The following is a 57,671-nucleotide window of genomic DNA, read 5'->3' as shown; positions in this document are numbered from 1 at the left end:
AACTGCCGGATTAATGCCTCGTATATTTTTTCCTGATCACCAAATAGCACGTCGCGATTAATGACGTGAATTTGATCGGGCTTACTCTCATTAATCGCTGCAGTTTGGATATCACGTAACGCTAACGAAATTGCCATGCGTGCAATAATATTAGGTGTTAGGCGCGTTCTTGTTTGCATGTATTGCAAACGATCCCAGGTTTTCTTACTCAACTGGATGCGGAAGGGAATCATATTAGCTCGCCTCCTGCTCTTGCCAGAAATAGCCTTCACGAACCCGAGTTGCTCCTGCTTTAGAGTCATATTCGAGCTTATAGGCACGCGAAATATCTGGTGAGAGAGCTGTATAAAATGCTTCATCGACCTCCGTATCTGTGGATAGAACAATCATTTGATGACTCGCGGTTGGAAAATAACCTTCGATTAGCTTTGTTCGATGCTCTGAGTCTAGTCGCCCTAGAGGGGTATCAACGATCATCGGCAGTTGGCGTCCTGAGGTCTTTGCCAACGCTTCGAGCACTGCGATTGCAAAAATCTGCTTTTCTCCGGCTGAAAGCTCATCTTTTGCAATTCCTCGGCCTTTACTGGAGAGAAGACTTACATGAAAAGTTTGGGGATCAATGCGGATCTGCAGTTCCAAGTCTTCCTTACGTGCAAGCTTTGAAAAGCATTCCGTGAACTGTACTTCAAGATCCTGAATTTTAGCTTTAGCTGTCTGGTCTACATAGTCGTTTAGAAGGCCATTCGCATTATTTATGTAGTCGAGTACACGTTTTTGGTCGCTCAATTTCGCAGCTGTTTCGTAAAGCCGATCAAGTCTACGGGCAACATCAACAGCCTCGTTCGCAGTCTCTTTACCTGATTTTCGAAGGGTATCGATTTCAGCGTCTAGCCTGCCAAGTTTTTGCTGTAGTTGCTGAAGATTCTCAAAATCCGTAGCGATCAGTGAGTCGTCTGGTGCGCGTGCTAGTGAAGCACCTATCTCATCGAGGGCGGCTTCAATTTTTTCTAACGACGCGAATAACGTTGATACTTCTTTACGCTGCTTTCGAGCCTGATTAAACGTAGTGAAAAGGTGACCTGCTTGGGAAGGTGTCAAATCATGAATTGGCTGATCGAGGCTCCGATCTTTTGAAGATAGGTTAAGCGTATCTAATCCATTGAGAACTATGCTTAAAGTATCTTCCGATAACTTTGAGTCAAGCGACTCAATTAGTTTTGTACGATACTCTTCATGAATTCTACGCTCCTGAAGAAGACTGTGGAGATTTAGGTCGCTCTCTATTTGGGTCTCCGTCCTTGCACAGAACTCCTCTGCAAGTGCGATAGGCGCCGCATCTGATACTAGGCTATTAATCTGAGAAACTAGATGTTCCCGTTTATCTTGCAGTTCTGATAATTCATCTACGAGCTGCGTTCGAGAGGCAGAAAAGTGTCCACCTCTATCATCAATCCCTTTTTGGATCTTATTCGCTCGATCCTGAATCTCAGCACGTTGAGCACGAGCCGTGGTGATCTCTTGTCGAATTGACTCGACACGAGTACGGCAATCCTGGAGGTTGGATTGTTCGGAATCTATTTGAGCTTGAATCTCTTGAGCTGATGATCGTTTGGTCAGGTTGCGGTTGAGAACCGTCAAATCGCCAGAAAGCCTTTCAACTACATCCAGGCCCAGTAGCTTCTTAATGGATTGCTCTAAAGCAGCTCCACCTGTGTCATCCGCTAGTTGAGCTATCTTTTCACCATCGAAAAAGAACAAGTCAGATACGCCAGCAGGAATAAGTTCATTAAGAAAATTCTGTGCTTGATCGTAATTGAGACCTTTAATAAGAGTGCCGTCTTCAAGGATTTTCAGAGTTTCTTTGACACTGCTTCCCTTCCGTTGCCATTCACGTAGAACATGATATTGGTTTTCCGTGCCAAGCTTGGCATACGTGAACGTTAGCTCAACAGATGCCTGGTTCGCAGAGCGGTCAGTCTCTTTTGAGTGATGTAGGGCGTCCAGGAGAAACTCGTCGTAACGTTTTTGAGAAACGGTAGAGCCAAGACATAAACGCCCGTAGAGGGCAAGCCTTACACCTAGCAGTATACTTGTTTTACCTGCCCCATTTAGCCCACCAAAGAGAATGATGGGTCGGGTTTTTCCGAAATGTTTTTCGGGAGCTAAATTAAAATGATTGGTGCCTGCATAAACTCGGAAATCGGTCAGCGTAAGCTCTTTGATAAGCATTAATGCAAAAACTCTGAAAATTCGTCTTTTACTTCCTCAACGTACAACTTGCCACGCTTGCGAAAGGACTGATTACGTTCGTTGATAGCTTCAAGCTCTTCCCAATCGCGCTGAAGGATGCTTTCCAAGCTATTTAAAATACCTCTACGTTTTCCAAGGCCCGACACCTGAAGCTCTGCCTCAAGCATCTTTCGGATTAGAGCAGACGGAACCCCATACGTATCGGAAAGCTTTTCCAACGTTTCCGAGTCTGCTCGCGTGAATGCTCCGGCATCGTCTTCCACCCAGTCGAGGTCTTCACCATATACGTCACGGTATATATGGGGCAGGGTGTCTTCCCAGTCCGGCTCGTTTGGATCTCTCAGCCATTCTCTTCTGATCAAATGCAATTCAGGTCGCGTGATCAGTTCGATGGACTCTCCGCTCTCGTTAATTTCTTTCTCAATGGTCAGAAGTTCACGAAGAAATTCTTGGCGCTTTGATAGCCAATAAGGGCCAGGTATGTGGCGAATTTCGTGAATGCTGTCATCGCTGATATCGCCTGAGTTGTATGACACGCGACCAGTCCGGCGACGGAAGTTACGATACTCCTCGGAATTTTCAGGTTGCCGAGATTGGTAGAGCATGTTCCTGAAAACTAACAGAGGTTTCATCCAATTAGCCCCTGACTCGATCAAACCGTGAAGCGCTTTGTCTTCGGTAACAACGGTGCAAGTCCAGCAGCCAAAGCGGCTATTGCCACAAGAGGGGGTGCTTTTGTCGATAACAATGGGGCATTCGCCCTGGTTGGATCCTTTGTATAGCTCTAGCAGCTCTCTGTTAGAGCCGCCCCACGGGCAAGGGGCGCTCATTAGATACATCCAAACTTCATCTGCTGACCAGCTTTCGATTGGCATGTACGTGTATGCATTAGGCAGCGAGCTATGACGGCTTAAGGCAGAGCCGTCGATCTTGTGTTTAGAGATAACCTGAGCTCGAGAAGCACTTTCCTGACTACGGGAGCCCAATACAACAACGGCTTCACCGAACTCAGCGACTTTATCAAGGATGAACTCACTAACTGGGTCGATCTTCATGCGCTCTGTACACCAACGAAAAGATTGGTTCGGCGCTGGGTAGCCACGGCCCAGTAAATTTACCCAAAATGTTTGATCTGTCTTCGGCACCACGCTGTGAGCGCTCATAGGTAAGCCTTCACGGGGTGCTGATTCATTGATAGTGGCTATTACTCGCTTAATCATATCAACGACGACAGGGGTTTCTACCAATGTGTCAGATGAAACGACATAAACATGTTTCTTGCGCTTCTCTATTGGAAGCTGAAGTAGCGCCATGTAGATAAGCGATAAAATGCATGTTGAGTCTTTGCCACCGCTAAAGCCAATGATCCAAGGGCGGTCATCGGAGCAGTAGATGGTCTGAATTTCGCGTACTAAATCCACGAGTGGACGGCCACCAATGGTGTAATCCTGGATCATGGAGAGGTGGTCGGAAAAAATAAATTTCTCTTCTGCTGCCATCATTTGAACGACTCCTCGTATTCCTGCTCTGAAGGGGTAAGCGGAACACCGAGCTGTTGTTTGATGTAGTTGCCGCTGAGAACTACGCTGCTTCGTGCTTTGCTGATACGACCATGATGCATGGCGCGTCCTTCCCAATCACTATTCGCGCGCGCCCAATCAATTTTTTGTAGGCCTTGTAGGATTTCACACCACTGCGATTTAGGCTTACAAATGAGATCAGCACCTAATTGCCCCATAGCCTGCAACATAACGCCGTGAGCATGCACGTATTGCTCTCTCAAGTCACAAGTGGCTACTTTCTTTTCTAGGGCTAGCTGCCAGTCCATCATATTTTCAGCTACTTCGTTCCAGAACTGAATCGCTAGTTCCTGCTCGTCTTCAGTGATGGGAGTGTTTTTTCCTTTCATCAGCAAAGCTTTAGATGCATTTTTTATTGCCGACAGGGTGAAAAATTTACTGCTCCGATTAGAGATGCTTGATCTCTCCATTTCGGTCAGTCGTGAAAAAACTTTTACTTCTCGAACCACATTTCTAGCAAGTTCAGATAAAGCGTCTCGATGATCATAGAGTGTGCTAATGGAGTCACTTGGGCGGACTGCGTGCTTATTTAGGTCGGCGAACATTTGTTGGCTGCGCTTGAGGCCGTCGTCGATGAAGAAAAGCACTGGGATGTTGTCATACCCAAGCTCTGGATTTTGTTCAATCGCTTGTACGATAGCCTCACGGCGGTGTTGACCATCGTTAATTAGGATCTTGGCGTCCATCGGAATAGACAGCAGCCCGAGATTTTGCCCAAGCCCGGTGTCCGTGCTTGGCTCAAACGACACCTGACCATCTACAGAGGCGGTGATTCCAGAAAGGGTATAGTCCGAAGGGTTGTCTACTAAGTAGCTCACTATGTCAGGGATACGAGTACGGTTTAGAACACGTTGGGCTCTCAGCTCAGGAGGAACTTCGTGCCCGTCAAAAATAAAAATTTTAGGTACTAATCTAAGAGGGCACATTGCCACGTAACATGGCCGTCCAGACTGAATGCCGCGTGCAGCGGGAAAAGTGTGAGAGAACTCGGCCATGAAGGTCCTCGATGCCTGGAAGTTAAAATTTAAGTGGAAGTCAATTTACTAAATACAAACTTCCAGGTCAATGCGAAGGCATCTCTATTCAAATCGACAGGCTCGATCGCTTCATTGTTCATTCACAAGTCATGAGCATTATTTTTCGAAGAATTTATTTAATGAAATTAGTGGGATAGGAGAGATTGAGCTTATTAAAGTGAAATGTGATTCCAACGGTTTATTTAAGCATGGCTTAATTGGATGAGGCTGGCGTATCAGATAATGAGATATATTCAATGACATCCTCGACCTTGCAACCAAAATACTCACAAAGCCGGTCTACATTCTCCGTTCCGGTGTTATAGCCGCGCTGATTAGCGATTTTTGACAGCGTTGTTCGATGGATGCCTGTGGCCTGAGACACTTCATCAAGAGTAACCCGCCTATTTTCTTGAAAACCTTTCTCAGCAAGTAGCTCTTTTAAGCGAAATCGAATCATGGAAATGGCCTTTTTCAATTGGCTGCATCCTATCAAATATTTTGGCTTCCCGCATCTTATGTTGAGTAAAAGCTACAAAAGGCGCTTGACAGCATCTTTTTAATGCCTATTATGTAGCGTGTAAGCTACATAAAGCCACTAAAGAGTACATAAGATGCCTATTCACTACTTAACGACAGGTGAGCTTGCAGAGCGTATTAAGTACGACGCACGCACTATCCGTGAACGTTTAAAAGATGACGTTTTGCTCGAAGGTATTCATTACATTCGTCCGTTTGGGGGCCGCAAGATTCTTTATTTGTGGGAGCCCATCGAGCGCGATATGCAGCTTTACTCGCGAGAGGAAAGTATCGGTGTACCGATGGCCGGGGGAGGTATGTGCCATGGGTAAGGTTGTTGCACGCCAAGAAACAGGCAAGCTGTGCTTTGATTTCCGCTATTTAGGCAAACGCTGCCGCAAACAAACGTCATTAGATAACACGGCGGCTAACCGGAAAAAGCTAGAGCGGATTCTGGAGAAAATTGAAGCGGAGATTACGCTGGGCTCGTTTGATTATGGGCGCTACTTCCCGGATAGCCCGCGAGCAAAGACGTTAAGCAAACGGGCGCTGACTACCTTAGGAGGTTATCAAGCGACGCCATTACTGCGCGGCTTTGCTGAGACGTGGTTTGCGGAGAAAGAGATCGAATGGCGCGAGTCACAGATCGTCACCGTTCAGGGATGTCTGGATCGACATATTTTGCCAGCGTTAGGGCATAAAGAAGTCGGCAGCATCACCCGTGCAGAAATTCTTGAGTTCCGGGCCTCACTCGCCAAAGTAAACACCCGGAGCGGCAAGAAACTCTCTGCTAGCCGTATCAACCACATCATGACGCCATTGCGCATGATGCTGAATGAAGCCGCCGACCGCTATGAGTTTAGCTCACCGTACCGCGGGATTAAATCGCTCAATGTGCCACGCACCGATGTGGAACCGTTTTCTCTAGATGAGGTGCAGCGGATCATCAGTAACGTTCGCGACGACTTTCGCCAGTACTACACCGTGCGCTTCTTCACCGGCATGCGAACCGGCGAGATTGACGGTTTGACCTGGGAGCATGTGGATTTCTCCCGACGCCAGGTTCTGATTCATCAAGCGGTGGTGAACGGCAAGGTTGTGCCCACTAAGAACGATGGGTCCTTTCGTGCGATTGATATGTCGCAGCCGGTCTTCGATGCCTTGAAGGCTCAGTTTGAAGTCACGGGGAAGACAGGCTTGGTCTTCACCACGCGTAAAGGCACCGCGCTATCGCATCATAACGTCACTAAGCGCGTCTGGTACCCGTTGCTAGCAGAACTGGGGATGAATAAGCGTCGGCCTTATCAGACACGCCATACCGCGGCGACATTATGGTTGGCGGCAGGCGAGAGCCCCGAGTGGATAGCGCGCCAGATGGGCCATACCACAACGGAAATGCTTTTCCGTGTTTACTCCCGCTTTGTGCCCAACCTAACGCGCCAAGACGGCTCTGCGTTTGAGCGCATGCTTAACCAGAAACGCGCTTAGGAGATGACGATGAAACAGCTCAATACTCTAAAATTGAACCGCGACGATCTCGAACACTCCCTGCGCGTTACGGCAGCCATCCAATCTCAGCGTCGCCTTGAACGCCGTTTGGCGGAGTCCTTGGCCGCCGCCACCAGCTTAGCTTCTGGCTGCGCGCTCGTGATGTGGCTTGGTGATGGGCAAGAGAACAGCAACCTTGATGCGCTAACGACCTGGGTAGGGCGCACCCTTCAACAACTTGGCCTTGACGCTAATCGTCAAGCGATCCCGCGTCTTCTTGCGGAATTAGAGCGCACGCTTTGGGCTTGGGAGGATCAAGCATGGCAGTAACATCGCAACGAACCACTCAGGAAGCAGATTATCAGTTCGAAGGTGAGGTTTACGTAGCAGGAGTGGAGGGGCCAGAATGGTTAATGCAGCATCAGGTGTGGTCGCTTTATCTGATTGGCCCTAAAGGCAACCTCCGTGTCTTCTTGACCGACCGTCAGGTGGGCGAGAAGGGAGTTCCGAAAATGGGTCAGCGCCTTCTGGTAACAATACGCTGGGCCAACTTTGTCAGCCAAAAGCTGTGTTTCATCACGGCTTATGAGGTATTGAACGTCTAAATTCACTTCTGCTAACAAGTATAACTTACCCCCACCCCTTTTAGTCGAGAGAGTGGGGATAAGTGCTGTGATGGGATACTTCCCATCACTCGTATTGGTCAGTTATATCTGCTACGAGGAGTATCATAAATGATGCAAAACGTATTGCCTCCCACAGTGGCTGCTCCGCATCTTTATAATCGCCGCGGGTGATTTTGAGATGAGCATTACCGTACCAATGACGCGTTCGCCCAGAGCGGGAGGGGGTTGGTATCGATATTATGCGTTTTACTGGGATATCAGTTGCCTGTGCCCAATGCCGCTTTACTTTCTTCTCAACAGCGTTTGTTTCCACTTCAACTACTAGGTAGGCGTGCTGTAGACAGCCCAATGGACGAAGAATATCGCGGACGGTGTTTATAGCTACTGCATCTGGAAGCTTAATATGGCCCGTACTGCGTTGCATATGATTGCGAAATGTGACAAAGCTTTTTTCCGCTTTTTCGGGGTTTGCTCGACACCAATCTAGTAGTTTATGAAAAAATTGATCAGCCTCCTTCAATACCTGCGGCTTTAACGGAGGTGCCATACACCGTCGAAGCTCGGGCATATAAACAACTTGAGAGGCGGCAAGCTCACTTCGCCGATTTACATTGTCTCCTCGACTAAATGCCGAATTCGTCCGTCGGGTCCTTCGGGTCATAAGCTTCTCACCGCTTTTTACCCAGCGGTCGAGCTGGTTAGGAGCGAACAAAAAGCTCCTTGCGGCATACTGAATAGCATTACCTAGCGAGACCCCCTGGTGTTCTTGCTGTTCGATCAATCGCAGGCATTGATAGATCGTTGTGGCATTCGGCCATGTAAATAGTGCAGTTGCGTTATCTAGCGGGTTTATGGCGGGGGACTCATATAGCTGGAAGAAAGGCTCCAAGCGATTATCAGCGAGATAGTCCTGCCCTTCAGATTTCAATTGGTTCAAGATATCACTAGCCCGTGTTTGTCCTTTTAAACCTTTACGATTTCGCCAACTAGTCACCGCTGTTTTTGACTGATTTTTAAATAAGACCGACTGCATGTCAGATGAAACAACCGGATTAAAGCGTTCGCGAAGATAATGCCCCATCACCCAATCTAACAAGTGTGTATAAGAGCTAAGTGTTTCATCAGGGCTGGCATGGCCAGTCAATAATGATAGCTGCCACAATCGCTTGCGTGACGGGCGATTTTGTGAAGGAAGACCCGCTAGTGTAGAGAAGTCAAAATTCGTAATATAAGGTTCTTTGTCGGCACTCTCACCCTCTAACCACTCTTTAGGCAGCAGTTCGTTGGGATTATTTTCTAGGAAACGTAAGATGTTTTGCGTAACAAAGGTATGTCGTAAGTGATGATAGCGAACTGAAGTATCGCCACTTGCCACTTTTAGTGCCGTTTGGATAGGCTGGAAAAGTTCGTTATCACTTAGTATGTCATGACTACTGACACCGGGACAAAACAGAAGCTGTTTATGCACCGTCCGAACCTTGCTGTCTTTATAAGTTTGGTTATAGCACCAAACAAGTAATTTTCGCTCTAGGGGCGATAATAGCCAGAGAGGTAAACGTCTGGTTGCTGAATAGCTTTTACCGCGTCGGTATGGATTAGCGCGAACAATAACTTCACCAAATATATCCTCAGAATGCTGTATAAACGCTATATCCCGGCGCATAAGTAAGGCACATTCACTGCGACGTAAACCGAGACGATAGCCAAGTATTAGCGCTAATGCCTGCATCTTACGCAATCTATTCGACTGTTTAGAGCTTACGATGATAGCGGTGGCCCGCCCGTATTCTGCTGGTGTGATGATGTTTACATCAACACGTCCTGCTATCCCATCGTTTCCACCGAGTTCTACGTCTGGAACCGAGTAAGTATCCATAACAAAATCGTGGAAATCTCGTAAACGGTTTTGTGCCCTTGAACGGCTTCCCGTGGTCTTAGCATCATTCAGTACATTTTCGTAAAGCTTCTGCCATTCACTCGCATCCAGCGCTTGAATATCGTGTATATCATAGCCGTGTATCACCAGCGGGCGGGCTATATGGGAACGATAGGTTCTGACCGTGCTCGGAGTAAGCTTTGATTTAACCCGTCCCCCTTTTTGCATGAGTCTTTTAGCCCAGGCCGCTAATAGTGTAACGAGTACTCCATTTCCTTCCTCTGACGACAAAAAGTTATCGATATTCGCGATGGCCTTATTTCTACCCGCTTGGCCAATGAGGGAGGCTGGGATACAGCGCTGTAATTTAATGAGCTGCACTAATTGATCTGGATACTTTCCCTTCCGCTTCGGCAAAGGTTGGATGGGAATATAAGCTGGTTCGAGTGAGGCATCTTCGGGTTGTTTAACCAACACTTGCCGATGTACAAGTCGTTGCCATGTGGTGGGGCGAAGCGATAATGAGACGTCAAACTGGCTAGCATAATGTGTCAGTAAGGGCATCATTTCCAGTGAAGATGACGTTTTTGCCACAGATAAAATGGAGGCCAAATTTGCATTAGAAAATTCTTTAGAGATACTGTTGGCATAGTGCAGTAGCGCTTTTTCGGCACCTGCATTCTGTGGCCAACTTAGGCTGTATTGTTGATAGTAACTCAGTAGCAATAGGTGGCTCATAGGACTTAGAAAGAGCCGTCTATATTGATATTGACGCTCATACTCAAAAAGGTGTTCAGGTGACTCATTTACATTGAAATTTTTGAAAATAGGTTTATTTTTGCTGCTAGGTTGTTCAGAATTCAGCTCTTTTTTTAGCGTTAGATAACCAATATCACCTACAAACGTAATACCGTCGCTAACTGCTAAGGGAACCTGCCTTAGCCACTCTTTATTTAGCAGGGCGCCTTCCCGAACTAGCTGAAATAAAAAGCGTCCCGCCAACCATTCTTTTAATTTATTCTGATGAAGCTTGGTTGGGGGCAATAATTGATCGTGGATGTTTACAGCGGTATCCCAGCCATGTAGCTGACTAAAAGTGCCAGTCGTTACTTGCGGCGATTTGCGTGGCAGAGTGACCATCGGGCTCGGGATGCTGACTTGCCAATTTAGCTCGCGCGCGCCGCGCTCCAAACCGCTCACTAGAAAATTATGTTGCTGGCGTAGTTTTTGTGGACTTGTGATCGAATGAATCGACTCAAACGCATCGCTGATAGCTCGTTCTGAAAAGACTAATCCATGGCACCCTTCAGCGGCACCTGGCACAAGTGCCTCTATCTGTTCAAGTGCTGAGGACAGCTCTTTGTATTTTTCGCGTGCGCGTTGATAGCTACGAGACGCTTCGCCGTCAGTACTTGCTTGTATCGGAGGCGTTAATTTCCAGCCTTTCCAAATTATGTGTTCACTCATAACACTGACCCTTCAATTGCTTTCCACCCTTGTTTTTGCATCAACGACTCCATGGCTGAGCTAATGTGCTCACGATATTTCCGTGGGCAAAATGTAGAATGTTTCGACCAAGGTTCTTGGCCAGCATCCCAGTGGCCCATGAATGCATCCACTAGTTCAGAGGAGCTGCCGCTTTCTTTAAGCTGTGTATGAAGAAAGTGACGGTTGATATTCAGTGGCGGAGAGCCAGGCCAATTTAATTGCTTTTGAAGACGTTTGGGAGAGACTTGTTTAGGATGGCCGTGTGTATCAAGAAAAAGAAAAGGGGTGTCCCATTTTTGTTCAAGATATAGTTGTAGACGGCCCACCACGGCCTCGCGATGACGTAAATAATGGTTGAGCTGTGTCACCATTAGCGTGGGCAGCGGCAAAAAGCGAGCGTGGCTTTGTGTATCATCAGTTTTATCAGCGATGACGATTAAGCTGCGTGATAACGAAAGCTGGTTCCATCGGGGTAATGGGTCGCGAATGCTGCGATACCCAGTACAAAACATCAGCATCGCAATGGTGTAAGACGTGTAGCAGTTATGTACACTCACAATTTTCTCAAACAGCGAACCGCTCTGATCGGCTTCCGTTAATTGTTGCTGCATATGAGATACTAGCTTCTCAACATAAGCTCTAGTGGGTACAAGCTGAGAACCTACGTAGTGAGCTGTTTCTCGTTGCGAATAGGGGAGCAAACCTGAGTGAGTTTTTTTGGTAGTTTGTTGGTTCTTTTCAGCTAGTGAGCCTTGCCACTGTTGCTCAATGATGCGCATTGCTTCCAGGTAACGTTGTGTTAAGTAATCAAGACTGGGCGCAAAGTAGTAGAGTGATGCCTGTTGGCCAAAAGAGGGTACGCGCGCTGTAATCAGGCAGGCAGCAGTTAGATCAGCATCACCCGTATTGAGCGTATTGAACAAATGCATCCCTAATCGATGTATTGTCAGTCGCGTACCCTCTTTACGATTAGTATCCGCTAGCAATTGTTTAAGCTCAGCCGTAAATTGATGTTTAAATTGGTCGGAAAATAAGGCGACTGACCTCTTTCGTATCCTGTGTCCTTTATACTTAGTAAGTAAAGCGACGATCGGTTGTAAAAAACTGGGAAGCGGGAATATGAGATGTGTTTGTGTTTTACGCATGTTCGAACGCCATTGGCTGCTCGATTGGCGACTATCGGGCGGTCTAATAACGCCTGTTATCCAGCCTGTCGCGTCAGATAATAGATACAGCGATTGATCTTGAAGGGTATTTTTGGGAATTTGTTCAATGCGCTTAACGACATGAGCCTCAAGTATGCTACTCAAACTACGGCCCGTTAATAGCAATAGCCCAATAATACAGCTCAGGAAGGGTTGGTTTTGCTTTGTGTGATTAAGCTGTATCTGTAAATGAAATAAATCATATGCAGCGAGGTGTTCCCATCGCCCAGGCAATAACTGTGCTGCTTTAGCTAAATGCAGCTGTTGAGAACGCGCGCGAAAAACAGATTGAAGCGACGAGTCGCCTCTCGCTAACGCTAATGGCTTTTCGCTCTGTATTAATTCAATTGACGAGCTTTCTTCATTAGCAGAGAGGCCAGCTTGGCGTAACGCGCTGTAATCTACTGCTTGAGATGGAAACGTTATAACTGAACTTGATAGTTCTTGCCATGGCTCTTCAGGATCAATATCGATCGGCCGAGTGCGTTGAGGCAGTAAATAATTATCGGTACTCTCTTGCTCAGTGCGATAATTTTTTCGCGGCTGCCGAGCATTGAGAGCGTACGCAAAAAAGCGCTCTAGTTCTTGTATATAGGCTTCACTACCTGCTACCTTTTTTTCGATAAGTCTTTGACAGGATTTTAATAATGCATGGGTGGATTGATTCCATGGTGCAAGCTGGGCTAGCTCATCAGCCTTCATGCGCCGGGCAACTTTGCAAGCTGCTTCGAGGTTTTTTTGATAAGTAGCTATATTGAGACGTTTGTTATTATGGTCTGTTAGAGTTTGATTAACGGGTAATGCTTCAATCTCTTTTCGCCATTGAAAAGCCGCATTGATAATGTGGGCGATAAGCTTGAACCTATTTTCCGTATCGATATTTTGAGATGTTTTATACAGTGCACCGTGAATTGGGTTAGTGCCGTAAATGCCCTTCTCGCCTTTACCTGACTCAACTTGAAACTCAATGTCTTTATTCTCAATGCCTGTGATCAAATCTTTGATCGCTGCTTCATTCCAGCAGTCATCACCTATAAGCATAAGATGCTGAAGCGTGTAAATCAATGCTGATTGGAGCTGTATAAAATAAAAATAGTCGGAGCGTGGCTGTATCGCATCCTCAAGGAGCGATTTCATTTTTATTTTAAATATCATTTTGAAGCCCTTATCGTTATCAGTATTTTTTTCGGTTTATGCCAATAGCTTCTAGAAACGATTTTTTAAATCGACATTTAGTCGAGATGGAACTTAGTACGTCCGGCGAGTAGTCGATAGCATGGTTTCGAAGCTCTAAAAAATATGGTCCTGCTTTATCGGGATCTAAAGATAAAGCCAGATCACTGATCATATTTAACATGAGTGACACCGAGTCAATATTAAAATGAGAGGGTGGCTCAATAAGATTGACTCTGATTTTTGAAGAGCCAGGTAGTAGTCCAGCAAGCTGAAGAGATCGGAAGTTGGCAATACATATATAGAGCCTTTTGCCGACTAGGCTCTTTTTCTCATAAACAATTGGCGGTGATAGAAGAATTGCCATAATGATGGCTTCGTCAGTTAAGTCGCGTGCATCTTGCAATAAGGGAGGGCGCCCAAATAATGTTTTTCTAACAGTGCTCGCTATCTGTTCTGAGATCTTTATTTGAGAAGTGAGAACCACTCGAGAGCCGATAACGTTGATCATTAACTGAGGCGCCTAGTTTCGTAAATTACTTTTGATGCTGATAAGTTAATTAGTTTTTTATAGATGTGCAAGTGTATTTTTCAAATAATTTTAGGCGATTTAAGTTCGCGGTTAAGTGAGCCTGGAGGCTCGGCTGGGATGCCTAAAATGCTATGTCGCTATCATATTACGATAGTATCGTAGTATCGTAGTATCGTAGCTGGAACTTGGCTGCATATATTTTAATGTTTGAGACTTATATAAAATTATTTATAATAATACTGGTTGTTTGCTGAAGTCGTGGTTTTTAGCTATTTGTTGACTTAAGTTAAGGCAGGCAATATGGTAAAAGCTAGCTTTATAAATGTGTTAAAGGAGACAGGGATATTTTGTGAAAAAATAGTTTAAGTTATGATTCAAATCGTTGGCAGGTTATATGCTTTAAGAATCGCTTAGAAGCAGCTAAATCGGCTCAAAATAGTTCTAGGAAAGAGTGCAATAGGTGAATTGTTGATAGTTTTTGATTAATACGAGCTATGTGGAAAGGTTGAGGCTAAGGTCGAGATTCGCTCATGGCATATTAAGTATGAATGAACATACTGACATTTGTACAGCACAGCGGTAGATCAGCCTAGTTGCAGGGAAATACTCACAGTATTTTGTCTTAATAATGATCGCAAGCCTATGTGAAATTTGGCAGCCTACGTTTTATCAATCTTATGATTTTTACCAGTTTACAGATAATTGTCAAAGCCAGACGGTTAAAAGCGTAAATTATGTAATACATATTGCTATTTTTAATTCTAGAGTTGTAAATATATAAGAGAGGGGTTATATATGATACGTCACAGGTCTTAATGGATTTTTCACTTATCTGACTCTGTATGTTATTTACTCTTATTGAAAGATTGTTTTTTTGCAGAAAATGAATAATTGCCAGTCACAAGCTAATGTCGGTATATTTATATAACCAGCCTTAAGCGAGAAAGCTGATGATGACAAGTGAAGTTTATGGGGTTCTAGGTATTATTATTGCTGCTTTTATAATATCAGTCCTACTAATCTGGTGGGCTAGGTATAAAGATCGCAATTCATGATGCGCATGTGTGGTTTAAGCATCCGTATAGTAGGCAGTCTCAAAAACAAACGCAGCGGTAACTCACCATTTTCACGGTATCTGTAGCTATCATGAATTTAGCTCATGTATCGTTATCTTTTCACCATGACTAGTAGTGCCGAAGACATAAAATCGTCCAACGAGGCTGTAGAAAAACCCGATTTCGAGCACTTCTATCGCCTGTCGTCTTAATCTTTTGGCTCAGTCAGTCATATGGCTGAGTCATCCTAATATCGCCATTCAGCCGCTAAGGTGCGCGCCTAATGCCAGTTAAGAGAGCTATTTTTCACTTATGAAGCGACATACCCTGCTCCAAGCCCTTCATGACGCGGCCAAATGACCATAATTCGCTAACTTCTCAATATTGTGCACTAAGCAGTAAAGCTGCCACTGACCTTGCACCTTTTTCTTACCCCGAAGGCTGAAGCGGTTCAGTCTTTTCGTTGGTAAGCGAGCCACCAAACCCATCTACTCAAGCTAATTACGCCTCTTCACACTAATGATCTCTTGTTGGTTTTGGAGATCACCATGACCTGTGAACTCAACCCTACCCGCGCCTTTTGGCTGGGTCATCTTTACTGTGCCTCAGCGCAGAACATGCCGTTAAGTGACTACGCCGCTTCCCAGGCGTTAAGCCTCGCTGACCTGCTGGCATGGGAGAGGCGGCTAAGTGTACAAGGGGTGCCGGTACCACCGCGTTGTCGTCCCGCGCGGTTTGTGACAGTGGAGGTGGCGACATGATCCGCCCGAGTGCTGACCTGAAGGTGTACTTATGCCGCGAACCCGTGGATATGCGTAAGCAAATCGATGGATTGGCCTTGCTGGTTCAAGAAGCCATGGCGCTAAATCCGTTCGATAAGGCGCTGTTTGTGTTCGGTAACCGTCAACGCGACAAGGTGAAGTTACTGTTCTGGGAACGTAACGGCTTTGTGGTGTGGTACAAGCGTCTGGAGCGCGAGCGATTTAAGTGGCCAACCCACCTGGAAGGCGACACCGTCACGTTAACTGGCCAGGAACTTAACTGGCTGCTGGATGGCGTTAACTTAAAGGCCATGCAGCCCCACAAAGCGTTGGACTTTCAGCAGGTTGGTTAACTTTCTTACTCCTATTCTGTCGGCGTTTTTGGTAAAATAGGCGGCATGAAAAACGCTGCTGCTTCCTCAAATGCCGTCTCTCAACTGCAACGCCAAGTACAGGCGCAGCAGGAAGAGATCGCGCAGCTTCACCGCCTGATGGAGAAAAAGGAAGCCCAGTGGGCAGCCACCAAACAATCACTGTATGAGCAGTTCCGGCTGGCCCTGGAGCGCACGTTCGGCCCCTCCACCGAGAAGTACCGCGTCGATCAGCGCGACCTACTGATCAATGAAGCCGAAGTGGCGGTTGACGAAGAAGACGGCGATACAGGCACAGCAGGCAATGATGAAGCTGAATCCGCTGCACCGCCGAAACGCAGTAAACGGGGTGGCCGGGTCGCATTGCCCCCTGAACTCCCACGGGTTGAGGTGGTGCATGAACTACCTGAAGAGGCCCGCCACTGCCAGGACGATGGCACCGCACTCACGATGATCGGCGAAGAGGTCAGCGAAGAACTTCACGTGGTACCCGCCCGGGTCGAGGTGATCCGTCATGTGCGACGCAAGTATGCGTGCCGAACCTGCGAAGACGGCGTCAAGATCGCCCCGGCACCCGCCAAGTTACTGCCTAAAAGCAATGCCAGCGCCACGCTGCTGGCCTATGTCGCCACCGCCAAGTACCAAGATGCCTTGCCACTGTATCGGCAGAGCCAGATTTTTGCCCGCCATGGCGCGGCGATTCCCCGCAACACCTTGGCCCGCTGGATGGTGCAAGCAGGCGAGCGTGTCGCTCCGCTGATCGATACATTACGCAGGCACCTGCTCAGCGCCCCCTTGGTTCACATGGATGAAACAACGCTCCAGGTCAATCAAGAAGCCGACCGTAAAGCCAGCGCCCCCTCGTACATGTGGGTACAACGCGGCGGGCCGCCGGGCCAACAGGTGGTCTTGTTCGATTATGATGCCAGCCGCGCCGGACGAGTGCCCGTGCGCTTGCTGGGCGACTATGCGGGTTGTTTGGTCACCGATGGCTATGAAGGCTACGCTGAGGTGGTGCGCCGCAATGGGATCACCCATGTGGGCTGTTGGGCGCATGCACGGCGTAAGTTCGTCGAGGCGCAAAAAGTGCAGCCTAAAGGTAAAACCGGCAAGGCAGACTGGGCGCTGAACCAGATCCGTAAGCTGTACGGCGTGGAAAAACAGGCGAAGGGCCTTGAGCCCGAAGCGCGTCATGCACTGCGTGAGCAGAAGAGCCGACTATTAATCGATCAACTGCGCACCTGGCTCGATAAGTCACTGGCCCAGGTACTGCCCAAAAGTGCTCTGGGGAAAGCCCTGCACTACCTGAACAACCAGTGGCCACGCCTGACTCGGTTCCTGAACGATGGCGTGATACCGTTGGATAACAATCTGGCCGAGAACGCCATCCGTCCGTTCGTGGTGGGGCGTAAAAACTGGCTGTTCAGTCACACACCGAGCGGCGCTCAGGCCAGTGCGGCGATCTACAGCCTGATCGAAACCGCCAAAGCCAATGGCCTCTCGCCCTACGACTACTTACAGCACGTCTTTGAGACGCTACCCTCTCTCAACGACGATGACCTCAACACGCTACTGCCCTGGCAGTGGAAAGAGACCTTACCGGTCTAGGCAATGACTGCCTAGATGGGGTTATTGGAGCGCTTACTTTCGTTGTGCCAATGTTACCGAATACAGGCTCTACGACTGACATGCGATGGCTGTAAATCTCTTTGCCCTTTGGGCTATCAACCCGATGCTTCATCCAGTCCGTATAATTGGGTAAGCGTTTGTTCTCGATAATAAAAGACACTTGTCGCCCTGCGCCGTTGCGATGGTCGGCCGAACTCGGGTTCTGCATGCATCGGTATTTCTTTGGGCAATGCCGACATTGCAGCAAACGCCCTTCAAAGTGTACCCGGATCTTGCCATTGTCTGTTTCTCGTTGCCCGCGATAGGACAGCTTTTCACCGGTGGGGCAGATACACGTTAGGTTTACAGGATCAAACTGGAACGCGCTGGCGGGCGTCGTCTCTCGCCAGCCTTTGTCCGGGAGGTTCTGGTGGCGCTTGCCGTATTTGTCTTTCTGGTCGGCGAACTTCGGATCTCGGCTGCGGAACTGGTTATCGGGGATGTAGCCGTTGATCTGCTGTTCGTACAGATACTTCATGTTAGCTTCATTGGCAAAGCCAGTGTCAGCGGTCACGACGGTGCCTTTCTGGTAGATGTTCTCGGCGATGCCCAGCTTCTTAAAACGCGCTTCTACCTGCTCCAGAACTGGCTTCAGGGTATGATGCTCCTGGCCTTCGCCGAAGGCCTGAGCATCAATGACGATCTGGTGCTTTTTATCCACCGTGGCTACGCCGTTATAGCCCTGGATCGTGCCCTTGCTGGTGGTCATTTTGGCACTTTCGTTATCGGTCAGATTGCTCTTCACTTCCTTGATTCGCTTCCCCTGGCCCATCCTTGGGCTGTGCATCTTTAGGAAACGATCCACTTTATTCATGGCGGCATCTAGCGAGAGAATCGTCTTGGCTCGGCGAATGTCCCGATCCAGGTCGGCTTCCGTTTCGGCTTCATCACGCGCGTAGTGCTCCAATAAATGATGCCGAATCAGTCCTCTTAGTTTCTCCCGCTTCTCGCCCAATTCTTTGAACGTACCCGACCACTCCTTAGAGGCATCGGAGGACATCTTGCAGCCGTCAATGGCAAAGAGTTCGTTACCCAGCAAGCCTTGTTCATGGCACACCAGCAGCACTTGTTCGAATAGCGCTTCAATCTCATCAGCATGGCGACTGACGAAGCTGGCCAGTGTGGTGAAGTGGGGAACGGTATCGCAGGAAAGGGCTTTGAAAATAATATTGGTCTCGCAGCACCACTGCATCTCACGGCTGGAGGTGATGCCTTTGGAGTAAGCAAACAGGATAATCTTAAGCAGGATGGCCGGATCATAGGCCAGCCGGCCGGTCGCATCGTTGCGGTACTTGGGGTGGAAAACGGACAAGTCGAGTTTATGCTCGATCAGGTAATGCACTGCGTGCTCAAAGGTACCGGGTTGGAGTTGATCTTGGTAGTTAATCACCACCATGGCATTTTGATCGTAGTTATAAGGCTTGAAGCGCGGCATGCTGACCACTCCTCGTCTGTTTTCTCGATCCTACCAAAACTTAGCCGTCAGCGGGTTTTTTCTACAGGCTCAACGCTTGACAGACATGTTCGAACTCAGTGATATGGAAAATGTGATTGAATAGACTTGCATTAGAAATCTCAGTTTCGCTCAGATCAAGTAGCTTCGCGTTTCCTGCTGATAAAGTGCTCTTCAAATACTCAAGTAAGGAATCGATCAATCACTGACATTGCACAGACAACGATCTCCTCAGGCACAGTCAGTTGGAACATTAAGTCAGCGATTGACCTAACGAATGGGGCTGGCTCGGCAGGTGATACCGCTTGGTGCTATAGTTAGAAATGTCGTAGCAATTCAGCAAGCAGGCGGAGGCATTATGGGTAATTTAGCGCAGTTTTAAATTGGTGTCTCTCCGATTTTGTTTATTATGTTCGGGACATTAGTTGCCGCTCATATGACTCTTAAGCGAAGAAATAAATCTCGCCAATGACCGAGTCAATAGTCAAGCTTGAGAAACTCGGCTCAAATTAGGGTTTTATATATGGTGATACCTGTTGAGGTCTATGGCCTTCTAGGCATTATTGTTATTACCGTTGTGATGTCAGTCCTACTCATATTGTGGGCTAGGCATAAAGATCGCAATTCATGAAGCTTTTGCGTAGGTAGAGCACCGCCATACCAAGAATAGCTGATTCAAGTGCTAAATATAAATAGAGCGAAATATCTCGATCTCTTCAGCATCGGCGATTACGTTAGATAATAATTACCCACCCACACCTATACTCACTAGGTTTAAGAGAGGTCAATACAGCATGACTTCCCCACTAAATAAGCTGCGTGGCAGTGTTACCTCTCAGAGGGATCTCCTCACACCCATGGACGACGAGTGGGAGGCGCTCAGTGAGACACCAAGATACACGCTGGATCAGCTTCTCACCCAATGCGATTCAACTGCCCCTGAGATGGAGGAGGTCATCGAATGGCGTGCATCGAGGCGAATTGGTCGCGAGGAATAAAGAGGCCAGCATTTTCTGGCTTTCCTAGAAAGTCGGTACTTAGGGGGTGTGTGCAAGCGGGGCAGGGGAACCGGTTTCACCTGCGGGCAGATCTGAGAGATCGAGGCTTTGAATTGAGGTGGCGTCGACTTCGTAAATGCTGAGCATCATGTCTAGAGCAACAGCCGGAGATTCGAGGTGTAGTTCCCCATTTCGAGCATGACGGCCGCAGCTGACAGGCTGAAATACAGGACAGGCTACCGGCTTTGTTTCAGCGTCCGCCGTCTCGGTAGCTTCCATCCTGGCCGGAAAGGGTGGTCAAATAGCGTACTTTTTTGATTCGATATAACTTCACTCGGATACCCTTAGTTTTGGTAAGTGCTAAGGGTATTTATGCGGTTTTGCGAGCTGATTTGACTCACCGCATCTAAAATATTATTAGCTGAACTCCCCGAATTTAATCTTGCCCAGCACATCCCTCACCATTTTGCGGCCAGCGAAGGTATCGAAAAGATCGATGGGCTGAGACCCATTCAGCGCTCGAACCTCGCTGTGCAGCCACTCCTGGGCGCTATCGCGATCACCGAAGACCTTTCCGGCGTGGACATACAGCTTCAGTGTATCCAGGACTTCCTCGCTCTGAACACGGCCCAGGGCCTTACGCTTGTACAAACGATGCAGGTTTCCTGAGTCAGTTTCTAGTAGTCGCACGAAGACATCTCGATCACCACGCAGTGCATTTACCGCTTTTTGGAGTACGCGGCCAGGCAAGCCTTCTCGCACAGTCCTAATGAAAGCCACCTGATCGGCATACACTTCAAGAGGGAGGCCGATATCACCCAGCATACGGGTAACACAATTGTCTTGTTCGCTGAGATTCATACCATCCCCCTTTATATATATCCGACACGCACAGGATGCTTCACTAGGATGCAGTATGCACATCAAGTAGCGATTCTATTTTAGTGCTCACACAGTACAAACCCACATCAGGAGACCCGCAAAACAGCTAATTACTCAGCCTATAAATGGAGTCGTGGACAATTACTGCGTAACGATGCCCGCCCCATTAGATGTTGCGAGGTATATGTCATACTTTTAGTGTGAGGCGGGGTAGTGCCTCATATTGGGGGGCTGAAAGGTTACGCTGTTAGAGCTTACGGTAGATGGGCTCACGCCTGCTACGAACATCAACCCAGCTGAGAGTGCGATCTATCCCATTACCTCAGGCCGGAAACACTGAGTTTTTAACCACATGCCAAGCGATGTGTATGCCGGAGCTGCAATCTACGTTGTGGTCGAGATAGCCAACGTTGAGGTACCACTGACTTTGAGCGAAGTGGGATGACCTCAGTATGAGCTTCTCTGGCAATGGAAATAGACCTTGCGGGCTGGAGCAAGGTTGCCACAGCTATGATTCAGGAACCTTGACCAAAAGAATTTGGTTTCTTCCCCACCACACGGCTAGCAGTGAAGCACTTAGGGCATCAACACCAACCTTCGAGGGGTAGTAGTCGCGTGAGTTGCGGTAGAAGCATATTGTGTTACTGTAATACAATGTGGGTGTGCATGATTGGTGAAAATGGCACCAGACACCAGCCCACGTGCAGTTGCTCCCAAATAATTTTCCAATAACAGGAGTGCTTTATGATCCGCACTACAAACCTCATCACCGCTGGAGCCGTCGCTGCCTTCGGCCTCACTGCCTGGTCGGGCGTCGTCGTCGCCAGTGACAGCCACACCATCAAATTCGGGAATGTGATCTCGGCTGGTGACACACAAAACCAGGGTTACGAACTGTTCGCTGAGCAGGTGGCCGAACGTACCGACGGGCGAATTACGGTCGAGGTGTACCCCGATAGTCAGCTCGGTGGTGAACGGGAAATGATCGAAGCTACCCAGTTCGGCGATATTGAGATGACAGCGCCTTCGGTCGGTGTGCTTGCTAATTTCGACAAGTCACTCCAGGTCTTCGACTTTCCCTTCATATTTGAAGATGCCGAGACCGCCTATGAAGTACTTGACAGCGAACTCGGTGACGAAATGCTGGCAGGTCTGGCCGACAGCGGCTTGATCGCGCTCGGCTGGGGAGAGAATGGTTTCCGTAATCTGGCCATGACAGATGGCACGGTTCGAGTCCCTGAGGATATGGAAGGCGTCAAACTGCGTACCATGCAGGTGCCAATGCACATTGCTTACTGGGAGAGCGTCGGTGCGGCGCCCACTCCCCTCTCCTTTCCCGAGGTTTTTACCTCCTTGCAACAGGGAGTCGTGGATGGTGTTGAGAACCCTTACGAACTTCTCTACTCTGCTCGCTTGACCGAGCCTGCGAGCTACCTGACCGAAACCCGGCACATTTATGATCCTGAAGTCCTGCTCATCAACAAGGATTTCTATGAAAGTCTGTCCGACGAGGATCAGGAAATCATTCAGTCTGCAGCGGATGCAGCGATCGACAAAATTCGCTCGCTCAAGAAAACCGTGAGTGATGAGATCCGTGCCGAGATTGAGGCCGCAGGCGGCACAGTCACTGACCTGACGGAAGAAGAGCGGCAAGCATGGATTGACTCTGCTGTTCCGTTCTATGCAGATAACGCTTCTGAAGTGGATACAGACAAGCTTAAAGCGATACTGGAAGCGGCAGGCAATACCACCTTTCTTGAAGCTATTCAGTAATTTAGGCTGAAAGTGCCCCTATCTGAGTCAACAAGGCTTGGGTAGGGGCTCGTTGTCTTTGTCGCAGAATGGATGATAACCCCATGCTGAAGTGGATATATTCACATTTCGACGATCACATAGAAACCTACTTAGCCACAATAGCCCTAGTCGTGTTTGCATCCTTGGTGATTTATCAGGTCGTGATGCGCTACTTCTTTAACAGTCCATCCTCATGGTCTGAAGAGATTGCGCGCTATGCTCTCGTCTGGTTCGTCTATTTGAGTGGAAGTTATGCCATCAAATATCAGCGACATGTAAGATTTGGTGTTGTAGTCGATCTGATCGGCAAAAAAATGCCATTCGTGCAACGGATTATTCGCCTTTTCGTATTTATTACCTGGCTAGCCTTTCTTATCTACATGTTCACTCTGTCGATTGAGATGGTCAGGAGGCAAATGATTACTGGGCAGTTGTCCCCAGGTTCACAGATTCCCATGTATCTCGTGTATGTAGGGCTTCCCCTTGGCCTATCCCTAATGTCGTTTCGGGTGTTGCAGCATATGGTGCGTTCACTCATCGATCTCATTCGGAACCCCTGGGCACCTATTCCTCCATCACAGCCCGAAGGTGATTAAGACATGGGCATCAGTATTCTGGCAATAAGCTTTATCGTGCTTCTCATCATGGGCATGCCAGTTGCCTTTGCGCTTGGCATTTCCTCTATGCTCTCGGTAATCATTACTGAGGTCGTTCCTGTCAACTATCTCACGCAAACGATGTTTGGAGCTGTTGACTCATACTCGTTGCTTGCGGTACCTCTCTTCGTATTATCCGGCGTCATTATGGAGTATGGGGGGCTCTCCAAAAGACTGATTGATGCTGCCAAGGCATTTGTTGGTCATATCACCGGTGGATTGCCGGCCGTTACCTTGCTGGGGACCACCGTTTTTGCCATGTTGAGTGGCTCTGGTCCGGCAACGGTTGCCGCTATCGGTGGCATCATGATCCCTGCGATGATCCGGGAAGGATACGGTCGAGGCTTTAGTGCTGGCATACTGGCGACTAGTGGGGGTGTGGGCATTGTGATCCCACCCAGCATTCCGCTCATCATATACGGAATAACCACGAACACTTCTATTGGAGACCTTTTTCTTGCCGGCCTCATTCCCGGTATTGTCATCGTACTGACTCTCTATATCGTTAGTCGTTACATCTGTAAGAAAAAGGGCTACGGAATCAAGTCACCCAAAGCGAACTGGGGTGAACGTCGCAAAGCGATATGGCGAGCTAAGTGGACGCTGATGATGCCTTTGGTGGTGTTGGGCGGCATTTATGGCGGTGTGTTCACTCCGACTGAGGCATCGGGTATCGCCGTGGCCTACAGTCTGGTTCTTGCAATACTGTATCGTGAGGCTCAGATATCACAGATACCTTTGATGCTGAAAACCACATTCCTCATTTCTGGAATGATTCTGGTGATCATCGCTACTGCGTCCACTTATGCCAGAATCTTGACGCTTGAACGCATCCCCACACTTATTGCCAGCTTTCTCGGTGCGCTGCCTGTACCGTTCTGGATTGTTCTCGCAGTGATCGTTCTGCTGTTGCTCTTCGTTGGAATGTTTATGGAGACCATAGCGGGTATTATCCTTCTGGCTCCCATTCTCGTTCCGGTGGTTATGCAGATGGGAATGGACCCAGTTCATTTCGGCATTGTAATGATCATGGCGTCAATGATTGGGTTTGCCACTCCACCAGTGGGTGACAACCTCAATGTGGCCAGTGCCATTAGCGGCTTGTCGATCGAAAAAGTGAGTATAGCGGCGCTGCCGTTCGTGGCGGCTCTTGTTGCTATCCTGTTCCTGGTGGCTTATGTGCCACAGATATCTCTCTTCTTACCCAATTTGTTGGGATAACGTATTTTTGGTGAACGTGGTTGGTCGTCGTCGGCATCCGTTCGGCGTCCAGCACTCCCTTAGTGTGGTGGTGTACGGTCTTGCCCAACTGGGCCGGTTTCAAGCGGTCGTGGCCTCGATATGCATACACAGCTAGGTTCGCGACCGACGCATGACCGGCTCGGGCAGGAAGAGGAAATGGATAGACTCAAACTCGCGAAGGGCCGCTGGCCATGGCTGAGTTATGAGTTGTGGTGCCTTGTTTAGGGTCAAGAATGGAGAAGAGCGGGCTTGCCCTTTCCATGAAGCCGATATCCACACAGGTTTTCCCATCGACCACTAGTTGGCAACCGATCTCGCCGATGGCGGGAGAGACACGGAAGCCATGTCCCGAGAACCCTGTCATGATAATGACATTCGGATTCTCTACATGTGGGCGGATATACTCGAGCATTGAGCGCGTATAGCTTTCGACATACGTTTCGACACGGTAGGGTCGGCGGCTGAGCCACGGCAGCATTCCCTCGCGAATCCATTCGAACTTGTTCAGCTCCGCCGCGAGCTCAGCTCCTTCAAGCTGTCGAGGTAGCGTGTCGGCATCGCCAGTGACGTAATGATCATTGAACCCAAGCCCGAGCTTGATTGAGCGCCGATCCTGGCTGGGAATACCATAGCAGTATTGAGGAGCCGTCCTCAGGAATGGTGGCAGGTCAATGAAGTCGTCTTGGCGTGCATTAAACCACAATGAGGTCAAGCGTCTTGTCACCACCTCGTCCTGGATATGGGGCACCAGTTTCGAGGTCCAACCGCCACAACACATCACCACCCGATCGAATGTCTGCTTACCAGACGGTGAGAGTACGCTGACCGTGGAACCTGTAACATCTAGCGCTGTGACAGGGTTAAATTCATGAACGATTGCGCCGTTTCGACGGGCCAGTTCAACGGTGACTTCCACTGTACGCTCTGGCCGAATGACGGCCCCATTGATGTCCCAGAGACCGAAGGAATGATCATCGAACGCAAAGTGGGGAAAGCGCCTACGCAGTACGGATGTCTCCAGGAGCTCTACGGGTACTTCTAGTGCTTTGGCGGAGTTGAGCGCGCACTGCATCTGGGCGTCTTGCTCTCCACCGTATATCAGCACGCCATTAGGATCGCGCAGCGTCTGGCCGCTAGAGGCTTCCAGCTCACGCCATGCCACCGCGGCACGCTCGATCAGGGGGACGTAGGCAGGCTCGGTCATCTCTAGGTTCCAGAAGAGCCGGCTCTCTCCTCCAACACCCGCTGAAGGGTGGCCGGGGTACTCCTTATCGAAGCCATGCACCTCGACTCCGTCAACGCGGCTTAACTGCCAAAGTACCTGCGCGCCGATGGCTCCTAGTCCGATGACCGCAACTCTCATTTTTCCGCTTCCTTTTTAGAGGTCTGGGCACTTTGATTACCGGACTGAGATTCGCGTTGCGCTTGTATCGCCCGCTTGATGAACGCTTCTGACTCTTCTATATGGATGCGGCTAGCTTTTGCGGCCATGTCAGGATCTCCAGTACGAAGGGCATCCAACAGTTCCCGGTGCTCCTGAGCGATTACCTGGGGTGAAGAGTTTCCCGAGCGGTAATAGGAGAGAGCCAGACGTTTTTCGGCCGAAATGCTGCGATAGAATCGCTGCAGGCGTGGACTGTCGGTGGCTTCAATAAGAGCTTGATGGAACTGAAAGTCAAGCTTCAAGACTTCGTCCCAGTCGTTGCCATCACATAGCACTTCCATGAACCGTACAGCGCTCTCGGCGCTTTTGGGAACTGTCTTTCGTGATGCGAGGATGCGAGCTGTTTCAATCTCGAGTAGTCGGCGTGCAGCAAAAAGGTCGTGAAGATCATCTTCCGAGAACTGTGGAACGTATACGCTCTTGTTGGGCTCACGCCGAAGGATGCCATCATGTATCAGCACCACGACCGCAGAGCGGATCGTTTGCCGAGGTACTTGGTAGCGGTCCGCGAGTTGCGATTCCACCAGCACGTCACCGGGACGAAAGGTACCATCGAAAATCGCCTCACTGAGTTGCTCGGCAACCGCATCCACGACTGAGATAGTGCGAAGCTTAGGTGTACTCATGGGGGGTGGGAGATACCTTGAGTTGGGGAACTAGGGTGGGTTGCCAATCCCTTTAGCCGGTAGTGGCGCGATCTCCCTTCTCCTGTTTCCTGGGTGAATGAAACATGATGATACCGGGCCTGAGTATCGCCTTGCATCCATGTAATCCTATGCAGGGTACCCGGGAAGAACAAGGTCCTGATGGTAGTCAGGACCTTGTTCACGGGAAGTGCTTACACGGTGGGTCGCCGCGCTATATTGTAGTAACGAATCTCCTGGTACTCTTCTAGCCCTTCGTGGCTGCCTTCGCGGCCAAGACCGGACTGCTTCATGCCACCAAACGGCGCAGCCGGATTGGAGGGTACCCCGTTGTTGATGCCAACCAGCCCGGTTTCCAGTTCGTCGGCAACATTGAGTGCACGGTCGAGGTTTTCTGTGAAAACGTAGCCGGCCAGCCCGAACGGCGTATCGTTTGCTCGCGATACCACCTCTTCCTGCGTTGAGAAGCGGGAAATGGCCGCGATGGGGCCGAAGATTTCAGTGTTCGCGATTCTGGCCTCAGCTGGCACGTTATCGAGCACAGTCGGGGCAAAGAAGTAGCCGTTGCCTTCAGGGGCTTGTCCTCCGGTGCGCAGATTGGCACCGTGCGCAATGGCATCACTGACAAGATGCTGAAAGTTGTTGACAGCATTACGGTTGATCACCGGCCCCAGACCAACCCCCTCGGCGATGGCATTGCCGACCACGACCTCGGACATCCGCTTACTGAAGGCCTCGACGAAAGCGTCGGCAATACCGTCTTGCACATAGAAGCGGTTTGCCGCCACGCAGGATTGCCCCCCATTGCGCAGTTTCGCCAGTATCGCCCCGTCCACGGCGCGCTCGAGGTCGGCGTCGTCGAAGACGATGAGCGGGGCATTACCCCCTAGTTCCATCGAGCTCTTGACGATGTTTTTAGCCGCAAGCCCCATAAGAGTGCTGCCCACACTGGTGGAGCCGGTGAACGAAATCTTCCGGACCCGAGGGTCTGAGAGTACCGCTTCGCTGAAAGCGGCAGGGTTCGCTGTGGTGACCACGCGCATCAGCTCACGCGGCACGCCGGCTTCCGCCATCAGCTCGACGGTCAGCAGGGTGGTCAATGGAGTCAGGGCCGCTGGCTTGATCACGGATGCGCAACCGGTGGCAATTGCTGGAGCGATCTTGCGCGTGATCATCGCCATGGGGAAATTCCACGGAGCAATGAGCAGTGCCAGGCCCACAGGAGCGCGTCGTGTCAGTATCGTCGAGCCTCCAGCTGGATTCTCACGATACTCTCCGGCCGGGCGCAGCAACTCTTCAGCATACCATCGTACGTAATCGGCGGCATACTGCACCTCGCCTTGGGCCTCTGCCAGCGGTTTTCCCATCTCGCGACTGATGACATAGGCCAGGCGCTGCTGGTTGGCGATAAGTACCGAATAGACGTTGTGCAGGGTGTCGGAACGCAGCCGTGGCGTCGTCTTCGCCCAAGTGCGGCCCGCCTTGTCGGCTATCGCTACCTCAGCCAGGGCTTCTTGTGGCGTCATGCTGGGCAGGGTAGCGATGCGCTCCTCCGTGGAAGGGTCGAGGACGGCAAATTCATTGTCGCCGGGTGCATGCTTGCTATAGCCGGGCAAGCTCTTCAGTGCTTCATCGGAAGCGGCTAGGCGCTCCGGTGATGGGGTTGGTAGCTGCATGGTATTAACCTCTTAGTTTTTAACTTATGCCGAGGCCCGGGCCTTGCCTGACCGAATGTCGTCAAGTACATGTCGAACTCCGTTGACGAGGTCGCGCACTTCCTGATCTGTAGTGATAAAGGGCGGACTGATCTGCACGGCGTTACCCCGCAACGGGCGAGTAATGAAGCCTAGGTCGAGAATCTGGTCGGTGACCCATTCCGCCTGGACTTCATCATGCAGCTCGATTGCGCCCAGAAAGCCACCGACACGTGTGGTTGCCACGAGGTCATGAGATTCGATTGCCGCGAGCTCACCGGCCAGTATTCGTTCAAGCGCTGCCGAGCGCTCCACCAAACCTTCGCGTTCAAGGATTTCTAGGTTTTTCATCGCTAATGCGGCGGTAACGGGATGGCCTGAATAAGTAGTGCCATGACGGTATATCGGTGAGGCGGCCCCTTGTTCAAAGAACGGCTGCCACACGCGAGGGGCAACGAATACCCCGCCCAGAGCGGCATAGCCGGAGGTTACGCCTTTAGCAAAAGTGATGATATCCGGCTGCAGCGCATAGCGGGATGAGGCAAACATAGTGCCGGTTCGCCCGAAGCCGGTGATCACCTCATCGGCGATAAACAGAATATTGTTCTCATGGCACAGCCGCTGAATTTCCGCGAAGTAGCCTTCGTGCGGGGGGTGCACCCCTCCGGTTCCCATCACTGGCTCTGCGATATAGGCAGCGATGTTTTCCGCACCGATACGTTCGATTGCCTCGGCAAATGCCTCTGTGGAGTGCTTGTCGATCCGCTCGGTGCCATCGACCAGAGAATCCGAACCGTAACCTTCACGGTTAAAGTCGAGGCCGGCGACGCTGGTGCCATAAGCGTGGAGCCCATGGTAGGAGTGCTCCCGGCTGATGATGACCTTCTTCGATGTGCAGCCTACCTGGTTCCAGTAGCGGCGCGCCAACTTCAACGCCACGTCAATGGAATCAGAACCGCCGCTGTTCAAGATCATTTTGGCATCGTCGATGGGGGCCATGCTAACGAGCATTTCCGCAAGCTCTACGGCCCGGTTATTCGTGTAGCGACCAAACACATGGTAGGAGTCGAGCGTCTTCATCTGCTCGTAGGCGACTTTCGCCATCTCTTCGCGACCGTGGCCGATATTGGCATACCACAGAGAAGCGGTGCCATCGAAGAGTTTGGCGCCCGTATCCGTAGTGAGGTAGGAGCCTTTCGCGGAGACCACCTGGATCTGTCGGCCGATCACCGAGGGCATGTGTGCTTGCGCACTCCACAAAGCCGGAGTTGTCATTCTGTCACCTATCGGGGTTGAGCTGAAACTAAGAAATTGTTGTGCAACTGTCCTTCACTAGAAATTGTACTACTGTATTACAATTTGTCTAGCGAAGCGGCGTCTCAGGGTGTGATGGTTAATCATGAGACGTATTTGTTGTTTGTCACTGACGGTGCAAAGCGTCCTCACAGGACTGACCCCCATTATCGGCCAGCATGGTGTGGACTCGTCAGGCAATACCCCAGCGTCGCTTCGAGAAAAAGCGACGATCGATCTAGTCATTTGGCGATACAGGCGTGCATGTACATGCTTGGATGTCTGAACCACTGCGACAAACAGATAGGCTTTGCCCACGCCGTTACGGATCTCATTGATCGTTCAGGTAGCCGGTTGGGTACCGCTTGAAGGGCTTCTACTCACGCTTTTGGTGGCAATTTCTCTGCAGTTGGCTAACTCTTTATCGCTGGTAAAGGCGGTGCAGGCTCATTCGGGGCGGTGAGGGGAATTCCCGCTGAAGCGCATGGAGACAGTCATCCAGCGGTAGCAGCGCTTATTGCCGAAAAGTGACAGCAGCAGTTTCTCCCAATGGCGTAAGCGACGTGGAACGAAGTGTTGTTGGTCCCATGCGAGTTTCCTCGACAGCATCTCGGTGACACCACTTGCACACGGTCTAGGGGCTGACGCCGTACGTCGACCCAACGTAGCGATTGATTTCGTCGATCGCTCTATTTCCGTTCGGATGGCGTATGTGGTGGCGCCGACGCCACCCCCTGATTGAGTAGCGCTACACTTTAGAGTCCGATCCTATGCGTAAGGAGATTGGACATGAAGAAGCGTTTTAGCGAAGAACAGATCATTGGTTTCCTGGGCGAAGCCGTGGCGGGCTCCCCAAAAGAAGAGCGCGGCAGGGGCGCCGCGCTTGTATGCTTTATCAGACCGGAGGACATAAATTATTACCGGGTTTCTATGCCGTCGACTGACTCTTCTTGCGGCGGGACAGTCGTGAAAAGAGTGGCGTAAGAATGACCAGTAGAATCATGACAATAAGCACCTTCGACGTTGTATTCGCTGCCAAGGCTGTCCAATCGCCGCCACCAATACGCAGAGCCAGTCGCAGGTTCTGCTCGGCGAAGCCCCCGAGAATTAGGCCCAGCACGACGGGGGGCAATGGGAACTTCAGTTTGTCCATAAAGTAGCCGATAAAACCGAAGCCTAGGGAAGGTCTGAATAACTGCCGATATTCATCAACGCTTACTTGAGCCGACAAAAAATCGAAAATTCAGACACTCTTCTCCCTTTCTTTGTGTATTTTTGCTCCTTTCCCGCTCATTGAGCGGGAAAGGAGCGCAATCGCCTTATTCCCATAGGTATTTCTCACTGATCAGCAGGTTGCTGAACGCCGCCAGCAAGTGCAGGCGCTGAGTGTTTTTGGCCAGTCCACGATAGCGAGCCTTGCCATAACCAAAAACTTGTTTGATGTACCGAAAGGGGTGCTCCACCTTGGCACGGATACTGGCTTTGATGTTTTCGACTTTCTGTCGCCTGGCATCTAGCTTCTTGCGGGTGCCAGGCCGTTTGGCAATATACCAAGAGATATCGTTGCGGTGCTTGTGCTCGTCGCGTTTTTGAATACCCAGGTAACCGGCATCACCGAAGACGCGTTGCTCTTCACCGTGAAGGAGCTTATCGGCAGGCACAATGTCATGGACATTGGCAGCCGTGGTCTCGATGCTGTGAATCAACCCAAGCTTATCGTCGACACCTATATGCATTTTCATGCCAAAGTGCCAAGAGCTACCTTTTTTAGTCTGGTGCATTTCCGGATCGCGCTCGCCTTTTTTGTTTTTGGTGGAACTAGGCGCAGAGATGATAGTGGCATCGACAATGCTCCCTTCGCGCAGCATCAGGCCATTTTTCTCTAGGTGGTTGTTCACTTCCTGGAACAGCACCTTGCCAAGGCCGTGGTGTTCCAGAAAATGGCGAAACTTGAGAATCGTGGTTTCGTCCGGCAATCGGTCTAGTTTCAAACCGGCGAATTGGCGCATGGACTCGATCTCGTAGAGGGCGTCTTCCATGGCCGGATCGCTCAGGTTGTAAAACAACTGCATGCAATGGACGCGGAGCATGGCAGACAACGGATACGGAGGCCGCCCGCTCTCGCCCTTGGGGTAATAACGGGCTATCTTCTTCTCCAGCTGCGTCCAGGGGATCAGCTTGTCCATCCGCTCCAGAAAGAGTTCGCGGCGAGTCTTTCTCTTCTTGTTCTGGTACTCGGCTTCGGAGAAGGTGATTTGATCCATGGCAGCACTGAATCCTATGCAGTTGACGATAGCCGTATTATCACTGATGGCAGTGACTTTTTCAGAGCTTCCTTAGTTTATTTAATTTTTTAAATGTAGAATTGATTTTTGACTGCAAATCGACAACTTCCGCTTTGATCGTATAAATTTCACTCTCTGTATCATTTATATCCTGCTGGTGGTCATATACTGCTTCAAGAGAGGTTGGTAATATTTGAGAGCAAACAGGGCAAGCATCTATTTCGGGCCGTTGATGTGAAATATTACGTTTAATTCGATTAAGAATAACTCTTCTGTTGACTGCCAAACTTTTTTTATTACATAAATAAACATGATGAGTCTCTTCCTTTACTAGACTTTCTCTAAGTTCCGAGTACTCTTTAAGGTATTTCGCTGCTTCCCCTCTAAATTCTTCATCGAGTAATTGAGAAAGTTGAAGTTTTTCATCATTATTCTTCATTTTTTCTAGAAATTCTATTTCTCGAACAACCTCTGCTTTTTTTCGCAAAAATTTATGTAACAAAATTCTGTCGATGTCAGAAGTTATTCCTAAATAGTAATCAAGGTAATCAAACTTAAAGTTTTTATAGAAATTCAAGCCGCTAAACGACTCCCTTAGATACACCCAGCCAACTGATTGTGATATGTAATAAGGAAGAAGCATTACTTCCAAAGGAGCTTCTTTTAGTTCTTCTTTACTTTCAAGCGCAAAATTAAACTCAAATATAGAAGATATTTTTTCCTTGAGTTTTATATGTTCATACGAGTTGTCTGAATTAATACCATCAAATCGAAACGCACTTTTTTCTGCTTCATATATAAAGAAAGACTGGCCGTCACGTATTAAAGTAATTGGGCTAACACTACCATTAAAGGTTCGCTCTAGATCAAGACGAAATATAAGCTGTTCATCTAGTATCTCCTGTAATTTATCATTGCCATCATTTATACCGAGGCTATAAATAATTGATTGGATAAGTGTGCTTTTTCCAGATGTATTCTTTCCTTTGATAATATTAATTCCATCAGAAAAATCTGTATAGAAGCACTTTTTTATTTTCTCAGAAAAAACCAATAGGCTTTTAAATTTAACTAGCATTATATTTTGTTCCTGGTTTCTACATAAGCGGCTACTATTGCAAAAGATATCAATGTTTTATTTAGTTGTGTTTGATGATCTCTTGTAAATCTTTCGCTAAGTTTTTTTATGCAATCTGCATGTGAGTATGAAGAATCATCAACGTCTCTGTTATCAGCAACAAAATGATAAATCTTCTGAAACTCAACCTGCTTAAGATCTTTGAAATAATCAAAGCAGTCATTCAGATACTCTGCATAATTACTACTTTTACTAATAGGTATCTGAAGAAGTTTCGACAATTCTTTAGCATTTTCGCGCCATAGTTTAAATGCTTTTGCTTTGCTGCAGATTACATCTATAGCTTTAAATATATCTTTACTATAGACTCTCTTGCTAATATCGAGCAGCTTGCTCTTATTTCCTTGATTATAGACCGTCTCAACTTCTCTGAATAATTTTAACAGAAGGTTTAGAGCGGCATTTGGATCAGAGATTTTATCTTGAAATACGTCTGATAGCATGCCTGTAAGTTGATTTCTTTGAGATTTATCGGTATTTGCGATATCTATATACTTAAAGTGAATATTTTTAAGTTGTTGGTTTTCAAATGAAAATTCATTAATTTTTTTTAATATATTATCCTGAATATTACCATGGAGGTTGGTGTAGCAAACAAATACGTTATTCTCTCTTATTATTTCACTAAATTTTTGTTCTTTTTTTCTACTTCCACAGTTCAATCTAATACTTTTATTCGTTAAAAATATCAAGTCCTGTGAATAATTACTATCTTTAGATATTTCATCACTAGCTAGATCACTACCAACTTTTGTCATTTTAGCAAGGATTTCAGCTAAATTTTTTCCGAGCACCCATTCAGAGGTAGACTTTTAGCTTGATATGCTTTGATTTTACTAATCTCGTTTGAGTTGTTAAGCTCGGCAAAGATCACATCATCATGATGCTCTATGCAGATAAAAAATTCACTTCCAACCAATATGTCATAGTTCTCTAATACAAGAAATATGGCGCTATTCCTTTGAAATGAAAACCCAGTTAAAGCTTCAACTCCTGAGTTAGTATCATTTTTTGTATCAGACATAGTCATCCAAAATTTTGCAAATGTGAAACAGCCATATCAAAAAATAACAGAGTATAATACTTCTCATCTTGTCATCGGATGAACGTGCCACTATATTCACCCGACAAATATCCCCTGCAAAATACACGAAAAAACATTGATAGGCATAATCACTTCCCCCCCATTAAGCTACATATACGAAATTTGCTCCCCTGCTGTATTTCTCGAAATGATAGCTTAGGGTTGTTTGCAGCCTCATTTTACATAGCTTTTTAGCTTTCGGGCACAGCCCAATTCCTACTGAAATTAGCCTAGCACAAGCTGCCGAAGTAGGATGAGGCTCGTAAGCTTTTCTTTTCAACGCTCCTTCGTGGCCTGCTGATTACGGCATACATTTTTCTAGCGTTGGCGCGACGCAGTCTTGATCAGATGGGAGCTGGGGAGCAAACACGAACCCCGCGTAAGCTCTTGAAAGCCAAAAGGCGAGGTCATGTACTTATGGCCATCACACTGTTAGCTGCCAATATGAGGGATGAGGGCGAGAGCAGGCTAAATGCTAGTTCAAGGACACTGCTTAAGCCGACATAAAATCGTTCCAGCGCCTTACCAAATAGTTATGCTCATCCATGACGGTATTCCACGCCGCTATACGGCTCATTCTTGTCTGGTAGTCTCCGCCGTCGCGGATTTCGCCTCGGTGAATCATGTCAGAGCTGCCATCAGGGCCCGGAAGGCTCTTGGCGGCAGGTTTGCCGTCATACCAAAAATCCCACTCTGCAGTGGATAGGTGAGGGCGGGTCAGTTCTGGGGTGGAAATGTAATAGCCTTGGCGGGCCATGACGGCGCCGGGCCATCCAGAGATCCATCAGTTGAGGTAGTCATAGGCAGCATCTAACGGGCGACTAATCGGTAATACATCAAATTAAGCAAGCCTAAGGTAAGCGTGCCGCAAACAGTGAGGGCGCTTCATAGGAAGCGCCCTCATGGTAACGGTAAAGAGGATGCGTTACTTAAAACTCGACGGTTGCCGAAAGCTTGAAGGTGCGCGGTTCGCCTTGAACCAGATAGTTCGCAAAGGACGTCGAGGCGCCTGACCAGTAATCTTCGTCGGTAACGTTGTCGATGCCTGCGCGCCAGATCCAATCAGCGCCACCGACCGGCGTGGTGTAGCGCAGGCCAAGATCGAGGCGTGTCCAGGAATCCAGCTTCAAGTCGTTGGCTACATCGGCGTACTGCGAGCCCGTGTGCAGGACGCGACCAGTGGCAGTGAGACGCTCGATGAAGGGCGTGTCCCATTCGCCGCCGAGCACAAAGCGATACTCAGGAACGCCCGTGGCGTCATTTCCTTCGTTGCCATCCTGTGTTTTGGTGAGTTCGGCATCTATCCAGGTCGCGCTGCTGAACAGACGCACTCCTGTCGTCGGCTCACCGTAGAGGCTTAGCTCCAGGCCGCGATTACGCTGCTCGTTATCAAGGTTGCCGACGCCATCGACGACCGCTGCAGAGGGTAGCTCGATCTGGAACAGGCTGATGCCACCGCCCAGGTTGCCGTAGTCGAACTTAGCGCCCACCTCGTGCTGCTCGGCATGGGCAATGCCCAAGTGCTGCCCAAAGTTCAGCGCTGTGGTATCGGTGACCGTGCCGCCATCCTGCAATGCTTCGACGTAGTTGGCGTAGAGCGAGATATTATCCGTGGTCTTGAACACCGCGCCGACAGCGGGGGTTACCCGACGATCGGCATAGCGATTGCTGCTATCGTCATTAGGACGTTCGTCGATCTCGAGTTCCTGATAGCGTGCGCCCAATGTCAGCAACAGTCGGTCATCGATGAATCCAAGTGTATCGCTCAGCGTGACCCCTTGGGAGCGTGTGCGCGTCACGCTACCCCCCACGAAAGGCGTGCCATCCGGGCGAGATAAATCGACAGGATCGTAGATGTTGGTCGTGCCTGCCGCGAGGAAACTCCAGTCCGTGTCGAACTTGCGATAGGCGCTAGAGTAGCCAACGGTGATGTCATGGCTAACCGGGCCGGTCAACACATACCCACGCAGCCCCGCCTGGCTGGCGACGTTGTCGATATGGTTGTTGGTCTCGAAGTCGTTGACACTGGCGTTACCCGCGTCATCGGTAAGGCTCGGAGTCGCCGACACGATGCCTTCGAGCGTGCGGTTCCCCCCCAAGGCCGCGAAAGCGGTCCAGGTGTTGGTGAGGTCATATTCACCCCTGACCATGCCGAAATTGGTTTCTAGCGCGGTTCCACCGAAAGAGGGGGTGTAGTTCAACGAGGAGTCCGGCGCAGTGGGCACCCGTGTGGCCGCGCCGGTTCTGACACTTGAACGGCCGCCATCCAGGGTGAACTTTTGATGACCGACATCGAACAATATCCTGCCTCGATCGCCACGGTAGTCGAGCCCAACGACAACAGAGGTATCGCGCTGGTTTTCGTCATCAATGGCGGTGTCACCACGGCCGCGCGTGGCACTTACCCGTGCTCCCCATTGCTTTTGGTCACCATAACGCTGGCTAGCATCGACGCCCACTTCGCCGTAGCCATCGGAGCGGTAGCCACTGGATAGATTGAGCATCGGGTCATCCCCCGCATGCTTGGGCTCGATGTTGATGGTGCCACCAATGCCGCCGCTCCCGCCGATGGGAATGCCCGACGTAAAGGCGCTGGCGCCTTTGAAGACTTCGACGCGCTCGGCAAGGTTGCTGTTGATGATTTGTCGTGGCAGCACACCGTAGAGGCCGCCATAAGCCACGTCGTCACCGGTCAGGTTAAAGCCGCGCACCTTGTACGCTTCACCATAGATGCCAAAGCCCAGCCCTACCGATACCGAGGCATCGTTCTGAAGCGTATCGCCCAGTGTCTGGGATTGTTGGTTCTCCATCAGCTCACTGGTATAACTGATAACGTTGAAAGGCACGTCCATCGTGTCCTTTTCACCGATCAGGCCCACTCGGCCACCCGCCGCGATTTGGCCACCGGAGAAGGCTGGAGGTGGCGTATCTCCATAGGTCGGTACGGAGCCCGTGACGGTGACGGTATCCAGGGATTGATTGTCAGCACTTGTCTGCGCCCAGGCGGTCGCGGGTGTGATACCCATCGCGATCAGCATCAGCGCGCGCAGAAGCCGTGCTTTACGGCGCTTAACCGCGGTGTTGGAGGTGTTCCCAAGAGACATAGTGTCGATCCTATCGTTTTTACAGCAGCGCCCAGCCGCCGCGTTTTTATGAAACCGATGTAAGAAAGCGGAGGCTTGGCTGTCGTGCCATGGTCGCCTTTCCGGCATGGCTTTATATGATAAACAAAATGAGATGTATTAACATATGCGGATGACATTTTTCCGTACTGCCTTGCAAAAAATCCGCATTGACGTCTCAATGTGATTCCTTTTTTCTGATGCTCTCGCTGCTATGTGCCACCGGTCGATGCTCTTTTTCTTGGCTCGCTGCTGTTTAACGGCCGCTTGCTTGCTGCCCTTGTCGAGTGCCCACGCGCAGTGGGCCACCATCAACTGGACCATTGCCGAAACGCTACTGGCCATTGACGCGCCGCTGAGAGGTACCGCTCAACAAAATGGCTACCATGAGTGGGTAGGGGAGCCCAGAATCCCCGACGGCGTTGCAGATCTTGGCCTGCGATCACAGCCCAACCTCGAACTCATGGCGCAATCGCCACCGACGCAAACGTTCATTTCGCCGATGTTCGCCAGTTTGACGGAGCGTCTGGAGAGAATTGCCCCGGTCACGTCGTTCTCCCCCTATTCACCCGGCACCCATACCTGGCAAGAGATACAAGCACTCACCCGTCAGCTAGGTGAGTTGACCGGCCACCGGCTGCAGGCAGCGCAGCTAATCAACGAAACACATGCGTTGATGGACACGCTTCGCCAACAGCGCCCCGATGCACCGCCGCTGCTGATGGTGCAATTCATGGATGCCCGCCATGTCAGGGTTTTTGGCGACAACAGTCTCTATAATGCCGTGCTTGAACGAATCAATTTGACCAATGCCTGGGATCGGCCTACCAACGCCTGGGGATTTTCACTCGTGGGTATCGAAGCGCTCTACGACTATCCTGAGGCCACGCTGGTCGTGGTCGAGCCGCTGCCCGCCGGGGTCGCAGAATCCCTGGCGAAGAGTGGTTTATGGCAACATTTACCCAGCGTTAAAAACGCCACGCTATTGCGTTTACCGCCGGTATGGAGTTTTGGCGCGCTACCTTCCGCTCAACGCTTTGCTCGGGAGCTGGTTTCTGCCCTGACGTCGCGCACCCCCCTTGAGTAAGCGTTTGAGCGCTTAACCCTATTTCCGAACAGGCTAGGTGCTATTTCATGCGTCAATGGCGCCGGTGGCGCTGTCATTTTGCAGGCTGACCATGCCTTTCCAGCGCTTTTCCAACAACCAACTCCAGCTCTCTTGGTGGATATCCAGCCTCTTGGGGAACATGGTGATATGCCCACTGGGGCGAGAACCGTGACCAAATCGCTCTGGATTTCGTTGGCACCTTAAAACGTTCTGCTGCTTTTGTTGTGCAGAATACTGCTCATTAATTTTTCCTGAAGCATATTTTGCGCACTAAACTGCTCATATTGGATATCTTGAGCACTATCCTGCGCATAGGTGGCGCTTGAAACTGACAGTACAGATTCATTTTGATAAGGCTTGGCACGATGCGGGTTAATTGTCGTTACCTGCCCACGAATATTGGACGCGAGATTCGTTGGCTTGCGCACTCTTGATACTCGGCTCAAGCGCTGGGGGCTGTTATGAAAAAACACGCGGCTGATGATCGTGAAGCGGCGTTGGTGACGCTGTTGAAACGCTTTTATGCGGGCGAGCTCACCGATGGGCAGTTGTTACGTGCCCTGCGGCGCCGCCGACACAGTGAGTTCAATCGCATCATGCCGCCAAAGCTCATCGTCGTAATCGATGGCTCGGCCATTCTGGTCGTAGTTGATGCGAGTGACGCGCTGAGCAGGCCCTCCTGAGGCCGCGCGCAGTGCCTCAGCCGCACGACAATGCAGCACCGTGGAGCAGAGCTCGAAGCTGACACGGCTGATGCGTATGCCGTAGTGGCTGCGATAGAGCTCGGTGAGCGAGCAGGTCACGAGGTCGTGCTCGAGGATCCCGGGGAAGCAGTCCGCGCGCAGGTAGTGTTCGACATACAGCACGGGGCGCCCATCGATACGGCGTGCCCGGATGATGTGGAAAACCGGTGCTCCTTCCAGGATGCCCAGGCGGGCCGCGACCTTGGGTTGGGCGGGGCACTGGGTGGCTTTGAGTACCTCGGTTTCCGGGCAGCGCTGCTGGGACGCTACCATTTCCTTGAACGGCAGAGAGGCGAGTAAGTCGTAGCGAAGACGAGGCGGGGAGACGAACCAGCCGCGGCGGCTCTCCCGATAGATGCGACCTTCGGCCTCCAGTTGCATTAACGCCTCACGCAGTGTGATGCGTGTGGTTGAGAAGCGCTCCATCATCTGTCGTTCGGAGGGTAGGCGCCCAGTGGCAGAGGGGGCCTCCTCGGCCAGCATGCCCAGTAGCGCCTGCTGAAGGCGGCTGGTCGGTGGTGTCAGACAGGGTGAAGCGTTATCCGCGCTAAATGGCGTGGCGTGTGGCAGCGTAGTGGTCAAAGGAAGCTCGCTTCTGGTCTAGTTCAGGCTACGTAAGTTCGTACGCAGTCGTCTGCAGGTTATTTTAGCGAAGGTATCATGTCAGAGCGATGACATGTCTGAGCTATAACCGCTATTTTCAGCAGCAATTGCCGCTATTGTAAGGACATGTGAATGTCATTCAAGCGACATGCCTTTGTCATTTCCACCCCCTAGTATGCCTTTTGTCAGCCGTTACTGAACTAGACCAGATGGCGGCATCACCCTGACTAACCGAATGAGGCCATACTGTGAATCCGACACGCTCGTCGCTGCTGCAACTGACGCTAACCGCCGCGCTCGGAACGGCGCTTCTCGCAAGCCCGGTCCAAGCGGATACCGACCTGTCCGAACTGATCGCCGCTGCCCAGGAGGAGGGGCGCGTCGACAGCGTCGGCATGCCGGACTCCTGGGCCAACTGGAAAGACACCTGGGCCGATTTGCACGAACAGTATGGTTTGGAGCACATGGATACCGACATGAGCTCCGCCGAGGAGATAGCCAAGTTCAAGGCCGAGGGTGAAAATGCCACCGTTGACATCGGTGACGTGGGCATTAGCTTTGGCCCCATCGCCGTGACAGAAGGGGTGACTCAGCCCTACAAGCCGACGACCTGGGAAGAGATTCCCGACTGGGCCAAGGATGAGGACGGCCACTGGGTGTTGGGCTATACCGGCACTATCGCCTTGATGATCAACAAGCAGCTAGTGCTGGAAGCGGAACGGCCGCGCACCTTTGCTGATTTGCTTGAGGGCGACTACAGCGTAGCGCTGGGCGCCGTAGGGCAAGCGGCTCAGGCTAACAGCGCTGTGCTCGCCGCCGCCTATGCCAACGGTGGTGATGAAAATAACCTGCTGCCAGGGCTGGAGCTATTTGCCGAGCTGGCCCGCCAGGGGCGGTTGTCACTGGCGGATCCCAGCATAGCCAACCTCGAGAAGGGGGAGGTCGAGGTTGCGCTGATGTGGGACTTCAACGCTCTGAACTACCGTGATCAGATCAACCGTGATGCCTTCGATGTGGTCATTCCTGGCGATGCCTCGGTGACTTCTGGCTACGCCACCATCATCAACAAGCACGCCCCGCATCCTAACGCGGCCAAGCTGGCTCGCGAGTTCATCCTCTCTGACGAAGGGCAGTTCAACCTGGCGGAGGGATATGCCCGCCCGATTCGCGCCGAGCACCTGACCCTCCCCGACGAGATCGCCGCCAAACTGCTGCCCAATGAGCAGTACGCCAATGCCCGTGCGGTAGAGGATTTCGACGCCTGGGAAATGAGCGCACGGCAGTTGCCGAGCCAGTGGCAGTCCCAGGTGCTGATCCATCAGCAGTAACCGCCTCCTCTTTCCGACTAACTGCCGTCTCCTCAGGAGGCGGCAAGGAGCCTGTGATGTCTCAGCGCGTCATTCTCGTAGTGCTCGATGGCCTTAACCATGCCGTGGGGCGGCACGCTATGGGCCACCTGCATGCCCTCTGTGAAGCGGGCCGTGGCAGCTTCCACGCGCTTAACTGCGAGCTGCCAGCCATGTCCCGTCCCCTCTATGAGTGTTTGCTGACCGGCGACCGGCCTGTGGACTCTGGGGTGGTGCATAACCAAGTGGTACGCCGATCAACCGGCACCAGCCTATTCGATCTGGCGGTTCGTCAAGGGCGGCGTACTGCGGCAGCGGCCTATCACTGGGTCAGCGAGCTCTATCTTGAGGCTCCCTTCGTGCCTGCCCGCCACCGTTTCCACCAGAATGCGGAGAGCGCGATCCAGGTGGGCCTCTTCTACTGGCAGGATCACTACCCTGACGATCACCTGTTCAGCGACGCCGAAGCGCTGCGCCGGCTCAACGCCCCAGACTTTTTGCTGGTGCACAGCATGAATGTTGATGATGCCGGCCATCGCCATGGTGGTGAGTCGCCCCAGTACCGCAACGCCGCACGTCGCGCCGATAGCGCCCTGGCCGACTATTTGCCGCAGTGGCTGGCTGAGGGCTACCAGGTGATGGTGACCGCCGACCATGGTATGAACGCCGATGGTTCTCACTCGGGCCTGCTGGAGGAAGAGCGCCGGGTGCCACTGTGGCTATTTGGCGAGGCATTTGCTCATGCGCCGGTGGCATCGCTGCAGCAGCCAAGGCTGTGCGGTACCTTGGCCACCTTGCTGGGCCTGGAGCATGACAAACCCTATCACGCCGAGCTGCTGGTCGAGGGGAGGGCGGCGTCGTGAAGCGTCTACTGCCCGCCTGGCTATGGCTGGTACCCTTTGCGCTGGTATTCGTGGCCTTCCAACTGGCGCCGCTCGGCTGGATCGCCATCAGTGCCTTCCACGTCGAGGGCGCCTGGGGGCTCGGCCACTTCAGGGAAATCGCGGGTTCGACCTTCTTTCGTCAGGCCATTGGGCGCAGCCTGGAGATTTCACTGATTTCGAGCCTTCTGGGGCTGATCATCGCCACCCTGGCATGCCACAGCCTGACCCGCACCAGCGGTCCGCTGCGGCGCTGGATGATCGCCTTCACCAATATGACCAGCAACTTTGCCGGTGTACCGCTGGCCTTCGCGTTCATCATCCTGATGGGCGCCAACGGGGTGTTGACCATAGCCCTTCAGCGTGTGGGGCTGATCGACAGCTTCTCGCTCTATTCGCGCAACGGCCTGATCGTGATCTACACCTGGTTCCAGATTCCTTTGGGCATACTGCTGCTGTTTCCTGCCTTCGAAGGATTGCGGGCAGAGTGGCGGGACGCTGCCAGCCTGCTGGGCGCCGGGCGCATCGCCTACTGGCGCCATATCGGTCTGCCGATCCTCCGGCCGGCACTGGCGGGGACGCTGACGATTCTGATCGCCAACGCCATGGGCGCCTATGCCACCGTCTATGCGCTGGTCAATACCAGCTACAACCTCATGACTATCCGTATCGCCAATCTGGTCTCGGGGGATCTCTTCCTGCAGCCCAATCTGGCCAGTGCCCTGGCGCTGGTTCTGGTCGGGTTACTGGCAATGGTCACCCTGATTCAGCAGTGGATAGTGCGCAGGAGCCATTATGTCGTTGAACGCTGATCTCACCTTATCCCGGCCAGAGGAATCTCCACTGCCAATACGTCGCCTTGTCTGGCCGTCGCCCTATGCACTGGTGGTGTGGAGTGTGTTCACGCTACTGGCGCTGCCGCTGCTCGCCACCCTGGGTTATGCGTTGGCGTCCAGTTGGGGGGCCACCCTCCTGCCTGATGGGGTGACCCTGAAGTGGTTTGGGGAGCTATGGAGTACACCGCGCTTTCAGTGGGCCTTCACCCGCTCAATGCTGGTCACGGTAGGAGCGCTGGCGCTGAGTTTAGTGCTGGTGGTGCCGGTAGCGTTCCTGGCGCATACCCGCTACCCACGGCTGGATGCCTGGATGAGTGGCCTTATCCTGGTGCCCTTTGCAGTGCCTCCTGTGGTCTCCTCGGTAGGGCTGCTGCAACTCTACGCTGGCGGCCCGCTGCCACTGGTGGGCACCCCCTGGATACTGATGTTTACTTACGTGACGATCGCGCTGCCCTTCGTCTACCGGGCCATTGCCAACAGCCTGCGCACCATCGATGTAAGGTCACTGATGGAAGCCGCGCAACTGCTGGGGGCAACGCCCTTCAAGGCCTTCTTCCTGGTCATTCTTCCCAACATCCGCGTGGGGGTGCAGGTCGCCGTGTTCCTGTCCTTCTCCTTCCTGATTGGCGAGTTCGTCTTCGCCAACATGCTGGTAGGGACGCGCTTCGAGACCCTTCAGGTGTATCTCAACAATATGCGAGGCTCCAGCGGCCACTTCACCAGCGCATTGGTGATCACGCTCTTCCTGTTCACCCTGCTGCTAACCTGGTTGGGGAACCGTCAGGCCGGTCACGCCATTACCAAGGGGGCGAACCCATGACGACCCTAAGCGGTGCTCCAGTAGTCAATGACAGCCCCCTGGCCGCTGGCTATCTCCATCTCGAGGGGTTGGCCAAGCGTTTTGGCACTACCCAGGTGTTTTCTCACATCGATGCGGTGATCGCCAAGGGTGAGTTCGTCACGCTGCTGGGGCCCTCCGGTTGCGGAAAATCGACCCTGTTGCGATCTATTGCCGGGTTGAATCGGCTGGATGAGGGGCGAATCGTGGTGGATGGCGAAGAGATCACCGCACTTCCACCGCAGCAGCGTGGTGTTGGCATGGTCTTCCAGCATTATGCTCTGTTTCCCAACATGCGGGTGACCGACAACGTCGCCTTCGGCCTGCGTATGCAGAAGGTGCCGCATGAGGAACGCCGCCGCCGGGTGGATGAAGTACTGCGTCTGGTAGAGCTCAATGTGCATGCTGACAAGTTTCCCCACCAGCTCTCCGGCGGGCAGTGTCAACGCGTGGCTTTAGCAAGAGCGTTGGTGGTTGAGCCGCGTATCCTATTGATGGATGAGCCGCTCTCAGCGCTCGATGCCCGTATCCGCGGCCATCTACGTCAGCAGCTGCGCGATATCCAGCAGACATTAGGTTTGACGACCCTGTTTGTGACCCACGATCAGGAAGAGGCATTGGTGATGTCTGATCGTATCTTCCTGATGCATGACGGGCACATCCTGCAGCAGGGAAGCGCCGAAGAGCTCTATACGCGGCCCAGGGACTACCACGCGGCGGGCTTTATGGGGCACTACAACTTACTTTTCGGCGATCAGGCCCGTCCACTGTTAGGAGAGGGTTTCGACTCAGCACGCGTGGCGCTGCGGCCAGAGGCCCTTTACCTCCAGCCACTGGCAGACGGAGCGATGGGCGTGGAGCGACCGGCTCGCCCTGGCCCAGAGTGCCCCGGGGTCATACGCCGCTGCCAACTGCTCGGCAACATCGTGCGTTATTCGGTGGAGTGCGCCGGGGTGGCGCTCTGTGTCGATACGCTCAACCGCGGTAGCCGGCATCTGCTGACGGAAGGCAGCCAAGTAGGGGTAGTGGTGGATCTCGATGAGGTTCAGGCGTTCGTAGAGTGAGTAGGTGCCGTTCATCGATGTCCTTTATCCGTGGCGCTCTAAAGCATAGCTGCAGCAGGCGCACATCCTAAATTATTAACGAGGTACTATGCCGTCGACTCACTCTTCTTGCGGCGGGACAGTCGGGAAAAGAGTGGCGTAAGAATGACAAGAAGAATCATGGCAATAAGCACCTTCGACGTTGTATTCGCTGCCAAGGCTGTCCAATCGCCGCCACCAATACGCAGAGCCAGACGCAAGTTCTGCTCGGCGAAGCCACCGAGAATTAGGCCCAGCACGACTGGGGGCAATGGGAACTTCAGTTTGTCCATAAAGTAGCCGATAAAACCGAAGCCCAGCATCAAGTAAACGTCGAACATCCGGCCATTGATTGAGTAGACCCCCACTAGAACCAGGGTGATGATGAAAGCGCCAAGCAGTGGACGCGGCAGACGCAGAACCTGTGCAAAGCTGTTGGTGGCCAGGGCGCCGCCAAGTACGATCAGCAAGATGGCGGCGAACAGGAACTGCCACATGAAGCCGAACACAATGCCGGGGTTGTCACGGAAGAGCATCGGGCCAGGTTGCAGACCGTGGATCATCAGGCCACCGAGCATCACTGCAGCCACCGCGGTACCGGGGATGCCGAGCGTCAAGGCGGGAATCAGTGCTGAGGCGGTATCGGCGTTGTTGGCGGTCTCGGAGGCCGCTACGCCCTCGGGTTCGCCCTTGCCCCAGTCTTCGGGATTACTGGATGCGCGACGTGCTTCGTTGTAGCTGAGAAAAGCCGCCATTGATCCGCCAGCGCCTGGCAGGATGCCGACGAACACGCCGATCACCGAAGAGCGCAGCCAAGTCTTCCAGAATCTCAGCATGCTCGGAAAGGCTTTCCAGAGGCTCGTCGTATTGAGCTTTTTGGCCGTGGAGGTGTCGACATCCACGACTTCCTCCAGGAGGGCGATTGCCGGCGGTATGGCGTAGAGCCCGACGAGCAGCACCACGATGTTGATGCCGTCGAGTAACTCCAGGTGGCCGAAGGTGTAGCGGTCATATCCGGAGATAGAGTCTAGCCCGACCAGCGAGACAAAAACGCCGAAACAGGCGCTCAACAAGCCCTTGAGGACGTCTCCGCCGAGCAGGAAGACGATGGCCGAGAGGCCGAAGACGGCGACCCAGAAAACCTCGGAGGGGCCAAACAGCAGTGTTACCTTGGCCAGCGGCGGGGCCAATAGCATGAGCACGATAGCCGAGACGATGCCACCGATGGCGGATGACACCACTGAGACCTGAAGCGCATAGCCGCCCCTGCCTTGCTGGGCCATTGGGTAGCCGTCGAAGCTGGTGGCTACGGCGGCGGGGGTGCCGGGAATGCGCAGCAGCACCGCGGGAATAGCGCCACCGTACATGGCGCCGTTATAGATACCGGCCATCATGCCAAGTGCTACCAGTGGATCCATGCCGAAGGTGAAGGGAATCAGTACCGAGATTGCCATGGTGGCGCTGAGCCCGGGCAAGGCACCAATACAGATGCCTGTTATAACGCCGAGCACGACAGCGGCGAAATTGCCGAGAGACAGCACCGCTGGGAGTGCATCAATCAAACTTCCATACATGTGTCAGCCCTCTTTCAGCGTATAAAGAATTCAGTGGGGAGATCCTGACCCATCAGCAAGGCGAAAATTATTGCCAAGCCTCCGGTGAATATCAGGTCCGCCAACAGCAACCGTTTGATATCCCGATAGCCGAAGCTCCACGCCACCAAAGGCACCATAACCGCGGTGGTTGTGTAAAAGCCGATCAAGCTCACGCTGACCACGTAGAGCCCAATGGCCACGACAATGCCGAGAAAGCGCGGCAAATTCTCGAATATTTGGTGCCGTGGGGCTTTAAAGCGCTCGCTTCGCGTGGCGGCAAAAACCCGTAAGATCATTAATACAGAGAGCCCGATTAGCGTGCTCAGCATTGTTATAGGCAGCAGGGAGCTCATGGTCGGCATGTCGGGTGTGCGTAGCAGAAGAAACCCTGCGACAACAATGATGGCGATACCGGTGATGAGGTCGGGATGAGGCCCTTGCCCTGAAGTGGTCTGTTTCATGTTCTATTCTCTGGCTGGCTTGCTCGTAGAGCGTCTACCACCAAGCGAGTCGAGCGACATGGTGGAGGTGACGTTTTATCCTGTTACGGGGCGTGACGAAGGGGGGCTTGCCATGGTCGGCCGGGTTGATTGAACACCCCGGCCAATCAATTTATTTCCAGGGTGAGGATTCCCAAACACGCTCGGCCAGTTCAAGCTGCTCTGCGTTAAGTGCTTGAAAATCATCTCCTGTCGTCAGACTGATAGGATTCCCAGATTTGAGCATAGCCTCTTGGAATTTTGGATCCTCGTACGTCTTCTCGAAGGCACTAATCAGGCTGGCCTCGACCTCTTCCGGCAGGCCGGAGGGGGCAATAAACCCACGCAGCGAACCGTTGACAAGATCGTAGCCTTGCTCGGTAAAGGTCGGCACACCTTCCAGTAGTTCAGAACGTTCGTTGGTGGCAATGCCCAGCACATTTAGCTCGTCACGGAAGTTAACCACCTCCGATAAGTTGATGATCCCCATTGCGACATGACCGCCCATAAGCGCACTACGTGCTGGCGCGGAGCCTGAGAAGGGAACGATGGTATAGTCAGCGTCGGTCTCCTCGGAGAGCCGAATAAGGAAGAAGTGATCATCGCCGCCGAGGCTTGACATGCTGACGGTGATGGCGCCATCACGTTCTTGGGCTGCAGCGACCAGTTTTTCCATGCTGTCGATGTCGCTGCTCTTAGGTGTGACGATCACGTTGGGATCGTCTACCACGTTGGCCAGGTAGGTGAAGCTATCGGCGTCGTAGTCGGCGTCGCGGTCAAGGGTGCGGGCCATCATGCCGGGCAGGTTGTAGGTGCCGATAGTGTAACCATCGGGATCGGCCTGGGCCGTGGCGGTTACACCGATCTGGCCGCTGGCGCCGGGCATATTCTTTACTACGACGGTAGCGTCGTCGCCAAGATACTGCTCAAGGAAAGGCGCAACGGTGCGGGCCATTACGTCGGTTCCACCACCTGCCGCATAGCCGACGATCAGGTCTATCTTTTTCTCTGGATAGTCGGCGAGGGCCTGAGCCGAGGTAATGCTTGCGAGGCAGAGAGTGGCGGCGATGGTTGAAAACTTAGTGAGCATATTGTTGTACTCCCGTTTACATTCACGGATGGTCTAAATGGCAAAGCCTGTCTAGTGCAGTGAACAGTACAGAATTACTTGATTAAAGCGAATAATGTTTAACTGTGTGGTAAGTTTTTCTGTATCTATGGGGAGGATAGGCGATAAAGCCCATGTCATCGGGGTTGGCCGCTAATGCTATGACGAACGGCCAGTAAAGGGCTTACGACTATGGTCGGAGGTATTTTAGTGCGTCTCGCGGCGTTTCTTACTCATCTGGCGGTTATTTTTAGGATGTCTTTTCCCAGGTGGGTCTTGTCACTTGGCCCTGGCTAACAAGTCGTGATCGCTTCGAAGCCGTCTTCGTTATTCCGTTGGGTCGACACGGATTCCTCACTATGTTGGTTTAGTGCTCTGCGGCTTCGTCGTCAGCATCACATACCCCAGCCGGAAGCCATGGGAAAGCCGCCGACGGGCAGCTCAGCGCGCAGAATAGTGCCGGTGTCAGACTCGGTGATGAAGAGTGTACGGCCTTCCGGCCCGCCGAAGGCGCAGTTGGTGGTACCGAGCCCACGAGGGGATCTCACCACGGCGATTGGCACACCGAGCGCATCGTGTACCCAAACCAGTCCCATGCCGGTCTGACAGACCACCACGCCACCATCCTTGGTAAGCGCCAGACCGTCCGGGCCCGCACGGCCGCCGGAAAACTGCAGGAATAGCCCCGCTTTTACCACGCGTCCGCTGTCCGAGATCGGCAGACGCCAGACAGCATTGGCACGGGTTACCGCCACATAGAGTGCATGGCCAGCCTTATCGAGCACCAGCCCGTTGGGGCTCGGCACTTTGTCGATAAGGCAGTCCAGCCGACCGCTGTCCGGGTGCCAGCGGTAGACACGGCCAGAGGGGTCCTGCAAGCCGGTTTGGCCCTGATCGGTGAAGTACAGCGAGCCGTCGGGGCCGAAGTGCAGGTCGTTGCAGCCCTTGAAGCCCTCGGTGTCAGCATCGCCCAGCGCGGTGGTCACTTCGCCGGTGTTCGGATTCAACTGCATGATGCCGTTACGAAAATCGGCAATGTAGATGTGCCCGCCCGTATTGATCTTCAGGCCGTTGGGTTGGCCTTCGTACTCGGTGATCTGCTCGACGGCGCCGTTAGGTGAGGCGCGAAAGACACGACCGAAGGGAATATCAACGAACCACAGGTTGCCCTCAAGATCGAAGGATGGGCCCTCAATGAAGCTGTCGACCACCGCCCCGCGCCGGTTGCGATCCGCCCAGTAAGAGCGTTGGCCGGATCTTCTCAGTGACGTCGGCAGTGTGGTGAAAACCTCGGCCTCAATCAGTATCGGGTCGGGATGGGGGAATGCCATGTTCAACCTCCAAAGGTCGTGGTTGGGAGCCACAGGGCGATATCGGGGAACCAGATCAGCAGAACCAGGAAGGCCAGGATGATCAGGAAGAAGGGCAGCACACCCATGACGACGTCTTCGACTTTAACGGTGGGGTCCGAACTGGCGACCACGAACAGGATAATGCCCAGTGGCGGCGTCAGTTGGCCGAGCTCGACCAGGATGACCACGAACACGCCAAACCACACTGGGTCGATATTCATCGCCATCAGCACGGGAAAGATGACCGGCACAATGATCGCGATCATGCCTAGACCTTCCATAAAGCAGCCGAGGATGGCGAAGGTGACCAGCAAGATCATTAGAAAAGCGAACGGCGACATGTCTGCCTCGGACACCCAGCTAACCAGATCCTCGCCGACGCCGGATAGCGCGGTGGCGTAGGCGAAAATCATCGAAATGAAGACGATAAACAGAACATTGCCGCTCATCACCAGGGTACGTGAGATGGCTTTGCGCAATATGCTCAAGCTGAGCCTGCGGTAGGCGGCAGCGATCACTACTGCCCCAACTACGCCAACAGCACCGGCCTCGGTAGGCGTAGCGATGCCCGAATAGATACTGCCCAGTACGAAGCTGATCAATATCATGAATGGCACGACATCCAGCGCCGCCTTCAGGTAATCGGAAAGCCGCAACTGGGTGGTGTCGCGTGGCACCAGCGAGGGGTTGAGTAGCGAGCGCGCGGCAATAAACAGGCTATAGCATCCAGCCAGCAGGATACCGGGCACCAGCCCGGCCGCGAACAGTTTGGCGATGGAGGTTTCGGTGAAGGTGGCGTAGATGATCATGGTGATCGAGGGCGGAATCAGTATGCCCAGGGTGCCACCGGCGGCCAGCGAGCCTGCGATGATACGCTTTTGATAGCCCCGTGCGGATAGGGCTGGCAGAGCCACGGTCGACATGGCCGCGGCTGTGGGGGCGCTGCCGCCAGCGACGGCGGCGAAGATGCCGCTGCCTATGATGTTGGTATGTAGCAGTCCGCCCGGCAAGCGGCGCATGAAGGGTGCGATGCCGTTATAGAGACGGCCACTCAGGCCGCTGCCGAGTAGGATTTCCGCCATCAAGATGAACAGCGGAATGGCGGCTAGGGTGAAGCTGTTGGATGCCCCCCAGCTAACCATTCCAAGGGCATTCCAGCCAGCAAATCCCTTCATCAGCCACAGATACCCAAGGGCCGCGGCTCCTACGGCGAAATGCACCCAAAGACCGCCGAGGATCAGTAGCAGCAAGACGGAAAAGGCAATGATTGCATCCATCAGCGCTGTCCTCCGATGCCTAGTTGCAGCAAGGCACGTTCTAACAGGAATAGGGTCATCACGGACAGGCCCACAGGCAGCAGCATCTGCGGGATCCAAAGCGGTGTCATCAGGGCGGTGGGCGCCACGTTGCCGCGTGCGAACGAACTCATGACGAGCAGGAAGGAGTGCCAGGCGAGCACACCGCAGATGCCCATGGCTAGCGCGACGTACACCAGACCAAGCACCTGTCTGACCCGAGGCGGCAAGGTTTCGTATATAAAACCGACCTGAAACAATGCATTGTTCCTGATTGCTAGGCTAGCGCCGAACAGAGTGGTGGCGATAACCAAGTAGCCGGAGAGCTCCTCCACTACATGTAGGGAACTGTTGAAAAGCAACCGTGATCCGATCTCGGCGACGACCAATACCGTTAGCGTTATTAGCCCAGCGCTAGCGAGAATGCGCACAATAGCGGAGAGTACGTCAAAGATGGGGCCGGCGGAGGCCGGCCCTTTTCTTGTTTCATGTTGGGAGGCAGACATGTTGAGATCCTCTGAAAGATCAATTACTTGCCGAGCGCTGTGAGCACATCCTGCAGTGCCTGTTCATGCTCAGGACCGGCTTCGCTGGCCCATTCCTGCCAGAAGGGGGCGAGGGCTTCCTGGGCCTTGACGATCTCTGCGTCACTAGCTTCAACAATGGTCATGCCAGCGTCCCCCTGAGATTCCTTTTGGGCCTGCTCGTCTAGAAGGAAGGCCTCGGTGATGTTAGAAGCCTCCTCTTTGATGATGGTGGCGAAGGTCTCGCGGTCGGCTTCGTTCAGCGACTCGTAGGCGTTGGTATTGGCGATAATGGCGCTATAGGCGTAGTTCACCGGTAATCGGTAGTTGTAGTCGAGGAACTCGTGCCAGTTTTTTGCACCGCCCGCACTGGCTGTTAGCACACCATCAATTACGCCGCGCTCCAGGGCAGTTGGAACCTCGGAGCCGGATAGGGTGATCGGTGAGCCCCCGAAGGCCTCGACGAAGGCACCCTGCTCGGGCGAGGTTACGCGGATCTTATGACTTTCGAGATCGTCGAGGGAGTCGATCTCGAACGAGGTGAAAATGACTTGTTGAGGGTAGCGATAAGCGCCCAGAAAGGTAACATCCTGCTCGGCGAAGCCTTGCGTGAGATAGGGAGACATGGCCGCGTAGGCTTTATCCCACTCCTCATCGTTCTGGATCAGCATTGGCAGATTGAGGATACGCGCGATGGGCACATTGCCGGAAAAAAAGAGATCAGCCGAGAAATCGATAAAGCCATTACCGACCGCCTGGGTAATATCGCTGGAGGCAATCTGCAGTGTCTTTCCCAAATGCAGCGTGATCGACAGGTCTTCGGTTTCAGCTTCAGTACGGTCTATGATGCGCTGCATTCCCTTTACTGCCGCGGTAGTGGAAACCGACGAATAGGTGTAGCCGGTCCAATCAGCGGCTTGAGCAGCACCTGTCGTGGCTATACCCATGATGAGTAGGCTAGTTACCAAAGAGGGCTTGAAGGCTTTCATATCGATACCTCATTAATCGTTGTTATGTCTCTACCGTTCGAGGAACTGGCGGTACAGCGCATGTTGTTAGATGTTGATCTATGATCGAAAAGACGCGAACCACGGGCATCTAAGCCATTGGTAAGCGTGTTTCTAGCAGAAGTGGAACATGAAAAGACTTTCTGTATAAAGCGCGTTTTTCTTGAAGAAGTATGAAGAATTTCTTTATTAAAAATTCGTGTTTTTACAGACTTGTATATGCCGCTTTAGTGGTAGTTTATTGGCATGGCGTAGCAAAAAGATGCAAACGTACCTGAGGCGATATCAACCTATACGACTGCATCGGGGGGAGACAATCTTGGAACGGGGAGCGCGCCGAATCGAACTCCGCTAATCTGTATCAAAAGAGGAAAATGATGAGGTTTTACAGATTATCTAGTAACCCATAATAGTAACGTATCTATAAACGTTATTGATTTGAAGTCTTCTGCATATTCAAGGGCTATGAGTCACTCAGCTTTTTTCGATCCTTGTTTAGAGCCACTAACAGCACAAGCAACATTGCTACTATTGGTAGGCTGCTCAAGCCGAAGATGACGCGGTTGGATGTATTCTCGGCGATTAGTCCGGCTGCCATAGCCCCCATCGCTGGTAGGCCTCGAAAGATCATTGTATAGAGTGACAACACTTTTCCTCTCACCGACTCTGGCACCTGTGTCTGCAGAACAACTTGTGTACACACACCATTGGCAAGGATGGCTCCTGACAAACAGGCGAGGGTTAATAATCCTGCCCATAACACATGGCTAATCAGAAATAATCCGCATGCCAATATTGCCGATAGTCCGAAGCCTATGGCCAGTGAGAGAGGAGAGCCTTTTGTTAGTAAGAAGGAGGTCATCAACCCACCGCCTATCGCACCGAGCCCTTGAGCTGATGTCATCAAAGAGAAGGCCTTTGCTCTTGCTGCTTCTCCAATAACGACCTGACCGGCAAAAGCCGGTAATAATTCGAAAATAGGCCTATAACATAGCGCTAGAAGGGCGAAGAACAGCAGCAAGAGCTTGTGATGTCCAGTCAGTGCATGTATTACCGCTGACCATGTTGAGTGGCTGAGTTTGCCTTCCGTCGACCCTTCCAGTCCCTCAGACCCTAGCCTTTGGTTAGTATTTTCTGATTGGGAAAGCCGCGCTAGTATCAGTGCAAAGAGCAAATAGCTAATTGTGTTAAATAAGAAGACCGACCAAAGTGCTTCCAGCGTTAGCGCCATGCCGGCGGCGGCTGGACCTAACATCCGCGCAAGGTTAAACACCATGGAGTTGATCGTTATCGCTCCAGGCACATCTTCTTTAGGGACGATGCTACCGACAACGACCATACGCGTTGGATGATCGAATCCGTTCAGGATGCCAGTTAATCCAGCCACGATTAGCAACATTGTCGGGCTGACAAGCTCGGCCATTATGGCAATCAGCATAATGCAAGGCGGCGCTATTGAGAGAAGCTGCAGCCACAGGGCTAGGCGAATTTTGTCTTGTCTATCGACCAATGTGCCTGCAAAGGGAGCCACGACCATTGATGGCAGCAGGTCCGCCATTGCCATTAGCCCTAGCATGAAGCTCGACTGTGTCATCTCCCAGGCGAGCCATAGCAGCACCACACGTTGCGCCCAGGTGCCAACAGCCGAAGCCGCGTTACCCGCCAAGTACGCGCGAAGCCGAGCGTTTGCCAGCGGGGCGGCGGCTTTGGGCAGGTGCAAACTCAGCCTCGCAGGAGGCTGCAGCCCGTCGTTTCCAAAGCCTTATCAACCCAGGTGCGGTCGTTCTCGCCAGTATGTATGGCGACCATTTGCTTCTCTTCGGAGGCCTGTTTCGCTTGGGCGGCTTTTAGCACTGTCTCGGCATCAGCGTAGGGAACGGCCAGCACGCCATCGGCGTCACCCAGAATTAGGTCGCCCGGCTCAATAACCATCCCGCCAAGGTTGATCGGAGTATTGATCTCACCTGGCCCGTTTTTGTATGGGCCGCGATGCGTGACGCCCACGGCGAAGGTCGGCAGGTTGGTATCGCGAAAGCCGTCCAGGTCGCGCAGCGCACCGTTGAGCACGAAACCCGCAACGCCTTTCTTGACCGCGTAAGCCAGCATTAACTCACCCATCAGGGCATTGGTGGTGTCCCCTCCGGCATCGCAGACGATGACGTCACCGGGCTGGGCCATGTCGATGGCCTTGTGCAGCATCAGGTTATCACCGGGGCGCGTACGAACAGTAAGGGCGACCCCGGCTAAATTGCCAGCGCGATGCATCGGGCGAAGGTCTGGGCCACCGGCGAAGACGCGGGACATGCTATCGCTGACCACCGCTACGGGCAGTACTGCGAACGCCTTAACGAGGTCGTCGTCGACACGGCGCTGGCGCTGAAGAACTCTATTTCCGACTGTCATGGCATTACTCCGTCATGTGACTCAACATTAAAGATGGTGCGTTCAGGCTAGGGTGTTGACCAAGCGGGCTTTCGGTAGGGTTTCTCCAGCGAGGAAGTCCACGATACCGCTTACCGCCAGTTCGCCGACGCGCTTGCCAGCTTCTTTGGTGACGCCTGCGATATGGGGCGTGAGAATGACTCGCTCAGACGCGGCCAGAGCGTTCACGTCCAATGGCGGCTCCTGTTCGAAAGTGTCTAGTCCTGCGCCTGCGATATGCCCACTCTCTAGGGCGGCAAGCAGGGCCGCCTCGTCGATCAGACCACCCCGAGAAGTATTGATGACGTAGCTGTCGGCCGGCATCAGGGCGAGCATCGCGGCGTTAAGCATGTGCGTATTGCTTTCGGTAAGGGGGCAGTGCAGGCTGACGATGTCCGATTGGCGGAGCAGGTCCTCGATGCGTTCGGCGCGGCGTGCGCCCATAGCTTCGATGGCGTCCACCGAGGCATAGGGGTCGTAGACGAGCACGTCGAGACCCATGCCTTTCACCAGCTTCGCTACGGCGGCAGCGATGGCGCCGCCACCCACTAGACCTAAACGCATGCCGGATAATTCCCGACCGAGGAATCCCGCCTTTTCCCAGCGTCCTGCCCGCATGCCTGCATCCAGTGGCAGCAAACGTTTGATCGTCGAGAACATTAGAGCAACCGTGTGTTCCGCAACAGAGACTGCATTGCCACCTGCCGCCCGGATGACTTGGATACCATGTTGGGTTGCTGCATCGATGTCGATATTGTCGACGCCTGCGCCATGCTTGGAGATAACGCGCAGCGATTTCCCTGCTGCGACAGCACCGGCACCAAATTGCCCCATTCGAGACACGACCCCAACCGGGTCGTACTGTTTGAGGAAGTCAGCGAGTACCTCCTCAGATGGATAGGGGGGTGTGTGAACAAGGGTATAGCCAGCGTCTTCGGCCATTTGCTTTGCAGTGGGGGCAAGGTCGGGGCCTGTTATTAGAATCAAAGGTTGTAGTGCCAAATCAGATCCTCCCTGTTGTAACGAGGGCAGCCGGACACTGATCGGCGTAGCATCACAGGCGACTGCTTTCGAATTGATTTTTAGAATACAGGAAGATTTTTTATACAAAAGCGAATAAAATTTGCCTTTATGTTAAGAATTTCTTCATTTAAGGAGGGTTTATGGACACTCGCCAACTACGAACATTCGTAGCGATTGCTGAGCATGGCACATTCGCGCGGGCGGCCTTGATCGTAAATTTGACCCCTTCCGCTGTTAGCCAACAGGTCCATTCGCTTGAGCAGGAACTGGATACCAAGCTGTTCAATCGTGACTCCCGCCCTCCTAGCCTCAACCTCCAGGGGCTGAAAATGCTTGAAACGGCTAAACAGATTCTGGCCTTGGTGGATGAAACGCATGGCGTTCTGTCCGGGAAGCAGATAACGGGTACGCTCAATATTGGCTCGGTGCGCACCAGTACTATCGGCCTACTGCCACGTGCCATCGTGGCACTGCGACAGGAGTTCCCCGAGCTGAACGTAAACCTACGAGTGGGCATGTCTTCGACGCTGATCAGCGACGTCAACGCCGACCGGCTGGATGTGGCGGTGGTCGCCGAGCACTCCGGCGTGTCGCGCGATCTCTTGTGGTCGCCGTTCATACGCGAGCCGTTAGTGGTGATAGCGCCGCCCGGCACACCGCCGATGCCGGTTCAGCAGTTGCTGGAAACGTTGCCCTTCGTGCGTTTCGGCAGTAATGTGCCGTTGGGCGCAATGATCAACAACGAGCTCGCCCGGCTAGGCATAGCGGTGCAGGACATCGCTGAGATCGACACCGTGCCAGCCATCGTGGAGTGCGTGGCCGCGGGCCTTGGTGCCAGCATCGTGCCAAATATCGCGGTGCGCGAGAACGGTCACGACATGCTGACATTGCCGTTCGGTGAGCCCCAAGTCTTCAGACAAATTGGCATGATTCATCGCGCCAGTTCGGCCAAGGCCGAGCTACTGACAGCGTTACACAATAAGCTGGCGGAAGTTGCGGGAGAGTTTGGTGTTTATCGAGAATAGCCGTCATTACGGAAGTCGTAGATACAATATCGCACTTGCCCGAGCCGTCCCCGCTACGCTGATGAAACGTCAACAGGCCCTAGTAATGCGCGATCACCTGGGCCGCATTCGCCTTTAGGGTTACTGGCCACTTACCTGGCGCAAGCACTTTGATATTAACGCTTATGCCCATCAACCAGCTCCAGCTCTCTTTGTTGATATCCAGCCCTTTGGGGAGCATGTCTGTGCGATAACCAAAGCTGTCCACATTGTGGCTAACAGGGAGCATGGATTGGCGGTCTGCTGCTTGCCTATGGAGCCGCGGGACTGATCAGTAATTTCGGCATTGCTCCAATCATGTCACTCGGTTACCGACCCACACTTTTCGCGACAATGGTGCTGCTGATCGGCAGTCTCGCCGCGCTGAGTTTCGCAGGTACGAACCATGCGCTTGCTATCGCTCTGCTTCTGGTCTGGGGGCGGCCTACACGGCCTTGCCGCTGCTGATGCAGACGTGGGTGTTTAAGGCTGCCGCACACCTTAACGGTCCCGAAGCGCCATCTTCGCTCTACGTTTCCGCCTATAACGGCGCGATTGCAGCAGGCGCATTGGTCGGAGGAGTTATCGTTGACCATTTTGATCCCTGGTCGGTCATGTCTATTTCGGCGCTCATCGGTGTTCCCGCGCTGCTGATCGCTTTGAAGCATGCTCCGAAATGAGCCCTGTCCCGAGAGCAGAACGCTTAAACGGGTATGGCTCGAATATAGGGATTCAACGGTTTTACCGATACTTTGAGTAGGAGAGTGATACACCCCACAACTTTGTGGAATGCATTGGCAACTTCCTAGTAGTATTCCCAGCATTTGGCACTGGGGAGTTGCAACTAGCGTGGATAGAGTCTTAGTGGGACACTCTCACTACCGGATAACGATTAGGAGGCTGGTTACCTTTGGCTCCAGCGTCCCCACTTTTAAGAGGGGCCTGCGATTTCTCGCAGGCCCTTTTTGGGGTGGGGTCAACTGGCGCGCCCCATACCCAGTGATCAAAATTGAGCTTTCCTTTTCTCAATGGCTATATTAAAGCTATAAT

At 52.1% G+C, this 57,671-nt stretch carries 53 protein-coding genes and 1 pseudogene (1 of these 54 only partly in view); 20 read left to right on the top strand and 34 right to left on the bottom strand.

Annotation, left to right across the window (positions count from 1 at the left end):
- From LMS44_RS21900 to LMS44_RS21880, 5 genes are all read right to left on the bottom strand, one after another.
- On the bottom strand, positions 1 to 233 hold the 5' portion of the coding sequence (locus LMS44_RS21900; protein WP_498946435.1) for a DndE family protein. It extends 130 nt beyond the left edge of the window; the window shows 233 of its 363 coding nt (coding positions 1–233); the start codon lies at positions 231 to 233; its stop codon lies beyond the left edge, outside the window.
- A gap of 1 nt (position 234) precedes the next feature.
- Positions 235 to 2,229 carry a DNA sulfur modification protein DndD gene (gene dndD, locus LMS44_RS21895; RefSeq protein WP_498946433.1) on the bottom strand — a complete coding sequence of 665 codons (1,995 nt, stop codon included), beginning with the start codon at positions 2,227 to 2,229 and terminating at the stop codon, positions 235 to 237.
- A complete protein-coding gene (dndC, locus tag LMS44_RS21890) occupies positions 2,229 to 3,752 on the bottom strand; it encodes a DNA phosphorothioation system sulfurtransferase DndC (RefSeq protein ID WP_498946431.1) in 1,524 nt (507 codons plus the stop codon). The genes dndD and dndC overlap by 1 nt, the downstream gene beginning before the upstream one ends.
- On the bottom strand, positions 3,749 to 4,825 hold the full coding sequence (dndB, locus tag LMS44_RS21885) for a ParB N-terminal domain-containing protein (protein ID WP_498946429.1): 1,077 nt from the start codon (positions 4,823 to 4,825) through the stop codon (positions 3,749 to 3,751). The genes dndC and dndB overlap by 4 nt, the downstream gene beginning before the upstream one ends.
- A gap of 235 nt (positions 4,826 to 5,060) precedes the next feature.
- Positions 5,061 to 5,324, bottom strand: coding sequence for a helix-turn-helix domain-containing protein (locus LMS44_RS21880; RefSeq protein WP_498946428.1), 264 nt, complete (start codon positions 5,322 to 5,324; stop codon positions 5,061 to 5,063).
- 136 nt (positions 5,325 to 5,460) lie between these two features.
- On the opposite strand from LMS44_RS21880, the gene LMS44_RS21875 reads away from it, so the two are divergent.
- From LMS44_RS21875 to LMS44_RS21860, 4 genes are read left to right on the top strand one after another with little or no spacing between them, the layout of a single operon-like run.
- The gene (locus LMS44_RS21875) at positions 5,461 to 5,697 is read left to right on the top strand and encodes a hypothetical protein (protein ID WP_498946426.1); all 237 of its coding nucleotides are present in this window, start codon (positions 5,461 to 5,463) and stop codon (positions 5,695 to 5,697) included.
- A complete protein-coding gene (locus LMS44_RS21870; RefSeq protein ID WP_498946425.1) occupies positions 5,690 to 6,853 on the top strand; it encodes a site-specific integrase in 1,164 nt (387 codons plus the stop codon). The genes LMS44_RS21875 and LMS44_RS21870 overlap by 8 nt, the downstream gene beginning before the upstream one ends.
- A gap of 9 nt (positions 6,854 to 6,862) precedes the next feature.
- Positions 6,863 to 7,183 carry a hypothetical protein gene (locus LMS44_RS21865; RefSeq protein ID WP_498946424.1) on the top strand — a complete coding sequence of 107 codons (321 nt, stop codon included), beginning with the start codon at positions 6,863 to 6,865 and terminating at the stop codon, positions 7,181 to 7,183.
- Complete coding sequence (locus tag LMS44_RS21860; protein ID WP_498946422.1) at positions 7,174 to 7,458, top strand: hypothetical protein; 285 nt, start codon at positions 7,174 to 7,176, stop codon at positions 7,456 to 7,458. The genes LMS44_RS21865 and LMS44_RS21860 overlap by 10 nt, the downstream gene beginning before the upstream one ends.
- A gap of 85 nt (positions 7,459 to 7,543) precedes the next feature.
- Here LMS44_RS21860 and LMS44_RS21855 read toward each other — a convergent pair whose 3' ends face one another.
- From LMS44_RS21855 to LMS44_RS21840, 4 genes and pseudogenes are all read right to left on the bottom strand, one after another.
- Positions 7,544 to 10,822 (bottom strand): site-specific integrase, encoded by a 3,279-nt coding sequence (locus LMS44_RS21855; protein ID WP_223289188.1) that lies wholly within the window; start codon positions 10,820 to 10,822, stop codon positions 7,544 to 7,546.
- Complete coding sequence (locus LMS44_RS21850; protein WP_223289189.1) at positions 10,819 to 13,203, bottom strand: hypothetical protein; 2,385 nt, start codon at positions 13,201 to 13,203, stop codon at positions 10,819 to 10,821. Before LMS44_RS21850 ends, LMS44_RS21855 begins: the two co-directional genes overlap by 4 nt.
- Positions 13,204 to 13,222: 19 nt before the next feature.
- Positions 13,223 to 13,732, bottom strand: coding sequence for a hypothetical protein (locus LMS44_RS21845; RefSeq protein WP_223289190.1), 510 nt, complete (start codon positions 13,730 to 13,732; stop codon positions 13,223 to 13,225).
- Positions 13,733 to 15,149: 1,417 nt separating this feature from the next.
- Positions 15,150 to 15,269 (bottom strand): annotated as a pseudogene (locus tag LMS44_RS21840) (transposase); the annotation flags it as partial.
- Between the two features lie 87 nt (positions 15,270 to 15,356).
- On the opposite strand from LMS44_RS21840, the gene LMS44_RS21835 reads away from it, so the two are divergent.
- Genes LMS44_RS21835 through tnpC form a run of 3 tightly spaced genes read left to right on the top strand, consistent with a single transcriptional unit; the run spans position 15,357 to position 17,548 of the window.
- Positions 15,357 to 15,569 carry a hypothetical protein gene (locus LMS44_RS21835; RefSeq protein WP_138799460.1) on the top strand — a complete coding sequence of 71 codons (213 nt, stop codon included), beginning with the start codon at positions 15,357 to 15,359 and terminating at the stop codon, positions 15,567 to 15,569.
- Entirely contained in the window at positions 15,566 to 15,922 is a 357-nt protein-coding gene (tnpB, locus tag LMS44_RS21830; RefSeq protein ID WP_138799459.1) for an IS66 family insertion sequence element accessory protein TnpB, read from the top strand. Before LMS44_RS21835 ends, tnpB begins: the two co-directional genes overlap by 4 nt.
- A gap of 45 nt (positions 15,923 to 15,967) precedes the next feature.
- The gene (tnpC, locus tag LMS44_RS21825; RefSeq protein ID WP_498946418.1) at positions 15,968 to 17,548 is read left to right on the top strand and encodes an IS66 family transposase; all 1,581 of its coding nucleotides are present in this window, start codon (positions 15,968 to 15,970) and stop codon (positions 17,546 to 17,548) included.
- Here the strand turns inward: tnpC and LMS44_RS21820 are convergent.
- Complete coding sequence (locus LMS44_RS21820; protein ID WP_498946416.1) at positions 17,502 to 19,043, bottom strand: transposase; 1,542 nt, start codon at positions 19,041 to 19,043, stop codon at positions 17,502 to 17,504. The genes tnpC and LMS44_RS21820 overlap by 47 nt on opposite strands.
- 812 nt (positions 19,044 to 19,855) lie before the next feature.
- On the opposite strand from LMS44_RS21820, the gene LMS44_RS21815 reads away from it, so the two are divergent.
- On the top strand, positions 19,856 to 20,059 hold the full coding sequence (locus LMS44_RS21815; RefSeq protein ID WP_223289192.1) for an AbrB/MazE/SpoVT family DNA-binding domain-containing protein: 204 nt from the start codon (positions 19,856 to 19,858) through the stop codon (positions 20,057 to 20,059).
- Positions 20,060 to 20,476: 417 nt separating this feature from the next.
- Here LMS44_RS21815 and LMS44_RS21810 read toward each other — a convergent pair whose 3' ends face one another.
- Complete coding sequence (locus LMS44_RS21810; RefSeq protein WP_223289193.1) at positions 20,477 to 20,920, bottom strand: Xre family toxin-antitoxin system antitoxin; 444 nt, start codon at positions 20,918 to 20,920, stop codon at positions 20,477 to 20,479.
- Between the two features lie 765 nt (positions 20,921 to 21,685).
- On the opposite strand from LMS44_RS21810, the gene LMS44_RS21805 reads away from it, so the two are divergent.
- The 3 genes from LMS44_RS21805 to LMS44_RS21795 all read left to right on the top strand — a co-directional run bounded on the left by LMS44_RS21805 (position 21,686) and on the right by LMS44_RS21795 (position 24,612).
- Positions 21,686 to 22,714, top strand: coding sequence for a TRAP transporter substrate-binding protein (locus LMS44_RS21805; RefSeq protein ID WP_223289194.1), 1,029 nt, complete (start codon positions 21,686 to 21,688; stop codon positions 22,712 to 22,714).
- Positions 22,715 to 22,797: 83 nt separating this feature from the next.
- Complete coding sequence (locus LMS44_RS21800; protein WP_022520257.1) at positions 22,798 to 23,331, top strand: TRAP transporter small permease; 534 nt, start codon at positions 22,798 to 22,800, stop codon at positions 23,329 to 23,331.
- A 3-nt stretch (positions 23,332 to 23,334) separates the two neighbouring features.
- Complete coding sequence (locus tag LMS44_RS21795; protein WP_022520258.1) at positions 23,335 to 24,612, top strand: TRAP transporter large permease; 1,278 nt, start codon at positions 23,335 to 23,337, stop codon at positions 24,610 to 24,612.
- Positions 24,613 to 24,799: 187 nt separating this feature from the next.
- On the opposite strand, the gene LMS44_RS21790 is transcribed toward LMS44_RS21795, so the two are convergent.
- The 10 genes from LMS44_RS21790 to LMS44_RS21745 all read right to left on the bottom strand — a co-directional run bounded on the left by LMS44_RS21790 (position 24,800) and on the right by LMS44_RS21745 (position 37,319).
- Positions 24,800 to 25,996 (bottom strand): FAD-dependent oxidoreductase, encoded by a 1,197-nt coding sequence (locus tag LMS44_RS21790; RefSeq protein ID WP_223289195.1) that lies wholly within the window; start codon positions 25,994 to 25,996, stop codon positions 24,800 to 24,802.
- Positions 25,993 to 26,703, bottom strand: coding sequence for a GntR family transcriptional regulator (locus LMS44_RS21785; protein ID WP_022520260.1), 711 nt, complete (start codon positions 26,701 to 26,703; stop codon positions 25,993 to 25,995). The genes LMS44_RS21790 and LMS44_RS21785 overlap by 4 nt, the downstream gene beginning before the upstream one ends.
- 212 nt (positions 26,704 to 26,915) lie before the next feature.
- Positions 26,916 to 28,397 (bottom strand): NAD-dependent succinate-semialdehyde dehydrogenase, encoded by a 1,482-nt coding sequence (locus tag LMS44_RS21780; RefSeq protein WP_223289196.1) that lies wholly within the window; start codon positions 28,395 to 28,397, stop codon positions 26,916 to 26,918.
- A 24-nt stretch (positions 28,398 to 28,421) separates the two neighbouring features.
- The gene (locus LMS44_RS21775) at positions 28,422 to 29,690 is read right to left on the bottom strand and encodes an aminotransferase family protein (protein ID WP_223289197.1); all 1,269 of its coding nucleotides are present in this window, start codon (positions 29,688 to 29,690) and stop codon (positions 28,422 to 28,424) included.
- Positions 29,691 to 30,636: 946 nt separating this feature from the next.
- A complete protein-coding gene (locus LMS44_RS21770) occupies positions 30,637 to 30,861 on the bottom strand; it encodes a hypothetical protein (RefSeq protein WP_246638321.1) in 225 nt (74 codons plus the stop codon).
- 166 nt (positions 30,862 to 31,027) lie between these two features.
- Positions 31,028 to 31,972: an IS5 family transposase gene (locus LMS44_RS21765; RefSeq protein ID WP_153844212.1), complete on the bottom strand. Its 945-nt coding sequence runs from the start codon at positions 31,970 to 31,972 to the stop codon at positions 31,028 to 31,030.
- Positions 31,973 to 32,033: 61 nt separating this feature from the next.
- Positions 32,034 to 33,071, bottom strand: coding sequence for an ATP-binding protein (locus LMS44_RS21760; RefSeq protein ID WP_498946411.1), 1,038 nt, complete (start codon positions 33,069 to 33,071; stop codon positions 32,034 to 32,036).
- Positions 33,071 to 33,925 (bottom strand): hypothetical protein, encoded by an 855-nt coding sequence (locus tag LMS44_RS21755; protein ID WP_498946409.1) that lies wholly within the window; start codon positions 33,923 to 33,925, stop codon positions 33,071 to 33,073. Before LMS44_RS21755 ends, LMS44_RS21760 begins: the two co-directional genes overlap by 1 nt.
- Positions 33,926 to 34,708: 783 nt before the next feature.
- Positions 34,709 to 34,972, bottom strand: coding sequence for a hypothetical protein (locus LMS44_RS21750; protein WP_278369147.1), 264 nt, complete (start codon positions 34,970 to 34,972; stop codon positions 34,709 to 34,711).
- 172 nt (positions 34,973 to 35,144) lie between these two features.
- Positions 35,145 to 37,319, bottom strand: coding sequence for a TonB-dependent receptor (locus tag LMS44_RS21745; RefSeq protein ID WP_278369149.1), 2,175 nt, complete (start codon positions 37,317 to 37,319; stop codon positions 35,145 to 35,147).
- Positions 37,320 to 37,566: 247 nt separating this feature from the next.
- Here LMS44_RS21745 and LMS44_RS21740 point away from each other — a divergent pair, with 247 nt between their 5' ends.
- Entirely contained in the window at positions 37,567 to 38,424 is an 858-nt protein-coding gene (locus LMS44_RS21740) for an ABC transporter substrate-binding protein (RefSeq protein WP_278369151.1), read from the top strand.
- Between the two features lie 221 nt (positions 38,425 to 38,645).
- Here LMS44_RS21740 and LMS44_RS21735 read toward each other — a convergent pair whose 3' ends face one another.
- Together LMS44_RS21735 and LMS44_RS21730 are read right to left on the bottom strand one after the other, a co-directional pair.
- Positions 38,646 to 38,873: a hypothetical protein gene (locus LMS44_RS21735; protein ID WP_278369153.1), complete on the bottom strand. Its 228-nt coding sequence runs from the start codon at positions 38,871 to 38,873 to the stop codon at positions 38,646 to 38,648.
- A 123-nt stretch (positions 38,874 to 38,996) separates the two neighbouring features.
- A complete protein-coding gene (locus LMS44_RS21730) occupies positions 38,997 to 39,770 on the bottom strand; it encodes a UTRA domain-containing protein (protein ID WP_278369154.1) in 774 nt (257 codons plus the stop codon).
- Positions 39,771 to 40,039: 269 nt separating this feature from the next.
- Here LMS44_RS21730 and LMS44_RS21725 point away from each other — a divergent pair, with 269 nt between their 5' ends.
- Genes LMS44_RS21725 through LMS44_RS21705 form a run of 5 tightly spaced genes read left to right on the top strand, consistent with a single transcriptional unit; the run spans position 40,040 to position 44,756 of the window.
- A complete protein-coding gene (locus tag LMS44_RS21725) occupies positions 40,040 to 41,119 on the top strand; it encodes an ABC transporter substrate-binding protein (RefSeq protein ID WP_278369155.1) in 1,080 nt (359 codons plus the stop codon).
- 56 nt (positions 41,120 to 41,175) lie between these two features.
- Entirely contained in the window at positions 41,176 to 42,000 is an 825-nt protein-coding gene (locus LMS44_RS21720; RefSeq protein ID WP_278369156.1) for an alkaline phosphatase family protein, read from the top strand.
- On the top strand, positions 41,997 to 42,830 hold the full coding sequence (locus LMS44_RS21715) for an ABC transporter permease (protein WP_009286106.1): 834 nt from the start codon (positions 41,997 to 41,999) through the stop codon (positions 42,828 to 42,830). The genes LMS44_RS21720 and LMS44_RS21715 overlap by 4 nt, the downstream gene beginning before the upstream one ends.
- Positions 42,814 to 43,674, top strand: a complete 861-nt coding sequence (locus LMS44_RS21710; protein ID WP_009286105.1) for an ABC transporter permease — start codon at positions 42,814 to 42,816, stop codon at positions 43,672 to 43,674. The genes LMS44_RS21715 and LMS44_RS21710 overlap by 17 nt, the downstream gene beginning before the upstream one ends.
- Positions 43,671 to 44,756: an ABC transporter ATP-binding protein gene (locus tag LMS44_RS21705; RefSeq protein WP_051051804.1), complete on the top strand. Its 1,086-nt coding sequence runs from the start codon at positions 43,671 to 43,673 to the stop codon at positions 44,754 to 44,756. Before LMS44_RS21710 ends, LMS44_RS21705 begins: the two co-directional genes overlap by 4 nt.
- An 86-nt stretch (positions 44,757 to 44,842) precedes the next feature.
- Here the strand turns inward: LMS44_RS21705 and LMS44_RS21700 are convergent, their stop codons facing one another.
- Both LMS44_RS21700 and LMS44_RS21695 read right to left on the bottom strand, forming a co-directional pair.
- Positions 44,843 to 46,348: a tripartite tricarboxylate transporter permease gene (locus LMS44_RS21700; RefSeq protein WP_009286104.1), complete on the bottom strand. Its 1,506-nt coding sequence runs from the start codon at positions 46,346 to 46,348 to the stop codon at positions 44,843 to 44,845.
- Positions 46,349 to 46,362: 14 nt separating this feature from the next.
- The gene (locus LMS44_RS21695; protein ID WP_039857519.1) at positions 46,363 to 46,830 is read right to left on the bottom strand and encodes a tripartite tricarboxylate transporter TctB family protein; all 468 of its coding nucleotides are present in this window, start codon (positions 46,828 to 46,830) and stop codon (positions 46,363 to 46,365) included.
- Here LMS44_RS21695 and LMS44_RS21690 point away from each other — a divergent pair.
- Positions 46,829 to 46,963 carry a hypothetical protein gene (locus tag LMS44_RS21690; protein ID WP_255200324.1) on the top strand — a complete coding sequence of 45 codons (135 nt, stop codon included), beginning with the start codon at positions 46,829 to 46,831 and terminating at the stop codon, positions 46,961 to 46,963. The two genes, LMS44_RS21695 and LMS44_RS21690, sit on opposite strands and share 2 nt — an antisense overlap.
- An 18-nt stretch (positions 46,964 to 46,981) precedes the next feature.
- On the opposite strand, the gene LMS44_RS21685 is transcribed toward LMS44_RS21690, so the two are convergent.
- The 8 genes from LMS44_RS21685 to LMS44_RS21650 form a co-directional block, all read right to left on the bottom strand.
- Entirely contained in the window at positions 46,982 to 47,938 is a 957-nt protein-coding gene (locus tag LMS44_RS21685; RefSeq protein ID WP_190374378.1) for a Bug family tripartite tricarboxylate transporter substrate binding protein, read from the bottom strand.
- Positions 47,939 to 48,351: 413 nt separating this feature from the next.
- Positions 48,352 to 49,287, bottom strand: a complete 936-nt coding sequence (locus tag LMS44_RS21680; RefSeq protein ID WP_039857517.1) for an SMP-30/gluconolactonase/LRE family protein — start codon at positions 49,285 to 49,287, stop codon at positions 48,352 to 48,354.
- Positions 49,288 to 49,289: 2 nt separating this feature from the next.
- Entirely contained in the window at positions 49,290 to 50,585 is a 1,296-nt protein-coding gene (locus tag LMS44_RS21675) for a TRAP transporter large permease (RefSeq protein WP_039857515.1), read from the bottom strand.
- Positions 50,585 to 51,109: a TRAP transporter small permease gene (locus LMS44_RS21670; protein WP_039857514.1), complete on the bottom strand. Its 525-nt coding sequence runs from the start codon at positions 51,107 to 51,109 to the stop codon at positions 50,585 to 50,587. Before LMS44_RS21670 ends, LMS44_RS21675 begins: the two co-directional genes overlap by 1 nt.
- A gap of 23 nt (positions 51,110 to 51,132) precedes the next feature.
- Entirely contained in the window at positions 51,133 to 52,116 is a 984-nt protein-coding gene (gene dctP / locus LMS44_RS21665; RefSeq protein ID WP_009286099.1) for a TRAP transporter substrate-binding protein DctP, read from the bottom strand.
- Positions 52,117 to 52,597: 481 nt separating this feature from the next.
- The gene (locus tag LMS44_RS21660; RefSeq protein ID WP_278369162.1) at positions 52,598 to 53,854 is read right to left on the bottom strand and encodes an MFS transporter; all 1,257 of its coding nucleotides are present in this window, start codon (positions 53,852 to 53,854) and stop codon (positions 52,598 to 52,600) included.
- A 2-nt stretch (positions 53,855 to 53,856) separates the two neighbouring features.
- A complete protein-coding gene (locus tag LMS44_RS21655) occupies positions 53,857 to 54,537 on the bottom strand; it encodes an RraA family protein (protein WP_027957847.1) in 681 nt (226 codons plus the stop codon).
- A 42-nt stretch (positions 54,538 to 54,579) separates the two neighbouring features.
- Positions 54,580 to 55,557, bottom strand: a complete 978-nt coding sequence (locus tag LMS44_RS21650; protein ID WP_230804985.1) for a hydroxyacid dehydrogenase — start codon at positions 55,555 to 55,557, stop codon at positions 54,580 to 54,582.
- 161 nt (positions 55,558 to 55,718) lie between these two features.
- Between LMS44_RS21650 and LMS44_RS21645 the strand changes: the two genes are divergently transcribed.
- Entirely contained in the window at positions 55,719 to 56,603 is an 885-nt protein-coding gene (locus tag LMS44_RS21645) for a LysR family transcriptional regulator (protein ID WP_278369163.1), read from the top strand.
- Positions 56,604 to 56,682: 79 nt separating this feature from the next.
- Here LMS44_RS21645 and LMS44_RS21640 read toward each other — a convergent pair whose 3' ends face one another.
- Positions 56,683 to 56,871 carry a hypothetical protein gene (locus LMS44_RS21640; protein ID WP_039857510.1) on the bottom strand — a complete coding sequence of 63 codons (189 nt, stop codon included), beginning with the start codon at positions 56,869 to 56,871 and terminating at the stop codon, positions 56,683 to 56,685.
- Between the two features lie 205 nt (positions 56,872 to 57,076).
- Between LMS44_RS21640 and LMS44_RS21635 the strand changes: the two genes are divergently transcribed.
- Positions 57,077 to 57,301 (top strand): hypothetical protein, encoded by a 225-nt coding sequence (locus LMS44_RS21635; protein WP_278369164.1) that lies wholly within the window; start codon positions 57,077 to 57,079, stop codon positions 57,299 to 57,301.
- Positions 57,302 to 57,671: the final 370 nt, after the last annotated feature.

This window comes from Halomonas profundus, from assembly GCF_020865425.1.
Classification (GTDB): Bacteria; Pseudomonadota; Gammaproteobacteria; order Pseudomonadales; family Halomonadaceae; genus Vreelandella; species Vreelandella titanicae.
Note: the sequence above shows the minus strand (reverse complement) of the source record. Positions and strands in the feature narration are given on the sequence as shown.

Coding starts and splice junctions, on each gene's coding strand:
- dndD (WP_498946433.1), bottom strand. CDS start 2,229: ATGCTTATCAAAGAGCTTACGCTGACCGATTTCCGAGTTTATGCAGGC.
- dndC (WP_498946431.1), bottom strand. CDS start 3,752: ATGATGGCAGCAGAAGAGAAATTTATTTTTTCCGACCACCTCTCCATG.
- dndB (WP_498946429.1), bottom strand. CDS start 4,825: ATGGCCGAGTTCTCTCACACTTTTCCCGCTGCACGCGGCATTCAGTCT.
- LMS44_RS21875 (WP_498946426.1), top strand. CDS start 5,461: ATGCCTATTCACTACTTAACGACAGGTGAGCTTGCAGAGCGTATTAAG.
- LMS44_RS21870 (WP_498946425.1), top strand. CDS start 5,690: ATGGGTAAGGTTGTTGCACGCCAAGAAACAGGCAAGCTGTGCTTTGAT.
- LMS44_RS21865 (WP_498946424.1), top strand. CDS start 6,863: ATGAAACAGCTCAATACTCTAAAATTGAACCGCGACGATCTCGAACAC.
- LMS44_RS21860 (WP_498946422.1), top strand. CDS start 7,174: ATGGCAGTAACATCGCAACGAACCACTCAGGAAGCAGATTATCAGTTC.
- LMS44_RS21855 (WP_223289188.1), bottom strand. CDS start 10,822: ATGAGTGAACACATAATTTGGAAAGGCTGGAAATTAACGCCTCCGATA.
- LMS44_RS21850 (WP_223289189.1), bottom strand. CDS start 13,203: ATGATATTTAAAATAAAAATGAAATCGCTCCTTGAGGATGCGATACAG.
- LMS44_RS21845 (WP_223289190.1), bottom strand. CDS start 13,732: ATGATCAACGTTATCGGCTCTCGAGTGGTTCTCACTTCTCAAATAAAG.
- LMS44_RS21835 (WP_138799460.1), top strand. CDS start 15,357: ATGACCTGTGAACTCAACCCTACCCGCGCCTTTTGGCTGGGTCATCTT.
- tnpB (WP_138799459.1), top strand. CDS start 15,566: ATGATCCGCCCGAGTGCTGACCTGAAGGTGTACTTATGCCGCGAACCC.
- tnpC (WP_498946418.1), top strand. CDS start 15,968: ATGAAAAACGCTGCTGCTTCCTCAAATGCCGTCTCTCAACTGCAACGC.
- LMS44_RS21820 (WP_498946416.1), bottom strand. CDS start 19,043: ATGCCGCGCTTCAAGCCTTATAACTACGATCAAAATGCCATGGTGGTG.
- LMS44_RS21815 (WP_223289192.1), top strand. CDS start 19,856: ATGACTTCCCCACTAAATAAGCTGCGTGGCAGTGTTACCTCTCAGAGG.
- LMS44_RS21810 (WP_223289193.1), bottom strand. CDS start 20,920: ATGAATCTCAGCGAACAAGACAATTGTGTTACCCGTATGCTGGGTGAT.
- LMS44_RS21805 (WP_223289194.1), top strand. CDS start 21,686: ATGATCCGCACTACAAACCTCATCACCGCTGGAGCCGTCGCTGCCTTC.
- LMS44_RS21800 (WP_022520257.1), top strand. CDS start 22,798: ATGCTGAAGTGGATATATTCACATTTCGACGATCACATAGAAACCTAC.
- LMS44_RS21795 (WP_022520258.1), top strand. CDS start 23,335: ATGGGCATCAGTATTCTGGCAATAAGCTTTATCGTGCTTCTCATCATG.
- LMS44_RS21790 (WP_223289195.1), bottom strand. CDS start 25,996: ATGAGAGTTGCGGTCATCGGACTAGGAGCCATCGGCGCGCAGGTACTT.
- LMS44_RS21785 (WP_022520260.1), bottom strand. CDS start 26,703: ATGAGTACACCTAAGCTTCGCACTATCTCAGTCGTGGATGCGGTTGCC.
- LMS44_RS21780 (WP_223289196.1), bottom strand. CDS start 28,397: ATGCAGCTACCAACCCCATCACCGGAGCGCCTAGCCGCTTCCGATGAA.
- LMS44_RS21775 (WP_223289197.1), bottom strand. CDS start 29,690: ATGACAACTCCGGCTTTGTGGAGTGCGCAAGCACACATGCCCTCGGTG.
- LMS44_RS21770 (WP_246638321.1), bottom strand. CDS start 30,861: ATGGACAAACTGAAGTTCCCATTGCCCCCCGTCGTGCTGGGCCTAATT.
- LMS44_RS21765 (WP_153844212.1), bottom strand. CDS start 31,972: ATGGATCAAATCACCTTCTCCGAAGCCGAGTACCAGAACAAGAAGAGA.
- LMS44_RS21760 (WP_498946411.1), bottom strand. CDS start 33,071: ATGCTAGTTAAATTTAAAAGCCTATTGGTTTTTTCTGAGAAAATAAAA.
- LMS44_RS21750 (WP_278369147.1), bottom strand. CDS start 34,972: ATGGCCCGCCAAGGCTATTACATTTCCACCCCAGAACTGACCCGCCCT.
- LMS44_RS21745 (WP_278369149.1), bottom strand. CDS start 37,319: ATGTCTCTTGGGAACACCTCCAACACCGCGGTTAAGCGCCGTAAAGCA.
- LMS44_RS21740 (WP_278369151.1), top strand. CDS start 37,567: ATGCTCTTTTTCTTGGCTCGCTGCTGTTTAACGGCCGCTTGCTTGCTG.
- LMS44_RS21720 (WP_278369156.1), top strand. CDS start 41,176: ATGTCTCAGCGCGTCATTCTCGTAGTGCTCGATGGCCTTAACCATGCC.
- LMS44_RS21710 (WP_009286105.1), top strand. CDS start 42,814: ATGTCGTTGAACGCTGATCTCACCTTATCCCGGCCAGAGGAATCTCCA.
- LMS44_RS21705 (WP_051051804.1), top strand. CDS start 43,671: ATGACGACCCTAAGCGGTGCTCCAGTAGTCAATGACAGCCCCCTGGCC.
- LMS44_RS21700 (WP_009286104.1), bottom strand. CDS start 46,348: ATGTATGGAAGTTTGATTGATGCACTCCCAGCGGTGCTGTCTCTCGGC.
- LMS44_RS21690 (WP_255200324.1), top strand. CDS start 46,829: ATGTTCTATTCTCTGGCTGGCTTGCTCGTAGAGCGTCTACCACCAAGC.
- LMS44_RS21695 (WP_039857519.1), bottom strand. CDS start 46,830: ATGAAACAGACCACTTCAGGGCAAGGGCCTCATCCCGACCTCATCACC.
- LMS44_RS21685 (WP_190374378.1), bottom strand. CDS start 47,938: ATGCTCACTAAGTTTTCAACCATCGCCGCCACTCTCTGCCTCGCAAGC.
- LMS44_RS21680 (WP_039857517.1), bottom strand. CDS start 49,287: ATGGCATTCCCCCATCCCGACCCGATACTGATTGAGGCCGAGGTTTTC.
- LMS44_RS21675 (WP_039857515.1), bottom strand. CDS start 50,585: ATGGATGCAATCATTGCCTTTTCCGTCTTGCTGCTACTGATCCTCGGC.
- LMS44_RS21670 (WP_039857514.1), bottom strand. CDS start 51,109: ATGTCTGCCTCCCAACATGAAACAAGAAAAGGGCCGGCCTCCGCCGGC.
- dctP (WP_009286099.1), bottom strand. CDS start 52,116: ATGAAAGCCTTCAAGCCCTCTTTGGTAACTAGCCTACTCATCATGGGT.
- LMS44_RS21655 (WP_027957847.1), bottom strand. CDS start 54,537: ATGACAGTCGGAAATAGAGTTCTTCAGCGCCAGCGCCGTGTCGACGAC.
- LMS44_RS21645 (WP_278369163.1), top strand. CDS start 55,719: ATGGACACTCGCCAACTACGAACATTCGTAGCGATTGCTGAGCATGGC.
- LMS44_RS21640 (WP_039857510.1), bottom strand. CDS start 56,871: ATGCTCCCTGTTAGCCACAATGTGGACAGCTTTGGTTATCGCACAGAC.